The organism is Bacteroides sp. MSK.20.82, from assembly GCF_019052485.1.
Classification (GTDB): Bacteria; Bacteroidota; Bacteroidia; order Bacteroidales; family Bacteroidaceae; genus Bacteroides; species Bacteroides thetaiotaomicron.
In genome coordinates this window covers 1-57,671 of the sequence record NZ_JAHQUN010000018.1, presented here as the reverse complement: position 1 = coordinate 57,671, position 57,671 = coordinate 1, and the positions used below count along the sequence as shown (strand labels likewise).

The following is a 57,671-nucleotide window of genomic DNA, read 5'->3' as shown; positions in this document are numbered from 1 at the left end:
AAATCCTTTTCTTTCTCGATCAGCACATACGAGAATATAATCATAGCGGTAATACCTATGCTATATTGCTGAGACAAAACAGCTGTAAAAACGTCATTTACAGAAACTAATATAACAACAGCAAATTGCCACTTTTTCAAATCTAACTTGCTGATAGCATAATAAAGGAAACCACAATTCACCAGACACCAAAAGACCATCCCCAAGGGTCTGGGAAGAACCGCAAAAGGAGAAATCAATGCAGTGAAAGAAATACCATACAGAAAAAAATCTTTCTGTTCCTGAAGATATTCTACATATAAAGGAGAAGAAGATATCGCATGCCAAAAAGACTGGCTAAATATAACATAATTGCTATATGTCCCCTTCATCATCAATGATAAACTGCAAGCTAATCCTACTCCCATCCACAAGATGAATAGAAAGACGGGATTCTGCACATATCCTTTCAACCTCTCCAACATATCATCAATAAGTTTTTTAGTTCATTTACAAATACCCCCTTTTTCATATCAGGCAACATCACTTCGCCTCTTAAGTCTACAGGAACCTCTTTGATGAAGGTGGTATCATCAAGAGAAGCCTTATATATAAACTCCGTATCAAATAAGAACTGTTTAATACGAGTGGACGCAAGAAAAGCTTTTCCCTTACAGTTAAACCCCTTTAATCCCCCCTGCGTATCTGTGTGGGTCAGCCCTAACAGCATAAAGTTCAAGAAACGTGAAGCATGACTCGCCAACTTTCTACGGGTAGAAAGTTGTGAATAATACGTATGATTACGATTTGCTACAACTACATCATACCCTTCCTCAAGATATTTAATCACCTGACAAACAGACTCAATCTTATATGGAAAATCATAATCTGTATAAAGAGCCAGCTCTGAATCAGAATGTGCTATACCATCACGAACAGCAGCTCCTTTCCCTTGATTTATCTTATTGTCTACAATGATAGTGTTGGGTAAGTTATTTGTCAAACGAAGTACAGCTTCTTCCGTAAATCCGCGTTTGGAACCATCATTTACTACGATAAAGCGAATATTGTACCCGTTCAGCATCCCTTCCAACTCTTTATGTTTCTCAATCAGTTGCTGCTCCCATCCTTCATGAGGATTATAACAGGGCAATATGACGTCAATCCGTTCATCATCTTTTTTATGTAGAAAAGGAGTTGGGGTTCTTGATGTATAGTCCTGAGTTAATTGTTCCCAGATGATTTTAAACCAGATAATAGCACATGGGAGAGCTTTAAGTGCAAATGAAGTTATGTATTCAGTCCTGAAATGTTTTGAAAAAAGAATACTGCTTGAAGACGCTGCCGTCAACACAAAACAGAATAGCAATAAGCATGTATTCAGCACAAATGATTTTTTATACGTTGGCGTACTTACATACCATATACCCACACCAATTAGAGCACCCACATATCCACATTCTTCCGTCCCCGTACTAAACAAGACCATAAATAACAGAACTGATGCCAAAAACGAAAGCCGAAAATTTCTATTCTCATATTGTCCAATACGCAAATAAGGCAATAAGAATAAAACAATTCCAGGAATTATCAGCCACATATCGCTATATTCAACAGCATGAGTAATCTTTCGAACCATTCCTAATAAAGAGATATTCTGATAAAAGCTCAACTCATTAACATCATTCTTAACTACAAGAATACTAACCCATTCTTTATAAGAATCAAATACATATTGTGGAGAAGTATAAAACATTGGAACTACAAATAGAACGAATGCCCAAAATAGAATTCCCCACAGAAAATATAATTTTCTTTTAGAGAAAAGGAAAAAAGCTAACCCCACAATCCCATAAATTTTGGTTAATGTGCCTAACACAATCATCAATGCAGCCCAAAAATCTTTTTTTCTCTCGACAAGAATAAAAGTAAAAAGAATGAAAGCGGCTACTGCTGCATTATACTGCTGAGTCACAACAGATAAATATAAGCCATTATATGACAACCAAATAATAATGGCTGTTTTCCATTTTTCAAACTCTAACTTTTTTATAGCAAAGTACAATAAAAGAGCATTACACAAACTCCACAAAGCAGAACCCACCATTGTTGGCATGATTGAAAAGGGAGCAATCAATAAAGTGAAAGGAATGCCATATAGAAATAAATCAAAATATTCTTTAGGATATTCTACATATAAAGGCGTTTGCTCCAAAGCATGAAAAAATGAACGGGAAAATATCAAGTAGTTATTTGCAAGTCCTTCTGTCCAGCTTACCCAAAATCCCCTGATAGCCACCCCAAACCACAAAATTGCTAATACAATAGGATTTTGCACTAACTTTAGTATAAATCTTATTATATCTTTCATTTCATTATATCCTTGTTTAGTTTTATATAATCTATAAAACGACCAAAACTAACATTCTTTTTCCTAAAATATAGGATGAAGGCATCCAGCCTTTTTTCCATTCCTTCTCCTGCATGATTCCTTATAATAAATGGCAGTTTCCATTCCGGGTGTTCATTTAACGGATAAAATTCCCACGGATGAAAGTATGTCACAAAATATCCATCATGCCGATGAGTGTATTTACACAGCCAACGATAAAGTGAAGCAGGCAAATTATGACATGAAAGCCAAAATAAAGGAAAGCGTAACAACGGAGTTACTGATGCCGGCATTTGCATCACACGGTCTTTTATAAAAGGAGTACGAGGAGTAGAGAGCCGCATATATCTTCCCGGGATAAATGTCGGATTCAAGGAAGAATTATATATATACCCCGCCTCATATACAGCTTTTTCCGACACAGGCATCATGCGTGCCTGCCGATAGCCATAAACTTTGGTTCCGGTGATTTCCTCCAACTGATCTTTCGACCTTTTCAGATCTTCCACTTTAAAGGTCCAATGATAGAAGCCATGAGAAGCAATCTCGTGACCTCCCTCCTGAATGCGCTTTATTATATCAGGAGCATGAAGAGCAAAATTTGCCGTACAGAAAAAGGTCGCTTTTACCTGATTCCGTTCCAAGCAATCCAAAATTCGGGTAGTCCCCTCTACAGAAACTTTAATTTGCTCTTCCATTGATATGTCCACCTGATGTTCTTTGGGCACATCAAATTCCTCAATGTCAAAACTTAATAAAATCATTCCAATATTAGTCTAGTTTACGTTTGTTGCTGTGAGTTGCTGCAAATATGCAGCCACAGCCTATAATGCTTGCATATCGTTTAGTCTTTTATAATAACCGTCTAATTCCAATAATTCTTCGTGGCGCCCACGCTCTACAATTTCCCCTTCATAGAGCACACAAATCTCATCTGCATTTTTGATAGTAGAAAGACGGTGAGCAATTGCAATCGTGGTACGCGTCTTCATCAATCTCTCCAATGCTTCCTGTACCAAACGTTCCGATTCAGTATCCAGTGCTGAAGTAGCCTCATCCAGAATCAGGATGGGAGGATTCTTCAGAATAGCACGGGCGATGCTGACACGCTGTCTCTGTCCACCGGAAAGTTTGCCGCCACGGTCACCGATATTTGTATTATATCCTTCCGGCTTTTCCATAATAAAATCATGGGCATTGGCAATCTTAGCAGCCTCTATGACTTGTTCCATAGTTGCATTTTCTACGCCAAAAGCAATATTATTGAAAAATGTATCATTAAAAAGAATGGCTTCTTGATTTACATTGCCAATCAAACTGCGCAAATCGGCAATACGTACATCTTTAATACTTGTACCATCGATGGTGATATCTCCTTCTTGCACATCATGATAACGTGGCAATAAATCTACAAGCGTTGATTTTCCTGAGCCTGACTGTCCTACCAAAGCAACTGTCTTTCCCTTTGGCACTGTTAAGTTCACATGTTTCAACACTTCTCTTTTACCATCATAGCTAAAGCTTATATCTTTAAACTCAATCCGATCATTCATTCCAGTCAATGGTTTCGGATTAGGAATTTCTTTAATATTATTCTCAGCCTTCAATATTTTGTCCACGCGTTCCATAGAAGCAAGCCCCTTGGGGATATTGTAACCAGCCTTGGCAAAGTCTTTCAACGGATTTATCACGCTATACAAAATAACCATATAAAATATAAACGTCGGTGCAGTCAATGACGAATTATGCCCTAAAATCAAAGCACCACCAAACCATAATACAGATACAATCAGAATTGTTCCCAAGAACTCACTCATCGGATGAGCCAAAGCTTGCCGCATAGCAACTTTGTTGACTGCATCACGAAGCTCATTACTGCACCTCGTAAAACGATTTATCATTCTGTCCTCTGCAATAAACGCTTTGATAATACGCAAACCACCCAATGTTTCTTCCAACTGAGACATTGTATCACTCCACTTACCTTGTGCCTCCAGTGATTGACGCTTTAGTTTTCTTCCGACCTTACCCATCAGCCAGCCCATAGCCGGTAATACCAAAACGGTGAAAAGAGTTAACTTCCAGCTGGTAGCAATCAATGTTATAAAATACAATATAATCATGATAGGGCTCTTTATCAGCATGTCCAATGAGCTGGTAATAGAGTTTTCCACCTCTCCCACATCACCACTCATACGAGCTATAATATCTCCTTTTCTCTCCTCTGAGAAAAAGCCCATCGGCAAACGCATTACCTTCGCATATACCATGATACGGATATCCCTGACAACTCCTGTACGTAATGGAATCATCACAGCTGAAGATGCAAAATAACAGGAAGTTTTAAATAAAGTCATCAAAGCCAGAAACAGTCCCAGAAAAATCAAAGCAGTAGTAGGACCATTATCCTGAATCATTTGGGAAACATAATAATAGAAATTATTTATCGCAACATCTTTAAAACCGGCAGTTCCCCATTCCATATACTCATATACCTTATTATTCTCTCCTGTTTTAAACAAAATGTCCAGAATCGGAATTAACAAAGTAAATGAAAACACATTGAATACAGCTGACAAGATATTCAGCAAAATAGCCCATCCGATATACTTCTTATATGGCGACACAAAACGTCGCATCAGTTGCAAAAATTCCTTCATTATTTGAAATAAAATAAGTTAAGGCTGCAAAGATACAATAAAACTGTCTAACAGTTGAAGGTTTCTTTCAATAATTAATACGAATTATATAATAGCCACCTTCTTGACCATTTATTCGTCTATTTCACTCCAACACTACTCATTATCAAAAGATATGGGCACCACATGATAATAAACCCCATGAGATCTCCGGTACGATTTCACTCCCAGCTTTTGCAGAATACGCCCCAAATAAGATACTTGCCGAGGTGAAAACTTCATCTTACTAGCCTTCTGTATTCGTTGTAGCAAATCCGCAGCAAGCAACCATTCTCCTGCCTCATCGTCGGTCGCCGCCCGATAATATACCTGAAACAATTGCTCGATCGCGGGAGATTGCTCAAACTCCTGATTAGACTCCGTCATAATAGCTTCCTCTTCTTCATCAAACCAATACCGTTCATTTTTATAAAGCGCCGTCATTGCTTGTGCATAAAGCTGCTCATAATCAATGGGACGCACCACATCAATCACTCCCGTCACTTCGACGCCGATAAAACGGCGACTACCGGAAGTGTCTGTCAGTAAGTCTTTATGATTACTCGTCCCGATAAAAGAAGCATACCGCCGAAGTGATTCTACAGCTGACGCATTCGGGCGACGGGTATTAACAACCGGTTTTTGCAAAATATGTTTAAGGAATGACTGCTGATTGACACCTATCTGATCAAACTCATCCATATTGATGAGAAGAAAACGATTCAGATACAACTCGGCGTCCCTTTTACGGCTAAAGTCAATGCTGTCCGTATAATACGCCTGCAAACAAGGAGGCAGAATCAGACGGCAAAAGGTGGACTTACGATAAGCCTGCGGACCGATTAAAATAGGTGAAGTACTGTTCGCATGATTTTTGTCAACTCCACGCCAGTGCGCCACTGTACTGAGAAACCAACGACGAAAAAGTTGTCCCCAATGAGGATTATCACAAGGAACTCTTTCAGCCAGGTCACGGATGTGGTCTTTACCGTCCCAATGGGGAAGATCATAAAGAAATTCCTCGACAGGGTGATAAACGGGAACATGATCGGAATTCAGATATCGGACCACATCCTTATCCCAAAGTTTGATGCCCTCATACATCGCATTCATCGTAATACTTGCCATCACCCGTTTGTCTATGGGGCGAAAATAAAAGTTGAAACTGTTCCGCTCACGGTATTCCACGCTCGAAGTCAGCATATTGAAACGAAACTCATAGCGGCGTTTCATAAACTCATCTGTCTGCATGACAAACAATTGCTCCGGCAGCAAACTACTTTTATCGGCAAAACCCTCGCACGTACCATACACGTTCTTCACCGTCTCGCGAATCAGGAATTCATCTTTCGGTAAACGATAATGAGCACGTGCCCATCGCACGGTGTCTTCCTGTGGAATACCGGCACGAAAACACTGCTCAGCCAGACAAACAAGCAATGAGTGTATATCATCGCCTGGGCGGTATCCTTTTTGCTCGGCAAATGCTCGGGCAAATGCTGCTTCAAAAAGAACAGAAAGTGCTTCGTAACTATCATATCCGGGAACAAGCCGCTGTAAAGGAGAAGCCTGCGCCTGTACCTGCTCTCGATAGGTGGTTTCCCCCGGCAAAGATGCTGGCTGTTTCAGATAAACAGGCATGGCTTCGGGATTAAAATACAGCTCCGGGTCGAAAGTCAGCCGGCAATACTGTTCCAGCGAAGGCTCTCTTAATTCGATATCAAACGGAAGTTGGGGCTGGTAATATTTCACAGCCAGACGATAAGCATGCGCATGAAAGACTTCCGCCTGTTCGCGATTATCAGGCAGACGGTTGTCGGGATACGTAAAACGAACCCATATCTTTACAGACTTTCCTGAAGAACCGATAAAAGCAAGATACGTCTGAGGCAGTTCCTTCACACACTCCTTCACCTCATCAGCTTCCATACGTCCGGACAACCCGTTGACCTGAAGCATAACGATTCCATTATATTCGGCCATCGCCATCACCCCGTTTTTTCTGACAAAAGCTGCCGCCGGAAGTATCTTCGGGACCCTCTCTATATAATCATTTTTATCACCGGGAAGTATATAAGGCAGGACTTCTCTCATATTAGAGACCAGTTGTGCTTTAGTTTCCTTTTTCATCTGCTCTACGAGCTGTTCAATCTTCAACGTACGCATCGTATTTACTTTGCCATCGTCTCTCACTTGTGTTATTCTCATTTTTTCTTTCGCTGTTTGTCCTGCTTGCGTGTGTAGGGCAATATATATTTTGCACAAAAGTACTGTAAACATTCTATGTAAACAAGTTTCTGATCATAAGTTTCATTCCCATCTCCTCTCCCTCTACTAGAAAAGAAAAAATATATTTTAGTCTCACGGTCTCACTACTTTTACATAATCACCAAATAATTAATATATTATAGGATGAGAGATACCTCTGTAAAAAGTATCTCTCATCATTTCCTCACTGAAATTACTCTATTCTAACCTGTCTCTCACCTTCTTTTGATTATCTCTCATTCTGCTTTCCAACTTCCATTATTTAATTTCAGACCTATACATTTCTCCTTTTAGAAGTACTTTAAGGCGCATATATTTTACCATTCATTATCATGCAAACAATCCTATAATTGCTTGTTTTACAACTATTATTGTCGTATCTTTGAAGGACGTTATTCATCATACTACCCGGGTGAACCGACCTGTTCACTCAGGTACACAGATATGTTCTCGAAGGTGCAATGATCGGTTCACCCGGGTAGAACGATGAAGATGTCAGTAAGATGACACACAGATAAAGGCTTTAAATGCCGAAGAGATAAGTAACACCATATATAAACAACAATTAAGATGGCAGTACAATTCGAATTTTATAAGAATCCCGTTCAGGGAGAAGAAGAGGGGGAAACAAGTTATCATCCCAGAGTCGTGAATTTTCAACACGTGACTACCCGAAGACTGGCAGCCGAAATTCACTCGGCAACTACCTTTGGCAAGGCCGAAGTGGAAGCAATGTTAATGGAACTCAGTCGGTGCATGGGAAATCACTTACGCGAAGGGCAAAGAGTACATCTTGACGGGGTCGGCTATTTTCAGATCACATTACAAGCAACAGAGCCGATACATTCCATGGCCGCACACGCTGACAAAGTGAAGTTTAAATCGGTCAGTTTCCTGGCGGACAGAGATTTAAAAGGTGAGCTTATAGGTATGCATGCACAACGCTCAAAGTATAAACCCCACTCGGCTACCCTCTCCCAAGAAGAAATAGACAAAAAATTAACCGGGTACTTCTCTACGCATACGGTTTTGACCCGCTCTGATATGCAGTCACTTTGCCAATTCACACACAGTATGGCGGCACGCCATATTCGCAGGTTGAAAGAAGAAGGCTCTTTGCAGAATATCGGAATTCGTACGCAACCAATTTATGTGCCGTGTCCAGGACATTACGGGAAATAGTTGTAAAATAGAATGAGAGATAGGGTAAAATAGAGTAATTCCAGTGAGAAAAGAATGAGAGATACCTTTGTAAAAAGTATCTCTCATTCTATAATATCTTAATTATTTGGCGATTATGCAAAAGTAGTGAGACCGTGAGACTAAAAAAATTCTTTTATAGCGGACTTAGATATAATCACAACACCCAAAGAGGAAGCCCAAATGAGTTTCCTCTTTTACCTAATATCGCTTATGGAATATCTTGAATAATTCCTTCCCAACTATCAATCCCTATTCGAGATAAATACTGTTCAAAATAATCATCTTCTTCATCTGTATCCGCTTTTTGATAGGTTGTCCATACAGGCTTGGCTTCACCATTATGAGGCGCTTCGGTATACTTACGCAAACCCAAACAGGCACCATCTCCCAAATGATCAAACCAGCTATGCCATTGTATTCCATCAATGCCGTCCAGATTATTAATCTTCTTCCAGCCATAAGCAAAGCCGGCAGCCTGATCCTGCAAATCATTATCACTATAACTTGGAGAACATGTTCCTGCCTCAGAAAGCCAGACAGAACGTTTCACTGTTCCTTTATATTTATTGGAGGAGAGACTTACCCACTTATCCAAAACCTCCAAATTTTTCAAGGTCACATATTCCGTGTCCATAGAATAAGTTGCCTGTTCATCATCCCAAGTGCACGGGTTACCTAACTGAGCCGGGTAACTATGACACGCCAATGACCAGAAGAAATCACCTTCGCTTTCACTGAACTGATTCATAAAGTCGAGCATATCTCTTACTTTATACCAACCGCCACCGGCAGCGATATTCCATCCATGCGAGAAAGAGATAAAGACTTCCGAGTGCTGGTCATATTGATGCGCAATATTATAGCACATACGCATCGAACGGAGATAAGTGTCCATAAACGTGGCAATCGGTTTGTCACCCATATTGGTCCAATGACTTCCTCCATCCACTTCGTTATGTATAATCCAGTGCGCTATGCGCATATTAGGGTCACTATATCTTTCTGCCAGGAAGTCAAGTGCGGCAGCATAACAATTTGTAGACTCTATTGTAGTCATATTAGGCATTGTATAAGGAGCTATACCATTAAAATCCGGATGTTTCAAAAGAGTACCGGCATCTCCGGTAGGAGGAACCAGCAAAATACCTGCTACAGAGATTCCACGTTTACTCGTTTGCTCCAACACAGCATCAAATGAACTCTTCATATATCCCTCATTAAAATAATATGTCCTTCCACCGTAAGTATGCGGAATATCTCCTTCCTGCTGAGAAAGATGCATGAAATGAGAAATAGGAATGTTGATGGTGGCACTGGCAATACCCAAATCATCCAAATCAGATGCAAGGAATCCATGATTTATCAATCCTCCCAACCCCTTCTTAGATTTTAAAGGAATAGCCTCAACACTTTGTTTCACGTGTATTTTATCCACGTTCGCATAGCGGGCATGAGAAACAATCTCATCCTTGGAAGCTCCTTCTTTGTATATAGCCCACTTAGACAATAAACGATCATACTCATAGTCACCTATAGTAACATATCTATCCAACTGAACGTTAAAAGAGCCGTTTGATAAAGGTGTTTTATTTTCCACCTTTTCTACTTTGAACATATCTACAAATGGAGGAATCTCTCCCAAGAAGAAAGTACCTTCTCCCGTATAGTTACCTTGAATACTGATCGTACTCTCTCCTACCACCACATCAGTTACATGGCAATCATATTCTTTATTCAGATAATCTTTAATTCCTTGTTCGTACTTCTCTTTATTAAGTGCTTCATTATTCTCGTCCTCTTCCGCCTGTTTTTCCTCATCATTCATCATACGTAGGCGTATATTACGCATTTGTATGATATTATTAGGCTGGTCTCCAAAATCCAGACGCAGAAAATCTTTCACTTTTCCCCAATCAAACTCCTGTCTATATTTCTTTAGACGAACGCTGAATGAAGCCCATTCCGTAGAAGCAGGAACGGTTCCCGCACTCATGCTATGAGTAGCATCAATCCCATTTTTTGCATCAGCAAAAAAGAGTTCAAGGTTACTCATCCCCATTTCCGTCTGATATTCAAATTCAAGAACATTACATTCTTCGGGAACATCTTCTTTAAACAAACCGGCAGTCGCCCAAGGATCACCATTAGTAGTTTCTATCGTATAACTACTGTCTTCATTTTGAGTTAACGTTACTCCCGACTTATAGGGCCCATCCAATAACATATAAACAGGCGGGATAACAATTTCCTCAGGAGGAATAACTTCTCCTCCATCGTCTTCAATAAAATCATCATTACAGGAAGACAAGTTCATCACAAAAAATGCCATTAAAAACAACATGCCACATCGCCCTAGCAGGCGTTCAGGCCTTCTCGTAAAGAAAGCTTTCAAATTTTCCATAATTTCAGTTTTAGTTAATAATGTCGTTGATTAAAAATTCTCAATAATATTCCAATCAGGAATTCCAATTAAAGGTAAGAATTGTTCGAAATATTCATCTTCTTCATTTGTGCCTGCTTTCCGATAAACTTCCCACACAGGTTTGGCTTCCCCTCTGTAAGATTCATCCAAGTATTTACGCAATCCGAAGCAAGCTCCGTCTCCCGGATGATCAAACCAATTATGCCATTGTAGCCCATCAATCCCTTCCAATGCATTGATTTTCTTCCAGGCGAAAGCCAAACTAGCCGCTTGCTTCTGAAAATCTTCATCCGAATAAGTAGGAGAATTTACTCCAGCCTCAGAAAGCCAGACAGAGCGCTTAATAGTCCCTTTATATTTATTTTCTTTGGTAAGCGCCCACTTACTCAGAACTTCTAGATTCTTAAACGTAATAAATTGGGTATCCATGGAAAACGTTGCGTTCGGATCAATCCAAACACATGGATTCGTCAAATCCTGAGAATAGCTATGATAAGCTAATCCCCACTGAAAGTCTCCTTCTACCCGACTATAAACATTCAACAAATCAATGATTTCCTTGCTTGTATAGAGCCACCATCCCACATTCGCTATCTGTGTCCAGGAATGTGTAAAGGAGCCCAAAACCTCTGCCTGTTTATCATATTGGCGTACTATATTATAACATATACGCATTGATTTTATATAGGTATCCGTAAATACAGTAAGAGGTTTTACTCCCATATTTGTCCAGTCTATACAGCCGTCTACCTCATTATGCATAATCCAATGAGCTATACGCCCGTAGCGATTGTCCGCCGTACAATATCTTTTCGCCAGAAAATCAAATGCTGCCGCATAACAATTTACCGATTCCAGAGTAGTCATATTAGGCATTGTATAAACCCCTCTTTCATAATCCGGATGTTGCAGCAATACCCCCAGGTCAGGGTCTACGCATTTAGCTGCCGGTTCGACAAGAATGATGGCAGCAACAGCAATATTCCGTTTGGCTGCTTCTAAAAGAGGAACGTCAAGCACAGTCTTGAGGTAACCTTCATCCATATAATAGGTTCTTCCCCCATAAGTATGCGCAATATCTCCCGCTCTTGGCGTCAGATGCATAAACTGAGTGATACAAACATTAATCGTAGCACTGCTTATCCCCAACGAAGTAAAATCCGATATATATTGGTTAGGAATAATTCCACCCAACCCTTTCTTTGAAGTCAGTTTGATAGCCGGAAGATTCTGAAACGCATGAATTTCATCCGCTTGATGCGCATGAGAAACCAGTTGGTCTCTTTCTACTCCCTCTTTATAAATAGCCCACTTTGACAAAAGACGATCATACAACGCTCCATCCCTTTCTACATAACGCTCTAACTTAATTTCAAAAGATGAATCTTCTAACTTCAACTTATAAGGAGCCTTCTTCACATCTATGATATCCAAATAAGGAGGAATCTCACCTAAAAAGAAGTTGCCTTCACCGGTATATTCACCAGTAACGCGAACGGAAGATTCCATTACTGAGACCTGAGAAATTTTACACGAATAGCTTTTTCCCAAATAAGCATTCAGATCTTGTTCGTGTTGAATATCTTCTTCGTCAAAAGGAGATTCAGGTATCTCCTCTTTCTCTTCCTCGTGACAGGAAGAAACAATGAAAGGACAGCAGGACAGAAACAAAAGAATAATAAACGACTCAATATAAGCCTTTCTCATTTAAAAAAAATGACTTTTCAATAGCTCCATAAGTAAACTGTAAAAGGGTTTAGGTTTAATTGTACAAATATAGAGCTATTAATATGAACACATGCAAAATCCTACTTCTTTTTACAATTTTTATACACAGCAAAAAATATTACTACCGAAAAACATCTTAACTGACAATCATCTATTATCACAAATGAATACTAATCAACCAGCAAAGCTTTCATCGGCTTTTTGTCTCCCATATAATAGACGGAAATACAAAAAGCTTCCCAGCCCGCATATCCTCCGAATCGCCAGACATAAGAATCAACCCAACAGGGAAACTCCTCATATCTGAAAGAAACAACACCGTCTTCTGAGTGGAGATAAGTGGTCACTATATCCTGAAATTGCGCATGAGAACGTTTTGCGCATGGAATGACAAATGCCATATGCAAAACGATCGCACTTGCTGCCACAATTGATACACTTCTACACCAAACCGCATTAAATGAAGTCTGTTCACTGATCAGCTTGATTAAAATCACAACAGAAAACAACTCTATTCCAAACAATTGCCGGACATTTCGAAATCCTATAACCAAGCTAAAAACAAGTTCAATTAAGATTACATAAAAATAAAGTTGATTATCATAGAAAAACTTTCTCAGAGTATGATTATTGTTGTTTCTCTTTTCACGAAAAAAAGTATATACCAGCAAAAACAGAAGAACATAAAATGCCCGAAGCTCACCGATTATCAATAAGAAGGTTTCCCAGATGGAAGGATGATCAAACGACGCGCGCCCGCGGGCAGCAGGCGATAAACACAACAACAAGGTCCCAAGCCAAAAGCCGGCAACCAAAGCTATTTCAGGTGATTTAGGCTTCCTCTTATTATATTGTACACAATAAATAATAAACAAAGCCCCAGAAATGCCAATAACCAAAGATTCATGTGTCCAACCAGAAATGACGCCCAGCAAAAAAAGAAGAAAAGCAACTCCCCAATTCACCCTTTCCATTTGCCGCACTTTAGTATAAACAAGCAGAAAAGCCAAGCAAAGAACGGCGCTCCAAGTATAATTGAGAGCACCACTCATCAGCAAAAAGAGATCAACCGGGCAAGGCAGTAAGAACCATATAAAGAAAACTGCAGCAACCCAGTAACCGAATTTTGTCAGATTTCTTTTTCCGGAAATCCATATAACCAACATATTAAGTAACAGAAAAGCGAATACATTGATTAAATTAAAACAATTCTCCCCCCAAAGTCCGGCAAACGACTGCTCCAGAATATGAGGAATGGTACGGCCATTCACATAAAAATAATGATTATATTGCGAAAAAATAACATCGGTAAATGATGATATCTTCTGCTCAAATCCTATCGATGCGCCTTCAAAGAAAGACTTAGCTGCCACAGGAGTCAAATAGAATGAATAAAGATAATCATCTCCACATATCGGAGTGTACATATTCATCAGGTAAAATAAACTTCCTATTATCAACAGAAATGCGCCAATACCAATCCGAACCGTTTTTTTACTCATAATCTTAGTTATTGTTTCACACCATTATATTCTCTTGCAATGTAGGTAGGACGATTCTTTGTTTCATTGAAAATACGTCCTATATACTCCCCTATGACTCCCAAGGACAGCAACTGTATCCCACCTAGAAAAAGAATCACGACCATCAGAGTAGGGAAACCCTGTACTACTTCGCCCCATATCAATGTTTTAAACATGATGAAGCACATGTATATGAAAGCAACCAGGGAAACTATAATTCCAGCAAAAGTAGAAATGCGTAAAGGAGCTACAGTAAAGGAGGTCACCCCTTCCACAGCCAAGCTCAGAAGGCTGAAAAAGTTAAACGAAGATGTACCGGCAACACGATCTTCCTGCTCGAATTTGATCTCTTTCTTACGAAATCCAATCCAGCAATACATACCTTTAGTATATCTTTGGCTCTCACGTAGCTGTTTTAAAGCGTTTATACAACAACGATCTAACAGTCTGAAATCACCGACATTCGGGAGAATCTCCACACGGGTCGTTTTCTGCAATAACTTATAGAATAACAAGGACAGATATTTACGCATCAAACTCTCCTTGCCTCTGGTTATTCGCTTTGCGTATACATCATCATACCCTTCTTCCCAATATTTCAACATTTCAGGGATTAAGTGAGGAGGATGTTGCAAGTCAGCATCCATAATCACCAGACAATCGCCTGTAGCATAATCGAAACCAGCTAACATTGCTACTTCTTTTCCAAAATTGCGCGACAGGTCGACAAAATTAATTCTCTCGTCTTGTGATCTCAAAAATTTAATAACTTCCAATGTTTTATCATGGCTGCCATCATTAACAAACAAAATCTCCCACTCATATTCTGCATAAGAATCCATCATTTCTTTTAGCTTCGAATAGAGCTCCGGAAGAGAGAGTTCCTCGTTGTATGCAGGTATTAAAACACTAACTTTACTCATATTTTTTTAGATTTTAGAACAAAACGAACAAGAAGGAAATTAACCGGTACTACTAATGTAAACACAGGAAGGGGTGCCCATCTCTCGGGAACTCCGATCCATATAAATAGCGACAACAGCCCGATATGCAACAAATAATTGATAAAATGACTGATGCCAAATCCTATTCCTTTCCTAACAGTAGGCTTAGTATTAAAGGTGAATATATTAGACAAGTAAAAATTCAGAATAAAGCTAATAGCATAACCAATAGTATATGCAATAGCTGGTAACATCAATACACATAAAAAGAAATAAATACCATAATGAGTAGCAGTTGCCAGAACACCAACCAATATGAAACGAACAAACTCTCTACGCTTATTAAAAACAGACATCATCCAATACTCTTTTATTGATTTTGATCCAACTACCTACAGGAGACTTATAAAACGGTACAATATTATAAATAATATATAAGACCAGCAAAAAAGTATAACTAAATATACAAAAATAAATAATATCACTTCTCCATTAGATTAAATCATAGAATGATATCTAAGGTGCAATTTCTCTACTCATCTTCATGAGTTACCACCACACATCACTTTATACATTCAAGAAAAAAGCTCCCTTATTTTGATCACAACATCCATATTCTGCGAATCAAATTTTCGAGCAAACAAATGCTCTGTTTCTAATAAATATTGCAAATCCTCCATTTTCCAAACATAAGGATTCCCCCGTTCCCAATCAATTGCACGAAGTCCGGCATTCAACTGCTCACTACCTGGATAAATATGACTCCGCCTTTCTGAGTTCCACAATATAGATTGAAGAAATATTTCGTCACCACAGCAAACATTTTTAAAACGCCTTAAAATAAAAGACTTTTGGGCTAATATAATTGTTAGCAACTCATGCGTAATACTAACCCAATTGGAACCCTTTTTAAATTCAATTTCTTTAGGTCGGTTATAATGGAAGAAATCCTGCAACTTTAAAAAGCTTATTCGAAGAGATTGTACTTGCTTTTTAAAAATACGAGGTGGAATTTTATAATAACGACAGAACAAATGATATTTAAAAACCTTTCTTTCGAGATCTTTTAAATTAGCCTCACCACAAGAGTAAGGCACAAACTCATACCCCTTATTTTTCTCGAAGAAATGATGGATATAGTCTTGTGACTTTATCGGCAAATCGACTCCTGACAACAAATGATAATAATCATAAGGACCTTTCATACTGGCTGTCTCAAGTAACAACAGTTCAGCCTTTACCACACTAATATCACCCCATCTTACGTCAAGACGTTGCTCAAGTACAAAAAGACGAGCTTTTGCAAGCCGAAATAAATCTTGCTCTAAAGGTCCGAGCACGACTTTCTTATCAATATGCAGATATATATCATTCCTCCCATCATCAAGCATAGAAAGTAGTATCTTCAATATTTGAAATTCATTATGGGCCAGAATTAAAAAAGCATGTCTCATTACCTTTGCATCATTAAATAAGTTCATTATCATGCAAAGATACAACAGATAGAATTCCAATACAACAATAGTTAGATAAATTCCAAACATATATTTTGATAAGTATTGGAATCTATCTATCTTTGTGAAATTTAAGTCTTAAATCATTAAATTGGAGCTGACACCCGATTCTTAATGGAGACAAAGACAATAACGTCATTAACCTAAACAACTATTATATAGACCAATAATATCCATAATTACAATGATAGATAAACCTATATATGTGACTTCCCCCCTACTGCCTTCTTTGGAAGATTTTACTTTCTTATTAAAAGAAATATGGGAAAGCAAAATGCTGACAAATAATGGCAACTTCCACCAAAAGCTAGAAGAGGAATTAGCTAAGTATCTTAAAGTTCCCTATCTCAGTTTGTTTACGAACGGAACTCTACCTTTAATAACCGCTTTACAAGCAATGAGAATTACCGGTGAAGTGATAACTACTCCCTTTAGCTTTGTAGCAACAACACATTCTCTTTGGTGGAATGGAATCAAACCTGTTTTTGTAGACATTGAGCCAGAAACCTGTAATCTGGATCCTAGTAAAATAGAAGCGGCCATTACCCCCAGAACTACAGCTATCATGCCTGTACACGTTTACGGGAAGCCTTGTAAAACGAAAGAGATTCAAGAAATTGCCAATAAATATGGATTAAAAGTTATATATGATGCCGCTCATGCTTTTGGAGTAGAAATAAACGGGGAAAGCATTTTAAACTTTGGAGATATGGCTACTCTGAGTTTTCATGCAACGAAAGTTTACAATACTTTGGAAGGTGGAGCATTAGTCGTTCATGACGAGCAGACTAAAAAGCGCATCGACTATCTAAAAAACTTTGGTTTTGCCAGTGAAACTGAAGTTGTAGCCCCCGGTATTAATAGTAAAGTAGATGAGGTACGCGCTGCATACGGATTACTTAACCTTAAGCAAGTAGATCATGCAATCAATTCCCGTCGCAAAGTAGCCATAAGATATAGAGATGAACTTCAAGGTGTTAAAGGGATAACCTTTTTCAATGATATACCAGGAGTACGCCACAATTATTCTTATTTCCCAATTTTCATAAATGCTGAAGAATATGGAATGACGCGTGATGAACTTTATTTTAAGATGAAGGAACATAATGTATTCGGACGCCGTTATTTCTATCCGCTAATCAGTACATTCTCAACATATCGCGGATTAGATTCTGCTAACCCTGACAATCTGCCAATAGCAACCCAAATGTCCAATAACGTCATCTGCTTGCCAATGCACCATGCTTTAAGTGAAAATGAAGTTGAGTATATCCTCCAAATTATAAAGAAATAGTATGATACAATTATCAGAAATAACAAACTCTATATCCCCTTCCTTAACAAGGCGTCTATTTAACTTGGCCCAAAAATATGACAATGTTATAGACTTCACATTGGGAGACCCGGATATACATCCACACGATAAAATAAAAGAAGCTGGCTGTAAAGCGATACTGGAAGGTCGTACAAGATACTCCCCTAATGCCGGATTATTAGAATTAAGAGAAATAATATCTTCCAGATACAAGTTACAATATAATATAGAATACAACCCGACAAATGAGATTATGGTTACAGTTGGGGGAATGGAAGGATTATATTTAACCCTGCTAGCCATTCTAAACAGAGGGGATGAAGTCATTATACCAGCTCCATATTGGATAAACTATGTACAGATGGTATGTATGTGTAGTGGAGAGCCCATTATCACAGCTCCTGTCAGCACCAATGACTTATCGATATCTATAGAAAATATAAGGAAGGCAATCACTCCTAAAACAAAAGCTATTATTTTAAATACGCCCAGCAACCCTTCCGGGCGGATAATTTCTGATGACTCCATCCAACAAATAGCACAGATAGCTATTGAGAATGATTTGATAGTAATAACAGATGAGGTATACAAAACACTACTTTATGATAATGCTCATTTCAAAAGTATTGTTACATGCGACAAGATGAAGGAACGCACTGTTGTTATCAATAGTTTATCAAAAGAATTCTGTATGACCGGATGGCGTTTGGGTTATATAGCTGCACCTTCAGAGTTAATATCAGTGATGACAATGTTTCAAGAGAACATAGCTGCTTGTGCTCCATTGCCGTCTCAGTATGCAGCTATAGAAGCACTAAGAAATTCGGAGAAATATTCGGCTGGTATGATTGAGGAATTCACTCTCCGCCGAAATGTTTTATTGGAAGAAGTTGCCAAAATCAAAACAATAATAGTCGATGCGCCACAAGGAACCTTTTATGCAATGTTAAATATAAAATCTACCGGATTAAAATCTGAGGAGTTCGCATATGCCCTTTTAGAAAAAGAACAAGTGGCAGTGGTTCCTGGAATAACTTACGGTGATTGTTGCGAGGATTTTATCCGGATTGCTTTTACATTAGATATATATAAAATTAAAGAAGGAATTCAAAGACTTAAGCGATTTGTCGAAAGTTTATAATATGAAAAAAGTTTTAATGCTAGGAGGCTCTTTATATCAGGTCTATGCGATTAAAGAAGCTGTAAAAATGGGATATTATGTAATCACCTGCGATTACTTGCCGAATAACCCAGGACATCAGTATGCCCACGAATATTATAATGTCAGCACAACAGATAAGGAAGCTGTTTACGAGTTAGCCAAAAGACTTCAAGTAGATGGCGTCGTTGCATATGCTTCAGATCCTGCAGCTCCTACAGCTGCTTATGTTTGTGAGAAACTAGGATTGCCCACCAGCCCCTATACTTCTGTAGAAATTCTTTCTCAGAAAGACTTATTCAGACGATATCTGGCTGAACATAATTTCAATGTTCCCAAATACGTCGGATGTTCTTCATACACGGAGGCTTTGGAACAAATCAAGAATTTAACCCTTCCTGTTATGATAAAGCCTGTCGATTCATCAGGAAGTAAAGGCATCAATAAACTGACTAACGTAGATCAACTAAAAGACTTTATAGAAGATGCCCTCTCATATTCCCGTGAAAAACGCATTATTATTGAGGAATTCATAGAGAAGGACGGATATCAGATATCAGGAGATGCCTTTTCCGTAGACGGAATTTTAAAATTCCACTGTTTTGGAAACGAATACTACAGTTCTTCAGTTGTCAAAGATTTCGCCCCACTTGGTGAATGCTGGCCTTTCCAAATGAAACCTGAAATTATAACAGAACTGGAAAAGGACATACAGCGTCTGATTTCTGAACTAAAAATGGGGACAACCGCATATAATGTCGAGGCTATTCTTGGCAAAAACGGGAAATTGTATATACTGGAGTTAGGTGCCAGAAGCGGTGGCAGTTTAATACCTCAGATTACAGAACTGGCAACAGGAGTCAACATGGTTAAATATGTAATAAAAGCAGCTTTGGGAGAAGATTGCTCCGAAATAGAGATGTCACCTGCAAGGGGATATTGGTCTAATTATATGTTACATAGCAAACAGACCGGACGGTTTAAAGAAATATCATTTGATGAAAACTTTGCAAAAAACAATCTGGTAGATTGTGTAACAGAACTGAAAAATGGAGATAATGTTCATGCATTCCGCGATGCTGGTGATGCATTGGGAACACTTATTCTCAAATATTCTTCGAAAGAAGAGATGTTTAATGTTATCGAAAACATGGACCAGTTTGTACATATTATTATTGATTAAAGTATGAGCATAACAATCCATACAGAACCTCTAGCATATACCGAATTTAGAGATTTTATCATATCCTCTGCAAACTGGTTTGTTCCTTCTCTGTTACAGATGCCCAACCTGGATGAATGGATATTGAAAATGTACCATAACGGCTCTATGTACTATACTATTTCCGGATCTAACATTATATCTTTAATTGTTGGCTATTACAATAGAGAAGAGAGATTTTTATATATACCCTATGTCTGTGTAAACCCTGACCATCAAGGTCATGGGATCTCTAAAAAAACAATTAATTATATCATAGAACATCTTTCTACGGACATTCAGGAGATATTGCTTGAAGTTAGAAAAGACAATAACAATGCACTTCATGCATATCATAAAATGGGATTTTATGAGGCTGAGGATAGGGATGAGAAGTATTTAATGAAGAAAGAGGTACACAAAAGTTAATATTGAATGAAAGATATAGCAAATACTCCATTAGTAAGTATAATTTGTAGCACATATAATCATGGATTATATATATCCCAGTGTCTAGATGGTTTTCTAATGCAAAAGACCAATTTTCCATTTGAAATTCTAATCCATGATGATGCATCCACTGATAATACTCCTGATATCATTCGCGAGTACGAGCATAATCACCCTCAAGTCATAAGACCCATATATCAGAAAGAAAACAAATACTCAAAGAAAGAAGATATCTTTGCCAAATACCAATGCTCACGAGTCAGAGGAAAGTATATTGCAATATGCGAAGGAGACGATTATTGGATTGACCCATTAAAACTTCAGAAACAAATCGATTTTCTAGAGAACAATCCTGATTACGGCATGATATATACTACCAGCAAGGTATATAACCAAAAGGAAGGCAAAATAGAAAAAGATATTATTGGACGGGAATTTAATGGTTATATAGAGTTATTATCCGGAAATTGTATTCCAACCCTTACATCTTGCATACGCAGTGCCTTAGTAATGGAGTACTTGAAAGAAGTGGAACCCAAGAGCAAAAACTGGCTAATGGGAGACTATCCTATGTGGCTATGGATATCATATTATCACAAAATAAAATTTATTCCGGAAAGCACTACAGTATACCGTGTCTTAGAAGAGTCAGCAAGTCATTCTAATGATATACAGAAATATGAAAGATTCATATTATCGACCATTGATATAACTGCATTTTATATCCACAAATTTAATACTCCATTAACAGAGCCATACTTACGATCCTTAAGTTGCTTTTACTATGATCTATACGATAAGTATATGTGTCTGGGCATGTATAAAAAGGCCAGACACTATTCAAAACTCATTAATCCTAGTTATGTATCCGCACGTATGCGGAGAAGAGTCCGCCGATTCCATCTCAGATTCATTCAGATAAGATTAGCAAAATGGTTCGATATAAAAGGAAAAGAAAGGAAGTAAAAAGGGAAAAAAACTATCTAGTGAGATATTAAGTAAATATCCCTTTTTCTATTCACGAATCTCCACCTTTTTTAAACAGGAAATGAGTCAAGTAGTACAAATGCCAATGATAAGCTATTTTTCTTACCCTCCTGCGATATTTCAATTCATATGTATCTTCAGGCAATGCAGCTATCTCTTTCATTTTCTGCCTCATATCCTTAACAGGTTCTTTGAATTCTCTCAAATTCACCTTCAAAAGTATCTCCTTAAATATTGTAAGACAAGTCCCAATCAACCTAGTCCTAATTTTAAAAAGATCTTCTTCTTCAAATAGAGAATATTTCTCCATGAACCTCATGCGGGCATATTCTGCCAAAAAATAATGATAAAGATTCATAGGAGACATCGTGTGACATATACTCGTTTGTCGTTCTACATAATGATAAAAAGGGCTATCTACCCATACAACTTTCTTACATAGAGCAACCCATTCATACATTACAAGTCTGTCTTCATAATTTTTCCCCTCTGGGAATTGTAATGATGTCAGAAAGCCACTCTTATAAAGCTTTGTACAAGCAGAACAACTAACTTTTTCCATCATCATATCTTGTAATACATTCTTTGGATCTCGAATAACAATATCTCCAGAATTCCGGTAAGGAGACTCGTTTGGTTTAAATTCATATTCAAGAAGAAAATTACAATATGCAATTTCCGCATCACTTTGTACCATTGCATCTAACATTTTCTCAAACATTGCAGGTTCAACATAGTCGTCACTGTCAACAAAACCAATGTAAGGAGCAGAAGCTATACGCATGCCAGCATTACGAGCAATAGAGAGTCCAGCTATAGAAAGATGTAGCACTTTAATACGTTTGTCAATTTTCGCATATTCATCACATATCTCAGAAGAACCATCAACAGATAAATTATCAACCAAGATTATTTCAATCTGCTGTAATGTCTGACTACGTAATGATTCAATACATTTATGCAAATAATCAGCGGTATTATGAACAGGCACTATTATACTAACCAAATACTTATTCTCCACTATTTATCTTTTTAAGTTTAAAATGTACCCAATAATAAATAGGCCAAAAATAAACAATCTTTCTCAGCCGTTTATAACATTTAATATCAAGTTCCTTTTTAGACAGAGGAATTAATTTCTTCAAATTATTCTTCATATCAACAACATAGGCACGACTTTCGCTAAAAGGAAAAGAACGCATCTCTTTAAAAGTCCTTAAGCAGCTCTTAACAAGGGATGTTTTCATATTATATTGTTCTTTCGTATCGAACAATAGATTATTATTAATAAACTCCAAGCGGCAAAATTGTGCTAAAAAGAAATGATAACGTTGTAATGGTGAAATAACATGGCAAATACTAGAGCTTCTTTTTACATAATGATAAAATGCCTTATCAATCCACACTACTTTTTCAGACTCTAATATCCACTGATGCAAGATAAGACGATCCTCATACATATTATGTATAGGAAATTTTAATGAAGAAAAAAGTGTCTTCTTAAAGAGTTTCGTACAACAAGAGCTATTCAATCGATCACACATCATATCATACACCACCTCCTTCGAAGATCTTTCACAGACCATACCACTATTAGGTTCAAAAGAGTCTATATGCCCGTCGTCATGTTCAATCTGAAAATTGGAATATACCAAATCAACACCATATGAACTAATTGCAGCAAGCAATTCCTCATACATATTGACGTCAATATAATCATCACTGTCTATAAACCCTATATATGGAGCAGAAGCCATATCAATGCCAGCATTACGAGCTACAGATGCATTAGCTACCGAAAGATGAATTACTTTTACCCGAGTATCCATACTTGCATATTCATCACATACCTCAGAAGATCCATCAGTTGATAAATTATCTACCAGAATTATCTCTATATTTTCTAAAGATTGATTTCGTATAGATTCAATACATTTTCGCAAATAATTAACTGTATTATGTACAGGTACAATCACACTTATCAAATAATTATTCTCCATGCATGCTCTCCATTAATAAACTTACGCACAAAGATAGAGAATATAGTATTATCAGTAAAATAAAAACCAGATTTTAAGTTCCCAGGTTATCATTAATAATCGTATCTTTGCCGGAAAGCTTATTATATTAATATGAGTAAGGAAAATATAGCATTTGTTGTTGTACGTTACGGATTAAATATCAATGGAGGAGCAGAGTATCATTGTAGAATGCTAGCCGAAAGACTCACCAATGATTATAACGTTGAAGTTCTAACTACTTGTGTAGATAATTATAGAACTGGAGAAAATCTTGAGTTTAAGGAAAAAGAGATTATCAATAAAGTCATTGTTCGCCGTTTTAAAACTAATCCCACTCATCCTGAACTTGAAAACTTTTATAAAAAGAAAGCTAAACCGGCTTATAAATTAAGACGTTTTTTATACAAATGTCACTTTCTAGCTATTGCTTCTTACTTTTTCCCTATTTGGCATTTCAAAGAAAAAGAAGAACTAGAAGCACTCGGTAGCCAAGTTTTCCATTCTCCGGCTCTCTTCAATTTCATAAAAGAAAATAAAGATAATTACAAAGCAATCATCCCTATTACAATAGATTATTCTCATGTATATTACACAACTTTATATGCACCAGAAAAGACTATTGTAATCCCTACAATGCATTATCACAAAACTGCATTTCGCTCAACCTTGACACAAGTCTTTACAAAGGCAGCCTACATCGCTTTCAACACAACAGCAGAACAAAAACTAGCAAGAAAAATATTTGGTATGCACATGGCACCCCACAGTATTGTAAGCGTAGGGATAGAGCTAAGTGCTCCATCAGACTGGGCAGTGACCCAAGAAAAGTATAATCTTCCTGATGAATATATGCTCTATGTAGGGAGAGTAGACCAAGGCAAGCTTAACAATGTGTATACTTATTTCCTCAACTATAAAAAGGTATATCCTAATTCTGATTTAAAGTTTGTTCTTGTAGGCAAACAATATAGTGATCCTTTTAATCATCCGGATATTATATATACTAATTTTGTTGAAGAACAAGAAAAGATATCAATCATTCAACATGCAAAGATTGTAATCAACCCATCACTGTATGAAAGCCTATCACTTATATTACTGGAAGCAATGGCTTTAAAAAAAGCGATGCTGGTCAATGGCAATTGTAATGTATTGAAAGAACATTGCCATAAAAGTAATAATGCTGCTTTATACTACACTAATGAAAAAAGTTTCATTGATAAGCTTCATATGCTAGACTCTTCTACCAATCTTAGATTAGAGATGGGAGAAAAAGGATATTCTTACGTTAACAGTAATTACGACTGGAACATAATAATGAATAAACTAAAGCATGTTATCGAAAATATATAAAGATTTAGATACTCTTGATAGCTTGCTTTAAGCGCCCCATAATCAAAGTCCAATTATAGTTCGATTTCACATAAAATACACCTTTCTCTCCCATCTCCTCTCTCAAATCTTCCGATTGTTCAATCCGTCGAAGTGCCTGATTAAACCCGCGATTATTCATGTAATAAAAAGAAGCAAAATCACTTTTTAAACAATGTTCTTTCAAGACCTTACAATGTCCGTTTACAAGCATTGGCCTCTTTTGACTCATAGCCTCTAAAAGTATTAAAGAAAGGCTTTCATAACGAGAAGGATTCACTACAATATCGGCATGCTGTAGAATTGACATTTTCTCCTCATCACTGACAAAGCCTGTGTATATAACATCAGGATGCTCAAATCGCTCCATAGCCAGCCCACCTACTAATACTAATCTTAATGTTGAATCTGAATATTTCTTCTTATAGTTCACAAAATATGTAAGTAAACGATGAATCTTTTTAGGAGTAATACGACCAATATATAACAAATATTTCTCTGGTAATTGAAACTTTTCTTTTGTCATCGCCCAATCTGCGGATAAAGACTCCTCTATTCCTACACTCAATATCCCATGAGCCCCCAAAGCCTTACCCAGAATATTTTCAGCAAGCCTCTGTTCCTCTCCGGTATTAAAACCAACATAAGCTATCTTTGAAAAAGCAGATGTTAATACAGAACGGAAAGAAATACCCATATTATGCATTGTAGGAATAGCTATTGTTTTTCTACCTGCATACAATGCAGTGTAATAAAAGGTGACATAATCAGAAGACATTGCTATAAATGCTTTATATTCATCTATATGATCACGAATATAATCATTCAATGCGGACGAATAGAATTTATCACTCTTCATCGCTTGTACCTCATCATCATGTTTGTAAGACCATACAGGAATCAAATAAGACAAGTATTTCAAGATTCCTAATTTAAAAAGGAACTGGCGTAGTTTTCTTGCTGGTTTAGCCTTCTTTGCGAAATAGCGTTCCTTTTCACGCTGAACAGGATTAGTCCTAAAACGACGAATCACCACTCCATTCCATTCTTCCTCACCTTCCGGATATATATTTTCGCCTGTCGCAACATCTCTGACACAGGTAGTAAGTACTTCCACATCATAATCAGATACTAACCGTTCTGCTAACATCTGACAATGATATTCAGCCCCGCCATTTATATTTTTGCCATATCTGACAACAACAAAAGCAACTTTCTCTTTCTTCATAGCTTCCCTTAATACAACATTCTACTTATGAGAGCATCTGAATCACATTTTTCATCCGTCCTATAATCATCTCCCAATTATAATTCTCCTGAACATAGTGACGCCCTTTCTCTCCCATCTGTTGACGTAATGTTTCTGAGTTCTCAAGGTTATGCAATTTTCGCATAAAATCTCTGCGATTCATATAATACAAAGCTGCATAATTACTCTTTTCACAATGTTCTCTCAACACATTACACCTGCCATTGACCAACATCGCCTTACCTTCGCTCATCGTTTCAAGTAAAATAAGTGATAAACTTTCATATCTGGAAGGATTCACTATTACTTTAGCATTCAACTGAATCGCTACTTTCTCCGCATCATCAACAAAACCTGTGTAAATTATATCCGGATGTTCGACTGTCTTTCCAAAAATGCCTCCGACTAAAACTAGCTTTAATCGAGAACCTACATATTTCTTTTTATAGCTTAAAAAGTAATCAACTATATTATTCAACTTTATAGCATCAATTCTCCCTACATACAATAGATAATCTTCCGGCAAATTATATTTTACCTTTGTTTGCTCCCAATCAGCAGCTTTCGTCTTCTCTATACCTACACTTATAATGCCGTGAGCAGCCAAAGGCTTTCCAACTATATTCTCTACCAATTTCTGTTCTGCTTCTATATTAAATCCAATATAGGCAACCTCAGAGAAAACAGAAGTAATAATAGAACGAAAGGATGAACCGTTATTATGCATAGTAGGAATCAGAATCGTCTTCTCCGGTGCATATAGTGCAGTATAATAAGTATGAGGGAAAAAGGAAAGCGGAATGAATGCTCTATAAGAAGCTTTATTCTCTCTTATAAAAGCATACATTGAAGATGAATAAAAAACCTGACTATTCAAGGCCTTTATTTCTTCTTGTTCTTTATAATGCCAAATCGGTTTCACATAAGACAAAGGCTTCAAAAGACGACATCTGTACAAGAAGTGCCTCCACTTCTTTGCCGGAGCCGCCTGCCTGACATAGCTTTTATGTAAGTCCGGTTCAACAGGATCTGAATAGAATCGACGTACCAAAACTCCATTCAGGATTTCTTCTCCTTCAGGATATTCATTATCACCGGTAACATAATTCTTGACACACGTAGTCAATACTTCAACATCATAATCGTTAACCAGCCTTTCGGCCAGCATACGACAATGATATTCAGCACCTCCGTTTATATCTTTTCCATAACGAACTACTATAAAAGCTATCTTTTCCTTAGTCATTCTAGTCAATCAACAATTTGTGCTTTCTCTTAAATATAGCACGATAACCACGATATAGCATCCTATAGAAGCCGAAGTGTTTACACATAAAATATCGTTTGATTGACATACTCGGGCCTAGTTGCCAAGGAGTAATATGACGATATTCACGCATTTTCAACATCGTTTCATCTATTATATCCTCAAAAGCCGGTGACGGAGGGCACAACAAAGTATGGTTAATCAAATGAATCCCCCTCTTAAGTACGCCAACGGAAGATTCACCTCCAAGTTCCGCATTCTGAATAAACTTATCCTGTTCATAAAGACTCAGGAAATAATGATATTCCTTTACCGGATCATAACCACCACGAGTAATGCTTTCATTCTTATGAATCATATAATGGTATTTAGAGACACAACTCAATACCACTTTCTGAGAGCTATAAAATACTTTATATAATACAGCTACGTCCTCATAAACCCGTCCGACAGGGAATGAAAGGCGGTCAAACAATTTACGTTTAAAGAGCTTCGCCCATAAATAGTTCTTTACCAAGTCATTCTTTACCAAAGCGCGTATGATTTCCTTTCTGGAAAAAACATACAGCTTACCCGTGTTGTTGATCATTTTAGAAGGTCTTCCCTCCTGCTCAAGAAGATAAGTACAAGCAGAAACATCTGCATCATGCTCTTGCATCAAGGTGTAAAGATACTGATACATATCATGATCAATCCAGTCATCACTGTCAACAAAGCCCAAGAGCTCTCCCGTAGCTGCAGCCAAACCGGCATTACGGGCAGCACTCACCCCACTATGAGGCAAATGAATAGTCTTAATGCGCTGATCCATACGCGCATACTCATCGCAGATACCAGAAGAGCCGTCGTCAGAACCATCATCAACTAAGATAATCTCAAGGTTCTTATAGGTCTGCTCCAGTATAGATTGCAGACAAGTCTTCAAATAGTCCTTTACATTATAAACAGGCACTATAAGACTAATCAATGGTCCAGAGATATTAGTATTCATATTATTCTACTTGTCAACTTTTTATTTTTACTGCAGCCCCTTCTATATAGAATGCTATATAACAAGGAATACTGCAAAACTACCCTCGATTTTAAATAAATTTCACACTTGTCTGTGATTCGATAATACAATCTAAACACTCTCAAATCAAACAATTACCTCTTATTTGCCATTTATACAGTATAATTCGTCTAGTTTCCAAAGTTCATTCAAAGATTTCCACTGTTTATCATTCAGGTTAGTTTTCCCATTATTTTTCTTTTGTAAGCTATTATTCTGTGTTTGAGGCAGCTCTATCGGCCGGGGATAGAATTCACCCCCTCCTGTCACCTTGACCCGCCTCTTTAATTCATTCGCTTTCAGCCATAAATCATCCGCAGACGGACAATGTTCACTGATTATTTTCCAGTCAAACAGCTCCTCTCCATACCAATGGGGAGGATAATAAATCCCGCCACATCCGATTGCCACATTCTGCAAAGAGCTATTCACCGGCATCGTAAACACTTTCGCCCACTTTCTATATACCGAAAAAGAATTTCCATCCATATGAATCTTCCGGATAACGTTTCCGCAAACTGTATCCGGATACTGATACGATAAGGAAAGCAAACGCTCAACCGTATTCCGGGGATAAATCAGATCATCATCCACTGTTATCACTTTACTATCCGGGTATTCACGGAAAACATAATGATACTTCTTATGTGAACGGAAATTCTCAGACACAAATCTGAATTCTATTCCTTTAGCCATCAACCTTTTAAGTTCTTCCGGCAGATCATTCAACCGCCCGGGGAACTCCTGTTCCGACAACCATACAATTATCTTTTCGGGCGGACAAGTCTGCCACAGAATCGATTTCAACATCAGATGAAGTTGAGAAATACGGGGAGGAAATGTCGTCAACGAGACAATGACTCCCGAATGGTTCGATAATGCCGGAGCATCAGTGTCCTGCTGATAAGCACGCACCACTTTATCATGATACTTTGCTCTTCTCCACCTGCAAGGCAAAGAATAGATATGTCGGTAGAATCCTCCTTTTTCCTTATAGGAAGTCAGCTTCTCTTCTTCCCGTGTATAGCGATCATAATAACTGTTCACCTTCACAAACTGACCTCTCAGTTCATCCTTTACAATGCCCAGAGAAGCCCATTGAACCTTTGCTCCACGAGTATGCTTTCGTATGTTCCGGTTCTTCTGGATAGATTCTTTCGTCTTATACCCTCTTGCATGATCCAAATGGAGGCATACGGTAGAGTAACGTATCTGCATACCATGAATTCCATAGTTCTCCAGACGTTCTCCAAATTCACGGTCTTGTCCACCGTACTGCATACGCTCATCAAAACCATTCACAGCCAGAATATCGCTTAGCCAACCGGAAGCGTTATGCCCGTTCCAGCTAGCTTTGGTAGGAGTAAAAGTATTTAATGCCCACCTTTTAAATCCTGTAGCAGTCAGTTTGTTATTTTTAAAAGAGGCAGGCATCCCTTTTCCTCTCATCCATTGCAGATCAAAACATCTGCCGGATAATATATCGTCCTTTGTAATATCTTTCGACAAATCCATACTCAACTTATGATATCCGCCGGACAGGAAACGTCCTTTACGGCGAAGACACAGGTGAGTTGAGACGAAGTCTTTACGTGGAATACAATCGCCATCACTGAAAAGCAGGTAATCTGCTTGCGCAGCCAGTATGCCTTTATTCAGAATATCACATTTACGGAATCCTTTATCTTCGTGCCATACATGCTTCACCTGAAAGGACAATTGCGGAGTTATCCTCTGCAACATATCATAAGTTTCTTTCCGCGAACCATCATCGGCAACAATCAATTCAAAGCTCTTAGTATCCTGGGCTTCATATCCCCACAACACCTTCTCCAGCCATTCAAGCTGGTTGCAGGTTGACAGTACGACCGACATCTGCAAAGAAGTAGTCTTCCGGCTAAAACGGATAATAGAATAATTGCACTCCATCTGTTCCCCAGCCCAATAAAGTTCTCTCGAAAGCTCCCTCCATCCGGCTAAGTCCACACGATCAGTGCCATCAATGTCTTCCTCCTTATGCAAACGAACCAGACATAATGTGTCCTCATCCTGATCTTCTTTCAAGTCAGCATGATGAGCAAGCAAGTAGTCGCGCACTTTTTCATCCGAACAAACAACATTATTTTCAAAAGCTACTATCATTAATATCCTCCTTTAGCCATTAAATATCTAACTGAAACCAAACCTGATGTCTGCGACGGTATCTGTTCCAGAATTTCTTTCTGTAATGCAGAATCAAACGCACACATTCTTCTTCATCCATCCCTCTCGAACGGGCATACTCTTTTCCCAACAAGATGAAGAAGGGCGTCTGCCCCCATAAACGGGCAAAATTCGCACAACCTTTCTTAATATCCACTTCACCAAAATGCATTCTGTTAATATCCACCAGTGAGAAATGATATTCCTCTCCTATCTTGTCATACAGGATATTTCCCGGCGAATAGTCCAAATGCAAAATTCCGGCTTCATGCAGACGCGCTGTAAATTCCGCAAAAGCGATCACTACATCTTCGCAGCTTTTTATATCCGCATTGCCAAACTGGCAAAAATTATATCGATAGGGAGATTGTACGCTCATAAAATATGAATGACCAATCAAACCCATTTTTGTCTCTTCTATATAGGCAATAGGACAAGGGGTTTCAAACCCTTTCTCCAACAGTTTCTCCGGATAGACAAAAGCCCGTTTCCCTTTCGAAGGGCGAAAGAAAGCATAAGCGATCCGGTTTATCAGCGGAGGTATCGTATACCGTTTCACATTAATATCCAATCCATCCACCGTGATCATCTTTATCAAATTTCGCCCGGAATGAATTACCGTTCCTATTGTCTCAAAATCTTTCGGAATACGTTCTACATATTCTCTCAGATATTCGTATTTGGGGTTAATCATTATTTTCATCTTACGAAAAAACAAGAATGGTCATACTTCTCTTCATCTCTCAACTCTTTTGCCCGGTCATCTTAAAATATTTATCCAACACAAGCAGTGATATCAAATTTTCTCTTCTCTTATCTTTAAATTGGGACACATATTCATGGGCATGATTGATGATCTCCAATGATTCATCTATATGCTCTATATAGTAATGCAACCGTTCCTCCAGATCAGAGAAATCCGGTTTTATTTCAATATAATGATAATTGGGAATAAGCGTGCCTTCCATAAACCATGTCTCACAGGTAGGCCGGGGCATCACTGCTATTGAATTTGATGACATCACCCATTTCAGGTTGCTGGCCACATCGATTCCTTCAAGAGCCATTATGAATTTATAATCCAAATGCTCATTAATCGTTTTCTTCTCCGTACGCCACTCTGCCGGATCAGTCGTATTTTTGCTGACATCTCCCAGATCGCACATCGGATGATGAAAATACATTTCCATAAAAAGCTTTCTGGAAGGTTTTCCTTTTACCTTTCCACGAAAGATTACCATATTTTTCTTCTCTGTAAAAGCCTTCTTGTCGTCCACAAATATAAAATGACGAACCTTATCCAGTTTCATCACAATCGAATTCACGTTATCATCTGTCAGCGGACGACTTTTCACAATAGAGGGATAGTCGGGAACAAATGTCACATCACCGGGACAAAAGCCCCACTGAAACTGATCGGAGAACCACCGGGTATACTGATAAGTATCAAAAAAATAAACTTTCTGTCTTCCTATTTTATGTTCTGAAAGGCGGGCAGCTGCTGTTGGCAGTTTCACTTCATCGGACAGTTTATTATAATAATCGACACGTTGCCTGATATATTCGTAGTCTTTACGCCGGGAGACAGAGACTAGTTTTGACCGCAATCTCATTTGAAAAAAGAACTTAGGTACCAACATCCTGAGCATATTTACCGAATAGTAAATGAACTTAGGATTCTTCCCGCTACGCAACTTATATAAAAGTTTATTCTTCATTCTTGTTCCATATCTCAGGAGTACCTGGCTCCTAATTGATTATTCCTTCAATCTTCGCTATCACCTGTTCGGGTTTTATTTCTCTCAGGCAGGCATAATCGCCCCGCCAGCATGGTTTCTGTCCGTATACGGAGCAGGGACGGCATGACAGGTCAAGCTGTACCGTATTGACCGGCAACTGTTTCCATCCCATAAACCCGGCATATGGATGAGTAGCTCCCCAGACAGAGATCACCGGAATGTTGACCAGCGAAGCCAGATGCATATTCGCCGAATCCATCGAGAGCATCACATCCAGATGACTCATTAGATTCAGTTCGGTACGCATATTCAACTTACCAATCATAGAAACGACGGTAGGATATTTCGCCACCCAACCATCGAATACTTCCTGTTCACTCTTGCCACCACCAAAAAGGAAAACCTTCACCTTCGGATCGGCAGCAAAATGGGCTACTACCTGCTCCTGCAATTCAATAGGGTATATCTTACCCATGTGTTTGGCAAATGGAGCTATACCAATCCATTTCAAATTATCTTTTGCGCCTGTGACAGGTTCTATCTCTGCAAAGTTCCCTTTTTCATCTCCATAAATCGAAGAAAAGTTCAACAATACAGGGAAACCCAGTTTCTCCAGCACATCGGCATAACGACGGAAAGAACTTTTCTGGTTCTCCAATACTTTATGCCGGCGGCGAACTAATTTTTCTTTTCCCACTCTACCTTTATAGATAGATGCCACAGGTATATTAGCCAGCCGGAACCTCAAACACAGGTATTTCGTACGAAGCACATGATGAAAATCTGCCACATAGTCGAAACTCTTTGCTTTCAGTTCCGAATAAAGGGTGTTCAACCCCCATAATCCTTTATGTTTACCCGTCAAGTCAGCACCGATAAAACTCACATTTGCAGGAAGTCCCTGAAAAAGCGGTTGCCACACAGCACGACTCAACACAGTAATTTCAAGTTGAGGATATTGTACTGCCAGCGAATGTACTACCGGTATCGTCATGGCTACATCGCCAAGAGCTGAGAAACGGATAATGAGAATACGCGCCATTCGTTATTTTTTCGCATAAAGTACCGGATTCAGCGCCGGGTCATTATACATCTTCATCTGTTTATATACTTTCATATACTTCTTCCCTGCCTCAATATCAGCCAACAGCTGATCGATAGCCGAAGAAAGGTCTTTCCGTTGTTCCAGCAGAATATCCAGTTTCACCTGGCATTGTGCACGATGTTCTTCCGTCGTATCCGTACGCTCCACTTCCTGCTGCATGTGGTAAATTTTCAATGCAAGAATAGAGAGACGGTCTACTGCCCAGGCAGGACTTTCCGTATTGATGGTAGCATCTGCCAGCGGCTTTACATCCTTATATCGATCAAGAAAATAGCTGTCGATCAGCTCCACCAGATCCGTACGGTCCTGATTGGATTTATCGATTCTTCTCTTTAAAGCTACGGCTGCCACCGGATCAATATGCGGGTCACGGATAATATCTTCGAAATGCCATTGTACGGCATCAATCCAGTTTTTCAGATACAAATAATACTCTATCGACTTCAACTCGTAAGGATTGTTCATCGGCGCATCTACACTGTCCGTCACATGGTAATCTGTCGTCGATTTCCAAAAAATATCATTGCAAAGGTTACTAAATGTCATAATCTTAACTAGCTAATAGATGTATAATAGGACAAAGCTATGTAATATTTTTCAGACAAGCAACCGTTTCTTACTTTTTTATTTCTTACCTTTGTCTGAGTAAAAAAGGAATTGTATATGAAAATTATTATAGATGATAAGATACCTTATATAAAAGAGGCAGCAGAGAAAATTGCCGAAGAGGTAATCTACGCACCGGGAAAGGATTTTACACGGGAACTGGTACAGGATGCGGACGCACTCATCATCCGAACCCGCACTCACTGCAACCGCGAATTGCTGGAAGGCAGCAAAGTAAAATTTATCGCCACAGCAACCATCGGATTTGACCATATCGACACTGAATACTGCAAACAGGCAGGTATCGAGTGGGCGAATGCCCCGGGATGCAATTCCGCCTCGGTGGCTCAGTATATACAATCCTCTCTTCTGATCTGGAAATCTCTTCGGAATAAAAAGCCGGGCGAACTGACGATCGGCATTATCGGTGTAGGTAATGTAGGAAGCAAGGTGGCCAAAGTCGCACAGGATTTCGGTATGCGTGTACTACTGAACGACTTGCCAAGAGAAGAGAAAGAAGGAAACATCGCCTTCACCTCACTAGAGAAAATAGCCGAAGAATGTGATATCATCACCTTTCACGTACCTTTATATAAGGAAGGGAAATATAAAACATACCATCTGGCAGACGGAAATTTCTTCCGGTCTCTCCAACGGAGGCCTGTTGTCATCAACACTTCAAGAGGAGAAGTGATCGAAACAAACGCCCTGCTGGAAGCCATCAACAACGGTACAATCTCGGACGCAGTAATCGACGTATGGGAACATGAACCGGAAATTAACCGTGAATTATTAGAAAAGGTACTGATAGGCACCCCGCATATCGCCGGATACTCCGCCGACGGAAAAGCAAATGCCACCCGAATGTCGCTGGACTCCATCTGCCGTTTCTTCCACCTAGGCGCAACTTATGAAATCACCCCGCCCGCCCCATCTTCGTCTCTTATCGAAGCAAAAGACCATGAAGAAGCTCTGCTGAAAATGTACAATCCCATCGAAGACAGCAACCGATTAAAATCCCATCCGGAACTATTCGAAACCTTACGGGGAGATTACCCGTTGAGGAGAGAAGCAAAGGCGTATATGCAGGTAATAAGTAATAGGTAATAGGTAATAACCATGCGGATATCTACCGAACGGGTACGGCACCAAAGTAACTACGATTATTACTTATTACCTATTACTTATTACTTATTACCTATTACTTCTTCTACAATATGTGGAAAATGCTCATACTCCAGAGCGTGTACTTTTTTAGCCACCTCTTCGGGTGAGTCATCGGGAAGTACGGGGCAGGTGGCTTGGAAGATGATGTTTCCTTCGTCGTAGTGCTCATTAATATAATGTATAGTAATGCCAGTTTCTTTTTCGCCCGCAGCTACTACGGCTTGGTGAACTTTGTCGCCGTACATACCTTTTCCGCCGAACTTGGGCAGGAGAGCAGGATGTATATTTATGATTTTATCGGGATAAGCATGCAAAAGCAAATCCGGCACGCGGACAAGGAAACCTGCCAGCACGATAAAGTCAATACGATATTCCTGCAAAATAGCCAGAATTTCATCTCCGGCTATCCAGTCCTCCTTTGGAAACACGTTACAGGGCACTTTCAAACGATGCGCACGTTCCAAAACGTAGGCATCACTTTTATTAGAAAGTACTAACGACACCTCAACGGAGTCACTCTTTTGGAAATACCGGATTATATTCTCGGCATTTGAGCCGGAACCGGAAGCGAAAATGGCGATGTTTTTCTTCATTATACTCGAATTCAATGCACAAAACAGTGAAAAATGTGCAAAAGACTGCATTTATTTAGTCAAATATTTGCGCAAAACGATAAATATTCATTCCTTTGCACCGCAAATTTAAAGAAATAAAACTAATTATTAATTAAAAACTTAAAGTTATGTCTGAAATTGCATCAAGAGTAAAAGCGATTATCGTTGATAAATTAGGCGTAGAAGAATCAGAAGTTACTAACGAAGCAAGCTTCACTAACGACCTGGGAGCAGATTCTCTTGACACTGTAGAACTTATCATGGAATTCGAAAAAGAATTCGGTATCTCTATTCCTGATGACCAAGCAGAAAAGATTGGTACTGTAGGTGATGCTGTATCTTATATCGAAGAACACGCTAAGTAATTATCCGATTTCATCAATATGGAATTAAAAAGAGTGGTAGTAACAGGCCTTGGCGCCATTACTCCTGTTGGCAATGATGTACCCGAATTCTGGGAAAATCTAGTGAACGGGGTTAGTGGAGCAGGGCCTATTACTCATTTTGATGCGTCGCAATTCAAGACCCAGTTTGCATGCGAAGTGAAAAACTTCGATGTAACTAAATATATCGACCGTAAAGAGGCAAGAAAGATGGACTTATACACTCAGTATGCTGTCGCTGTTGCCAAAGAAGCGGTATCGGACTCCGGTCTTGACGTCGAAAAAGAAGATTTGAACAGAATCGGTGTTATTTTTGGCGCCGGTATCGGTGGTATACATACATTCGAGGAAGAAGTAGGCAACTACTACACTCATCAGGAAATAGGTCCCAAGTTCAATCCGTTCTTCATCCCGAAGATGATCTCGGATATTGCTGCCGGACAAATTTCTATCATGTATGGCTTCCATGGTCCTAACTACGCGACTTGTTCAGCATGTGCTACTTCTACCAATGCCATTGCGGATGCCTTCAACCTGATTCGTCTGGGTAAAGCAAACGTAATCGTATCCGGTGGTTCGGAAGCAGCCATCTTCCCTGCAGGCGTAGGCGGTTTCAACGCTATGCATGCTCTGTCAACACGCAACGATGAGCCGAGTAAGGCTTCACGTCCATTCAGCGCAAGCCGTGACGGCTTCATCATGGGCGAAGGTGGCGGTTGCCTGATCCTGGAAGAACTGGAACACGCTAAGGCCCGTGGTGCGAAAATCTATGCAGAAGTTGCCGGTGTAGGTATGTCTGCAGATGCTCATCACCTGACAGCTTCCCATCCGGAAGGTCTTGGTGCCAAACTGGTAATGCTGAACGCTCTGGAAGATGCAGAAATGGATCCGAAAGAAGTAGATTACATCAACGTTCACGGAACATCTACTCCGGTAGGTGATATTTCTGAAGCGAAAGCAATTAAGGAAGTATTCGGTGATCACGCATACGAACTGAACATCAGTTCTACAAAATCAATGACTGGTCACTTGCTGGGAGCTGCCGGTGCGGTAGAATCTATCGCAAGCATCCTTGCCATCAAGAACGGCATTGTTCCTCCGACTATCAACCACGAAGAAGGTGACAACGACGAGAACATTGACTACGACCTTAATTTCACGTTCAACAAAGCTCAGAAACGTGAGGTTAATGTTGCCCTGTCCAATACATTTGGATTCGGTGGTCACAATGCGTGCGTTATCTTCAAGAAATACGCTGAGTAAAATCGTGTTACGTAACCAAATAGATAAGATAAGACTCCTGTTCCGCAAAGACAGAGAGTCTTATCTTTGTTTTTACCGGATACTCGGATTTTATCCGCACAATATCCAGATCTACGAACAAGCGCTCCTGCATAAGTCATCTGCCGTCCGCTCCGAGAAGGGACGTCCGCTGAACAACGAGCGACTGGAGTTTTTGGGTGACGCCATACTCGACGCCATCGTAGGAGATATTGTCTATAAACGTTTCGAAGGAAAACGGGAAGGTTTCCTGACAAACACACGTTCCAAGATCGTACAACGAGAGACTTTGAACAAGTTAGCCGTGGAGATCGGCCTGGACAAACTTATCAAATATTCTACCCGCTCCTCTTCTCACAACAGTTATATGTACGGGAATGCTTTCGAAGCATTTATCGGAGCCATTTATCTGGATCAGGGGTATGAACGTTGCAAGCAGTTTATGGAGCAGCGAATCATCAACCGTTATATTGATCTGGACAAAATCTCCCGCAAAGAGGTCAACTTCAAGTCCAAGCTTATCGAATGGAGCCAGAAGAACAAGATGGAGGTTTCCTTTGAGTTGATTGAGCAGTTCCTCGACCATGACAGTAATCCCGTTTTCCAGACAGAGGTTCGCATCGAAGGGCTTCCTGCCGGAACTGGTACGGGCTATTCCAAAAAAGAATCTCAGCAGAATGCCGCGCAAATGGCTATCAAGAAGGTAAAAGACCAGACATTCATGGATACAGTCAATGAAGCGAAGTCGCAGCATTCGAAGCCGTCAGAAGTGGAAACAGAGTCGGTCGAACCTGAATTGACTGAGTCGGAAACCATGGAACCGGATACTTTGGAGACCGAAGCACCGGAAGCGGAAACGACTGCAGACAAAGTCGAAACGACTGTTAATGAGGTCGAAGCAACAGAAACTGAGAAGGAATGACGACTCCAACTACCATCCTAACGACAAAAGAGTAAATTATAAGTTAACCGAAACAAATCCCCATGCGGCGGCCCTGAATCACTAAATCGTGATCTTCAGTTACCAACTTCAATTTACCGGCAACTTCTTCAAGAGGGATAGACGAAATGTCATCTCCTTTTAAAGCAATCATACGCCCGAATTGCCCATTGGCAATCAATTCTGTCGCGTGTCCTCCCATGCGGGTAGACAGATTACGGTCGAAAGGAGTAGGCGAACCACCACGCTGAATATATCCCAATACGGTTTCACGTGTTTCGATACCCGTTTCATATTCTATTTCCTGTGCGATGTATTCCGCGGCACGTTTCCGGCCATCCGTCAGGATGCCTTCTGCCACCACTACGATGGAATAGGGTTTGCCTTTTTTCAGCCTTTCGAGGATTGTATTTCCTATATTCTTGATGTTGTAAGGGATTTCGGGGACAAGAATGACGTCGCCGCCACCCGCCATGCCCGAATACAGGGCAATCCAGCCGGCTTTATGCCCCATCACTTCAATAACCATCACCCTTTTGTGCGAGCTGGCGGTAGAATGCAAGCGGTCGATGGCATCCGTAGCGATGCTCACGGCGGAGTCAAATCCAAAGGAAATATCCGTTCCCCAAATATCATTATCAATGGTTTTGGGGACCGATACGATGTTGACGCCCATTGCGGCAAATTTAGCGGCAGTTTTCTGCGTTCCGTTTCCTCCGATGCAGACGACACAATCCAGTCCCATTTCCTGAATATTCTGAAGAATCAGTGCCGGCTTGTCGACATCCGAGACGACGCCTCCTTTTTTAAAAGGTTTCTCGCGCGAAGTACCCAGCATTGTACCCCCTTGGTTCAACAATCCGGATAAGGATTTATCAGTAAAGGATTCTATGTCTTTTGTCAGCAAACCTTGAAAACCACTATGAATTCCTATTACTTCCATCCCATAGTGATTGATGGCAGTTTTGCACACGCCACGAATAGTGGCATTTATACCGGGGCAGTCTCCTCCGGAAGTCAGGATTCCAATTCTCATTGTCGTTTTTTTTAGTCAGAAACTCGGGATTCAAGAAAAGTCGCCAAATTTTAACGATTATTTCCGTCGTAAAGATAGAAAAAAAAGATAAATAAGGTTACTTTTGCACGACTAAACATTATTATGTTAAAGCAGAAATGAATATTACAAAGATTATTAGTAAGACTTTCGATTCCCGTTTAAAACAAATAGACCTTTATGCTAGTCAGGCTAGTGAGATACAGCACCGTGTGCTGAGTCGCTTAGTGAACCAAGCTGCACAGACAGAGTGGGGAAAAAAGTACGACTACGCCTCCATCCGTAGCTATGAGGATTTCAGAAACCGCCTTCCAATACAGACTTATGAGGAAATAAAGCCTTATGTAGAACGCTTGCGGGCGGGGGAACAGAATCTGCTTTGGCCATCGGAAATACGCTGGTTTGCCAAATCATCCGGAACGACCAATGATAAAAGCAAATTCCTGCCTGTCAGCAAAGAAGCTCTGGAAGACATTCACTATAGAGGCGGTAAAGATGCTGCGGCACTCTATTTCCGCATCAATCCGGACAGTCACTTTTTCTCGGGAAAAGGGTTGATTCTGGGAGGCAGCCATAGTCCGAACCTCAACTCCAACCATAGTTTGGTGGGAGACTTGTCGGCGATTCTGATTCAGAACGTCAATCCGTTAATCAATTTCATTCGTGTGCCGAGCAAGAAAATCGCTTTGATGAGCGAATGGGAAACCAAGATAGAAGCGATAGCCAACAGTACTATTCCGGTCAATGTGACCAGTTTGTCCGGTGTGCCCTCGTGGATGCTGGTACTTATCAAGCGTATTCTCGAAAAGACCGGCAAACAAACACTGGAGGAAGTGTGGCCGAATCTGGAAGTATTCTTCCACGGCGGAGTGGCTTTCACCCCTTATCGTGAGCAGTACAAACAGGTGATTCACTCAAAGATGATGCATTATGTAGAGACCTACAACGCTTCCGAAGGATACTTTGGTACGCAGAACGATCTTTCGGACCCTGCCATGTTGCTGATGATCGACTACGGTATTTTCTACGAGTTCGTTCCGCTGGAAGAAGTTGATAAGGAAAATCCACGTGCTTACTGCCTCGAAGAGGTGGAACTTAACAAGAATTACGCAATGGTGATTTCTACGTCCTGCGGATTGTGGCGATACATGATCGGTGATACGGTGAAGTTTACCAGCAAGAACCCATATAAGTTCGTCATCACAGGACGTACGAAGCATTTCATCAATGCTTTTGGAGAAGAACTGATTGTAGATAATGCCGAAAAAGGCCTGGCTAAAGCTTGTGCCGAGACGGGAGCGCAGGTTTGCGAATACTCTGCAGCACCGGTATTTATGGACGAACACGCCAAATGCCGTCATCAATGGCTGATAGAATTTGCCAAGATGCCGGATTCCGTAGAGAAATTTGCCGCAATACTTGATGCTACATTGAAAGAAGTAAATTCAGACTATGAGGCGAAGCGTTGGAAAGATATTGCTCTGCAACCACTGGAAGTCATCGTTGCGCGTCCGGGATTGTTCCATGACTGGCTGGCAAGGAAGGGAAAATTAGGTGGACAGCACAAAGTGCCCAGATTAAGCAATACACGCGAATATATAGAGTCAATGCTGGTGCTGAACAACGAATAAAGTTATCCGAACAAATTAAATCATTATATGACAGAAAGTATCCTACAGTGTACATAATATGCACTGTGGGACTTTTTTGTATTACCAGCTTGCAACTGGTATCTACAACGCTATAAGCAAAAAATAAAGAATAAGATGAGTCGATTCTGTTGCAGATGGCAGATGATTTTTACTTTTTCAAACTTTATAGGAGACTGAAGCAATGATTATTCTACAATGATTCCACCGCCTAGCAACAAACCATCTTTATAGAAGGCAGCAGCCTGCCCGGATGCGATTGCCGTCAACGGTTCGTGAAGTTGTACATGCAGGAAATTATCTAGTGTAACTGTCACGGTACAATGATTTTCCTGTTTCCGATAGCGAATCTTCACAATGATATCCGCATGCCCTAACAAACGTTCCCGATTAACAATATTCCAATCTTTAAGTAACATCTCTGTTTTCTCCAAAGCCTGTAGGGAAGCGAGTACTACTTCATTCTTTTCCGGGCGAATTTCCTTCACAAAGACGGCACGATTCAAATGAATGCCCAAGCCACGCCGTTGTCCGACGGTATAAAAAGGATAGCCCTCGTGCCAGGCTATAAAATCTCCCTTTTCATCGACGAATCGTCCACGTCTGACCTCCGCTGACCAAGTCTGACCTGCACTGACCTGGGGCTGACCTACGCTGACCTGCGGCTGACAATTGCTGACCTGTGGCTGACAATTGCTGACCAACCACTTTTTCAGAAAGCTTCGATAATCCATCGGGCAAAAGCAAACGCCCAGACTGTCCCTTTTCACCGCCACTTTCTGAAATCCCCGTTCAGCAGCAAAGGCACGTGCTTCCACTTTGGTAATATCTCCCATCGGAAGCAACATTCTCCGAAGAATATCCTGTTTGAGTCCCCATAAGAAAAAGGTCTGATCCTTGTCCGAATCGGCAGCGTAAGTTATATAATAGGTATCATCCACCTTTACTTTCCGGACATAATGCCCTGTAGCAATATAAAAAATCCCCATTTCATCGGCAATTTTGGAAAGAAGGGGCCATTTCAGATAGTTATTGCACAATGTGCAAGGCACAGGAGTATGCCCCACCATATATTCACGCACAAAATATTCGATGATCTGTTCGCGGAATATCTCACGGGCATCATACGTGATATGACGGATTCCCAAACGCTCTGCCAGATGGCGGGCATCTTCCAGATATTCGGTCGAGTCGTTCAACTCATAGAAACGGAAAGTAACTCCGGTCACCTCATATCCGGCTTCCAGCAATCGCATGGCAGCTACGGAACTGTCCGTACCACCGCTCATTCCTAACAATACTCGTTTGTTTTCTTCCATCATGCTGCAAAATTAAGGATTTTCCCGTATCTTTGTTTGTTAAAGCCTAAAGAGAATGGAAGAGAAAGCAAATACCGGACAAGTTATCATCGTTTTAACCGAACATCTGACGTTCGGCACACTACTGATTCCTTATATGGCAGAGAAATCTGACGACGGTACATACCAACTCATTGAACAGGCTTTTCACGCTTCACCCGAAGCAATCAGCCGGATGAACGAGGCCGAACAACAAGCTATCGACATCGCCTCTCATTATACAGAGAAATATCTGATGGGGATCTATTCGCGTGAGAAAACAGTATCCCGTTTTCTGCGCAAATTATCCGAAGATCCGGAGCGGGTAAAGAATAATATCCGCCCATTCATCGAGAAAAAAATGCAGGAGATGCTGACATTGATACGCCATCATAATCTTCCTCTGTATCAGAAACAGGTCGGAAGCAAACTGCTATATGCGCATCATGCCTATCATGTGCATCCTCATGACGTGGAAATCCGTTTTACGTTTCTTGCCGATGAGACCAATTTCCGCTACCAACTGCAATGCTATTATGACGGGCAGCCGCTCTCATTAAGTGAGCAGAAGCCTGTTATCGTGCTGACCTCCTCACCGTCTGCCCTCTTACTGGGAATGGAGCTGTACTTCTTTCCGCATATTGAGAGCGTACGCATTCTGCCCTTTACCAAGAAAAAGAAAATCAGCGTCCCTGCCTCCCAAATCGAGAAATACATTGATAACATCGTCATTCCGATAGCACGCTATCATGAAATCACGACTCAGGGACTGAATATCATTGAAGAGACGTATGCCTGCGAAGCTGTCCTGTCTCTTGAAGATACCATTTACGACGAACAGATGTTGCGGCTTAGCTTCCGTTATGGAGACCAGTCATTTACTCCCGACACCGTGACCGAAATGAAGAAGATCATTTACCGAAACGATTTCGGCGAGATATTCTTCTTCCGTCGGGATAGCGATGCCGAAGAAGAGAAGCTCCGGATGTTAACGGATTCCGGCTTGCAACGAGTCAGCGACGTTCATTTCAAGCTGTCGCCCGATGCTTCCGAAAAGACAATTACCGAATGGATCAGTGCATATCGGGAGATGCTCCAACAGTCTTTTCTGCTGACAGGAAACATGGGGAATACCCCTTACTGTCTGGACGAAATCCACATCGAACAGAGTTGTGATGATGAGCCCGACTGGTTTGAGTTACATATCACAGTAGTCATCGGCAATCTGCGAATCCCTTTCTCACGCTTCCGCAAGCACATCCTTGAAGAGAAAAGAGAATTTCTGTTACCGGACGGACGCATGATTCTTTTACCGGAAGAATGGTTCAGCAAATATGGAAACCTGTTGGAACTGGGCACTCAAACGGAGACGGGGATTCGTCTGAAACCGACCTTTGTCGGTGCCGTACAATCAGCTTTAGAAGAAAACGGGCCTAAAAACCTGCTTTTCAAGAGAGAGATACGTAATATTCCTGTTCCCCAAGGACTGAATGCGAAACTACGACCCTATCAGCAGAAAGGATTCTCATGGATGGTACAGCTGAACAAGCAAGGATTCGGCGGCTGCCTGGCAGATGATATGGGACTTGGAAAGACACTTCAGACCCTGACGCTACTGCAATATATATACAAACCGCTTTCTCCCGATGCGGTCACTGCTCCTATAAAGCCCGTATTTACAGAAAGTACAGCTTCCGACAATCAGCCGGACAAGGAATGTACTGCCAGCAATCCTCCCGCCAGAGAGCAGATAGCAGATGCCGAAGGACAGTTCTCCTTATTTTCGTTCTCCTCCGAAGATGAACTGCTGCCGGACACACGGGAAATCAGAGAGAAAAATAAACCGAAAGGAAATGATCATAGACAGGAACACGGAAAGAACTCCCGTAAGCCTGCCACTTTGATCGTTGTCCCCACTTCCCTGCTCCACAACTGGCGAAGAGAGGCTAAACGCTTCACGACTCTTGCGATAGCGGAATATAACAGCAACACCGCGTTTCCCAAAGGACATCCGGAGAAGTTCTTCAATCATTTCCATCTGATATTCACGACTTATGGGATGATGAGGAATAACATTGATATTCTCCGCTCCTACACATTCGAATACATCGTACTTGATGAGAGTCAGAATATCAAGAACAATGATTCCCTTACTTTCCGTTCGGTCATCCAGTTGCAAGGCAAGCACCGGATTGCACTTACCGGCACGCCTATCGAGAACTCTCTCAAAGATTTGTGGGCACAGTTCCGTTTTCTGCAACCGGACCTGTTAGGAGAAGAAAGCACTTTTCATAAGCAGTTTATCATTCCGATCCGGCAAGGAAACGTCCGTATGGAGAAAAGGCTGCAACAGATCATCGCTCCGTTTATCCTTCGCAGAAGCAAAAGCGAGGTAGCGCCGGAACTTCCCCCGCTTACCGAAGAAACGATCTATTGCGCCATGTCCGAAAAGCAGGGTGAGAGCTACGAACAGGAGAAAAACAGCCTCCGCAACATATTACTCCAGCAACCCGAAAACAAAGACAGATACCATATGTTCAGCATCCTGAACGGTATCCTGCGTCTCCGTCAACTGGCTTGCCATCCGCAGCTTATCTTTCCCGACTTCGACGGGGTATCGGGAAAAACGGAACAAATCATCGATACCTTTGACACACTAAGAAGTGAAGGACATAAGGTACTTATCTTTTCTTCCTTTGTCCGGCATTTGGAGATACTTGCCGAAGTATTCCGCCAACGGGGCTGGAAGTATGCTCTGCTGACCGGTTCCACCAACAACCGACCTTCCGAAATCGCCCATTTCACCGAACAAAAGGATGTGCAGGCATTCCTTATTTCTTTGAAAGCAGGAGGAGTCGGCCTTAACCTTACACAAGCCGATTATGTATTTATCATCGATCCCTGGTGGAATCCTGCAGCCGAGTCACAAGCCATCGCCCGTGCACATCGTATCGGTCAGGATAAACAGGTTATCGCCTATCGTTTTATTACTCAGAACAGTATCGAGGAAAAGATTCTCCAATTACAGGAGGACAAGAGGAGACTGGCGGAAACGTTTATTATGGATAGTGAGGCACTGCCTGCACTGAGCAATGAGCAGTGGGCGGATCTGCTGAAATAAAGATCTGACAGGGTTTGCGGTTCGATAGGAAGGACAAAGAAAGATCGACTTTGAGTCTATCCTCTGCATCTTTTTCTGCGATCCATGTATTCTCGCAACAAAGTCGGGGTAAGACAATAGGCAAGTTGCGCCCGACTCCATTTATAGCACTGCTGAAACACCACCATAGCGATCATGATAAAAAGTGCGGCACCGACAGTCGCCTGCAAAGGCAACCAAGCCAGCCCTTCACGTGGCAACAGAAGCGGTATAAACGCCAATGCTCCCGCCGGAGCAAAGAACTTCCCCGTCCATTCGAAAATAAGGAACAGAGAAACAGCAATGCCCAAAGCAACCAGACTTTCCGGCAAATGAAGGTAGTGATAACCTATCAGTTGGAAAACAGTTCCCAAAGTCGCAGCGGTAGCCAAAAATAAGAATACCTGTGTAGGACGGCTTCTGAAACCAGCTTTTGAGTTGACCATTTCCGCAAAGGTGACCATCAGCGGAGGTAATATCAAGTACGGACAATCCAGACTAATAGCCAGTAAAGATATCAAAGCAACAAAAACAAGCAAAATCCCCCATCGGGCGACGTCTTTCCCTGTCGGCTTCCGCCCAGGCGTATGAATGATCTGACTTCGAAACCCGTATTTCTCCATCATCTTCTGGATAAACACAGCCAGTACGCACATGATCAAAACAGCTGACGGATAAACAATGCTTTCCGTATGCAGCAAGACCGGCAGCACACATGCCGAAATAAGAGGAATCAGCGTTGTCCGGCTCACCAGCAGGCAAATCCCTGCAAACGCAAATGCCAGACAAAGATTGATGAAATAAGGCAAGGGTGAATAGCGTACAATGCAGATGCCGGCAGCAGCACCGACAGACATCAAGAGTACAATCTGCCATGGTTTCACACACCACACCCATTTATCGATAATCAACAGACCGATTGTCAATGCCACCATTTCAGGAAATAAAATCTCTTTTTCGTCCGTCCATCCAGCAATACCGACCATCAGCACAATTACTGCCAACGAGACGAAGTATCTTACTAGTTTCTTATGTTTTATCATTGAGCGAATTCTTTATTTATGCCTTAAGAAGCCGCAAAATTAATAAAAAAAGGATGACCAGCCTAGTACCCCATGCCAAACTGCCACAAAGGAATCACATTCATAAATCCTCTCTCAATATCATCTTTGACAACAAAACCTTTATCTATTCCCTGAATTTGCTTCTGCCCTTTCTTTTTCCCTCCTACCTCAAAGGTCATATCATCAATTAAGAAATCGGAAACAGGAGAAACCACAACATCCGAAAAAACTCTGGTTTGATTTAAGAAGAAAGTTTCCCTGATATTACCAATATTAGAGTTATCCTGAGCCAGATTATAGATAAGATTTGTATTATCCAAATAGATCTTATCCACTTTCCCCAATCCTCGCACTCCGCCTGTGGCATCTCGCAATTGCGCTATCAGACCCGCTTCCTCAATATAAAGACAATAATCAGAAATATTATTACGACTCACTTCCAAAGCTTTAGCAATACTGCTAAAGTTCGGTTTAAACGGTACACTTTTAGCTATAATCGCAAGAAGTTGTTTTAGTTTCCTCCCTGTAGAAACATTCATATCTGCAAACTGAGGAATATCTGATTCTAAAGTCAAATTTATTATTTGCCGCAAACGTATATCATAATCATTTTCCAAAGCAAACGGATAATAACCTTTCTGCAGATATTCATGGAAAAGCGGAAGCGGATGTTCCAAATCAGGAATATCTACTTTATGCAGTACAATATCTTGTAAAGTATATATTTCGGAAGGTATATGGTGAAACAACTGCAAATATTCACGAAAAGAGAGACCCTGCATCTGATACATCACAGCACGACGACTCAGATCGGAGGCTCCTTTATTGATGTCCAGCACTGACGAACCGGTAAACACAACATTCAGCTCAGGATGATAATCATAAACAAGTTTCAGCTCTTTCGACCAGTCTTTATATTTATGGATTTCATCTATAAACAGATATTTGCCGCCCATCTTCACAAACGCGTCAGCCAGGTCAAGAAGGCGATGGCTGGCAAAATAAAAGTCTTCTGCCGTCACATACAATGACTCATTCAAGTTCAGATTCTCTTTGATATGCTGGAGTACCAGTGTCGTCTTTCCAACTCCTCTCGGTCCGGTAAGCCCTATCATGCGGTTATTCCAGTTGATTCGGGAATAAATATAACGATGAAACTCTATGCTAGTTTCCCGCACTAACTTCTGATAATACTCAAATAACTTCTCCATATACCTTACTTTTCAGACAAAGATACAAAAATTGCACTATAAGAGTGCATTATTTAAATATATTTGCACTCTCATAGTGCAAATATCTCCATATACGTTGCAGCAATCTATTTTTCTCCTATCTTTGCAACTCAAAACAATGCGACATGAAATACAAACTCATAGTGCTCGACCTCGACGGCACACTCACCAATTCTAAAAAGGAAATCTCTTCCCGCAACCGGGAAACGCTGATACGCATACAAGAACAAGGTATCCGTCTGGTCCTTGCATCAGGGCGACCGACTTACGGCATCGTACCGCTCGCCAACGAGTTACGCATGAATGAGTTCGGCGGATTTATCCTGTCCTATAACGGTGGAGAGATCATCAACTGGGAAAGCAAAGAAATGATGTACGAGAATGTACTGCCCAATGAAGTCGTTCCGGTACTCTACGAATGTGCCCGCACCAATCATTTAAGCATACTGACTTACGACGGAGCAGAAATAGTGACCGAAAACTCGCTGGATCCGTACGTACAAAAAGAAGCCTTCCTCAATAAAATGGCGGTACGGGAAACAAACGACTTCCTGACTGACATCACCCTCCCGGTAGCCAAGTGCCTCATCGTCGGGGATGCCGGCAAGCTGATTCCTGTAGAATCCGAGCTTTGTATCCGCCTGCAAGGAAAGATCAATGTCTTCCGTTCGGAACCTTATTTCCTGGAGTTGGTTCCGCAAGGTATCGACAAGGCTTTATCCCTCAGCGTCCTGTTGGAAAATATAGGAATGACACGCGAGGAAGTGATAGCTATAGGCGATGGCTACAATGACCTGTCGATGATCAAATTCGCTGGTATGGGCATAGCGATGGGCAACGCGCAGGAGCCTGTAAAGAAGGCTGCCGACTACATTACACTGACCAATGACGAAGATGGGGTTGCGGAAGCGATAGAGAGAATCTTCAACGTCCCATAAGGCATTCTTCCTTCAGCAGATCAGACAAAATCCTTTGCAAGTTAAGTTGAAATCAATTATTTATTCTAACTTTGCACTTCCAATAGAACAAATATAAAATGTTATGGAACATCAACTTACCATTTACAACACGTTAGATAGAAAGAAAGAACTGTTTGTACCGCTTCACGCACCGCACGTAGGTATGTATGTATGTGGACCGACAGTGTACGGTGATGCTCACTTGGGACATGCCCGTCCCGCCATCACATTTGACGTACTCTTCCGTTATCTGACTCATTTAGGATATAAAGTACGCTATGTACGCAATATTACCGATGTCGGTCATTTGGAGCATGATGCTGACGAAGGAGAAGACAAAATAGCCAAGAAAGCCCGTCTCGAAGAATTGGAGCCTATGGAAGTCGTTCAGTATTACCTGAACCGCTACCATAAGGCAATGGAAGCACTGAATGTACTTTCTCCCAGCATCGAACCGCACGCTTCAGGTCACATTATCGAGCAAATCCAGCTCGTACAGAAGATTCTGGACGCCGGATACGCTTACGAAAGCGAAGGTTCCGTCTACTTTGACGTAGCCAAATATAATAAGGACTATCATTACGGCAAACTCTCCGGCCGCAACCTCGACGACGTACTGAATACCACCCGCGACCTCGACGGACAAAGCGAAAAACGTAATCCCGCCGACTTCGCCCTCTGGAAAAAAGCGCAGCCGGAACACATCATGCGCTGGCCTTCGCCATGGAGCGACGGTTTCCCCGGATGGCATGCCGAATGCACCGCCATGGGACGCAAGTATCTGGGCGAGCACTTCGATATTCACGGAGGCGGAATGGACCTGATCTTCCCGCATCATGAATGTGAGATCGCACAGTCGGTAGCTTCGCAAGGCGATGACATGGTTCACTACTGGATGCACAACAACATGATTACCATCAACGGTACGAAGATGGGTAAATCACTCGGCAACTTCATTACGCTGGATGAATTCTTCAACGGTACTCACAAGTTGCTGGCACAAGCCTACACTCCGATGACCATCCGTTTCTTCATCCTGCAAGCTCACTATCGCAGCACTGTAGACTTCAGTAACGAAGCGTTGCAAGCTTCGGAAAAAGGGTTACAACGTTTGATAGAAGCAATTGAAGGACTCGACAAGATCACTCCGACCGCAACAACTTCGGAAGGTATCAACGTGAAAGAGCTGCGTGCTAAATGCTACGAAGCTATGAATGACGACTTGAATACTCCTATTGTCATCGCACAGCTTTTCGAAGGTGCCCGCATCATCAATAATATCAACGCAGGAAATGCAACGATCTCCGCAGAAGATCTGAAAGATCTGAAAGAAACTTTCCACCTGTTCTGTTTCGACATCATGGGGCTGAAAGAAGAGAAAGGTTCTTCCGACGGTCGCGAAGCCGCTTATGGCAAAGTCGTTGATATGCTTCTTGAACAACGCATGAAAGCAAAAGCCAACAAAGACTGGGCTACTTCCGACGAAATCCGTAATACATTGACTGCACTCGGATTTGAAGTGAAAGATACGAAGGATGGTTTCGAATGGAGATTAAACAAGTAATTCAAGCTCTCCATAACAAACTGTCTCATTAACCGCATATAAAACTGAGGGTCGATTCTTCGCTGAACCGACCCTCTTTCAAGGTATGAAACACAAACATCAATACCTATTTAAATTCTCTCTTCATTTATTTTCAAGAATCATTTCCACCGGTTGGCCATGCTGACAAGTTACATCCAGTATCGTATGGTCACCTTTATATTCAAGCATTACATTCGCCGGTGTCTCCGACAAACTCCAGCGGCCTTTCAGCTCTATTATTTTACGAATAGGGCGGCTCGGTTCTTTTGTCGTATACGTCTTTTCCGCAATATTCAAGTTCGGGTCACAGACGCTGAGACGAATCGCTTTTTCTCCCTCTGCCGCATACATGACCATCGTTTCAGCAGGAATGGAAGCAATCACCAGCTTATCGTCAGCAGACCGGAAATCTTCAAAAACAGCATATCCGGTTATACCCGTTTTCTTGTCATAGACAATATGCGCAGTCTGATCACGTTGCCATACTTCGTATGCAGGCGTTTTCTTCTGTTCATCCAATTCCGAAACTGAAGGCTGAATCAGTACCATATATTCATAAGTAGCATTCTTCGGGGCGTTGCCATGTTCAATCCAGGCAGAAGAGAATGTTCCTTTAGTCTTTTCGCGGGTTTTCTCATGACGCGACTCCTGTTCGGCTATCTGTGAACGAAGGGTTCCGTCAGCTACATGATAATAGTTATCATAGCCGTCGTGCAGCCAATAGTTATCCTTACCTGTCTTCTGCTCTTTGCCGTTAAATTTCGTTTGGAAGAGAGTGGTCTCCGTAGAATAGTCAGCATTGCTGTTCGTGATGCCTGTTCCGAGGCAGATCATCCGGTTATCAAAACAGAAGACGGATTTACGGGCTACAAAGTCGGGAGTAAAGTTCTCATAATCACGTTCCGTCAGTTTCATTGCAAACATTCCGTTCATGCCGCCCAAAGAGCTGCTTCCGGAAAAGTTTTCCGTAGATCGTGCCATCGTCGTACCTTTCAGGGGACTGTCCAAGAGTTCAAAAGGAAGATGAATGGTGGTCGTACCGGGCAGACGGTTCCAGTCCCATCCTTCCTGTACAAAACCACTTCCGGCACGGGAGACGGGATTTCCTTTTCCCATAATCTGTACCGAGCCGTAGCTTTGATAACGTCCGTAACGATTATCTTTCGCATAGATTTCAGCACCCCATACATCTGTAGTATATCCTTTCAGTGTCACCATCCAGTCTGCACGGCGGAAAATTCCTGCCGATCCATAGTTATAAACAAAAAAACCGTGGGGAGCCTGTGCAGGCTGAATACCTTCTTTCCTGAAGAAATGTGCATTCCTTGTATTCCGATCACGTATCAGACGCAAATAATCGGCGGCCAGTCCATGATCGAATGTATTTCCCTGACCGGACAAATCTCCTGACAATGCAATATTGGCAAATGCTTCTATATCATCGCTTCCCATCTTTCCGCCAAAAGGATGGCGACCGCTAATGCCTGTCCCCCATTCGTAAAGGTTACAATAATTGCGCATGGCGAGGAAGGCGGACTTGATATGTTGCCGTGCCTCTTCCGTCAGTTCAAATCCGGTCCCGTTGGTGAGAGCGATAAATTGGCCGATGGTAGCCAGTACTCCGGTTGTATAGCCGGGATAGAAACCTCCGTGATGAAAGGTCGTTCCATCTACTTTGATACCGCCGAGAGTGCCCGGAGTATAATTCAGCGATGAAGACAACCAGCGCGACAAACCATTCAAAGCCTGTTCCTGTTCTCTTGCATCGGGGAACATCATGGCGGAGATAAACTTTGCCATCAAGAGCGTATGCCATGAATCCAGTAATTCATCCCGTTCCGGCGGACACGGTTGACGGGTCTCCTGCAAAGCAGCCCAGAAACGTAAAGTGGACAGATAGGCATCCCGGTGAGGATGTTTATAAATCGCGTCCCGCATGAGCCAGGCGGTAGTATATATTTTACGTACCTGATAGCCGTAATGATGGTTCGTCCCCATGCCGCTACCAAAAGCAAATCCCTGATCCATTGCATAGTCGAATACGGTAAAATAGTTCTTCTTCGATGTCTCATTCTGATTGTAGAAGGCATCGTATGCAAAACCGGCAAGCATCGTTTCGATATCATTCCATGACATCTCCCCTTTCTTCTTGTCTTGCTCGTCCGGTGCTACAACAGGAGTTCCGGTAAAGCCGGCCCCGGCTGCGGAGGGAGTGATGGCAGCTCTTTCAAAAGTCTTCTTTGCAGCGTTGATCTGTCCTTGCGGAGCTTTCTTCACATCGAGAAATTCAGTCAGGCGTTGTTCGATTGTTTTCAAGTCTTTCTTTTGTCGGGCTGTCAGTTTAGAAAGCAAGGGGACATCATAAGACTGCTGTTCCCATTTCCATACAAGACACCAATGCCAGAGGTCACGATTGGAAAGACCGTTGTTAGCTGGTAGTTGTTGATCCGGTGTCGTGCGCAGGTTCATCTTCTTTTCCGGAAAGGTCAGGCGATCCAGAAAGATGCGCCCTTTACGGTCGGGAGCAACCAGACGATAAGAAACTATATTTTTATCTTTCTTATCACCGTTCATGTAAGCGAAAGATATCCAGCAAGCCCGCCAGCCTGCCGCTTGCAGATGATACGTGAACCAATAAGAGACTTCACCCGCCTTATTTAGAAACTCAAAACGGATAGAGTCCTGCTGGGGTTTCTCGTTATATATCCACAGGGTAATACCAAATTGCTGTTCCTTTTTGGCATTCAGCGATAAGGGTTCTATCTGAACGTCCAGTGTCGAGGCAGGTTGGAAATCCCATTCCAGACTGCTTTCTCCCTCTTTATAGAAAAGAGAAGAAAGTTTCACTTCACCTTTCCCCGAAACTTTGAACGTCTCGGGAACCTTTTCTTCAAACCCTATGACCTGCGCATAAGAGGACAAAGAACAAAACAAGAACAGAAATATAAAACAAACAGCTTTCATGATCATTAATTGTTTAAAGGCAGTTCTTACCACACCCGGGTCTCAGTATGCACGACACCCGGGTGTCAGCACGTATGAGATCCGGGTGTCGGTATGTATGAGACCCGGGTGTCATACAAACCGTATTAGTATACGGTATCAGTAAGGTATACGGTCCGAAAGAATCTTTTCCGTATACCACGGATCGTCGATTTCTTTCAGCATTGCTCCCATTTCACGATAAAGTTGCTCCACAACTTCCTTATTTTCATCCAAAGGCAGATTATTCAGCTGATAAGGGTCGTTTACGTCATCAAACAGCAGACTTTTCTTTAGCTGTTTCGTCTCCCGGTCGATATACAGAGCCAATGTATAGCGAGCCGTCTTAATGCCGCGCGAAGAGGGGAAATAAGATTGCACCAATCCATCCTTATCTTTCTCTCCATCCAGATTCTGAATATACAACGCACCTGCCGGACGAACAATTTCCGCCTTTTCATCGAAGAAAAGAGGTGCGAAGTTGCGTCCCTGCACCTCGGAAGGAATCGAATCCCCCAGACCGCACAAGCCGAGTACGGTAGGCATAATGTCGGGAGCAGAAAGCAACAAATCATCTACCCGGGGCTGAATCTTACCGGGGAAACGAACCAGGAACGGAATATTCATAGATTCGGAATAGGGAGAGTTCTTAGGGTCGTCCGTTCGCTGGCTGCACATTGTTTCGCCATGGTCGGAAGCAAAGATGACTACTGTATTTTTATCCAATCCCAATTGTTTCAGTGCTTCCAGAATCTGTCCGAAAGCACGGTCTACTCCGGTCACAGAAGCAAAGTAGTAACGGACGGATTCCGCTTTTTTCATATTCAGATCTACGTTCGGGCGAATCAGCAGACTGTCCAGCGGTTGATCTTTGTAAAGATTGAAGTCCTGTTCTTCACAATCGTTCAGCGAACGGTATGGGCTATGCGGCGGGTTCATTCCCACCATGATGAAGAATGGCTTCTTCGTATCACGCACGTTTCCTTCATTCTTGAGATAAGAAACAACTTTGCCCGACTCATGGAGCGGTGACCATTCTTTCGGATCATGCCTCTTGCCGTCCGTATCCCAATAATGCGGGTTCTTATGTTCGTCAAACGTGCCGTACGAATACCAATAGTTGAAACCGTGGCGCTGCTCTTTCGGCGTATAAGCGTCCCACACCGGACGCTGTGTTTCTACATATTGTCCCGGATTCTCCGGATCATTCGGGGTCGGGAAGTCAGCGTGAAGTTTACCGAAATAAGCACAATCATAACCGGCCTTGCTGAATACGTCGCCTATGCACTCCGCATCGTCACGCAAAGAGCTGATAGGACGTGTAGAATTACAGTTCAAAGGTACACCACTACGATTCGGATACATACCGGTCAGCAACATTCCACGATGGGGGCTACTCAACGGACAGTTGCTCTGAGCAGAAGTCAGCACCATAGATTCACGTGCGAAGGTATCTATGTTAGGAGTATGCACGGGGTCTCCCCGAAAGTTTACCTTATCTCTGAAACCTTCCTGATTCCAGAAGCCCATTGCCTGATTGCGATACTGATCAGGAAATACATAGATGATGTTTGGATGTTCCGCTTGCTCTGCCACCTGTTTGGGAGCTTTACAGCCTTGCGCTGCAAAGAGGGTCAAGCCACCCATCAATAAGTTTACTGATTTGTTTATCATGATATAAAGAATAACAGTTAATGCACCAACCGGTTTCGGTACAGCAAATAATGTTTTCCGGTTCACCATTTAATTCGTCCGCCTATAGCCGGACGAAAGATTGCCTATAGCCAAACGAAACGTTACCTATAGGCGGACGCAAGTTTGCCTGTAGCCGGACGAATTAATTTATGCACCGGAAGAGACTAATATATGCATATATCCGGCTAAAGTACAGGCAAGGCAGTTCTTACTTCTTTTCCAAGTCTCTTTTGCGCATCAATCCTTCCAGGAAGTAATAGTCAGCGTAGTTTAAAGGCACATCTATTTCCTGGCCGTGAGGGATACTGCCTACAGAGTGCATCAGTATAAAGTTTCCATTCGTACCCACTTTCGCACGATAAGCCGGTGAGCCGAGGCTTTCCATAATCTTATCAGCAGTTTCCTTATAGTGATTGCCCGGCAGATAACCGTCGAGTTCGTACAGAGCAGAGGCCGTACAGGCGGCTGCCGAAGCGTCACGAGGTTCGTTCGGAATGTTCGGAGCATCGTAATCCCAGTAAGGAACGAGGTCTTCCGGCAGGTTCTTATTGGTAAAGATGAAGTTATACACCTTCTGTGCCTGATCGAGATACTTCTTGTCTTTTGTATAGCGATAGCAAGTGGTATAACCGTATAATGCCCAAGCCTGTCCGCGAGCCCATGATGATTCGTCCGCATATCCTTGTGCTGTTTGTCTCTTACGCACTTCTCCTGTTTCGGGATCGTAGTCTACCACATGATAGCAACTGTTGTCCGGACGGAAGTGGTGAGCCATCGTTGTATCCGCATGTTTCACTGCTATATTGTAAAAGGTAGAGTCACCGGAAAAAGCCGTAGCTTCAAACAGCAATTCCAGATTCATCATATTATCGATAATCACCGGACATTTCCATCCGCGTGTTCCCTGCCAGCCTTTATCGGCATCCCATGACTGGATAACGCCTGCTCCCGGACGGAAACGGGTAGACAATGATTTTGCGGCTTCTACAATCACGTCTTTATATTCTTTCTTATCTGCAAAACGGTAACCGTTAAGATAACTGCACCCGATCATAAAGCCGACATCGTGATGCCACTTCAGATATTTCACAGAATCGAGGGCTTCTGTGTATTTTTCTGCCAAAGGCAACCACTTTTTATCCCCTGTCAGATTGTAAGTCAGCCACATGCTGCCCGGAAAGAAACCGGAGCACCAGTCATCAATAGGTATATAGGAGATACTACCATCTGCATTGATGGTTCTTGGATTCAGAATTTTACCGGATTTCTCGATAATGTCTGTCTGAATTGTGTTTTGTGCTACTGCGTTGTCGATGTTGTCCTGAATAAAATCGACTTCAACCTTTTTTTGTCCACCGCAACTCGTAAAGATCAGAAGCGAAAGTCCCAATGCGCTAAGAATTGTTTTCATAATACATGGATTATTTGTTAAGTTAATAATTATCTGGTGGCAAAAGTAGTACTTTCAAATAGAATAGACCGTCCCAAATAATCCAATTCAGGGACAAATTTGGTACATTTCTCCCTTGAAGGGCATATTTGCACAGATATTCCCCAAAAGCCTGCTTAATTATTTAATGAAATTGAAAATGTAATTATAATAATCTGACTAATATATAATATATTCTGGTCATTTTAAAGAAAAAGGCATTCTAACTCTTCTACATTTTTATTATATTTATTTGTAATTAATCAATTGATTGTTAATTATAATTATCATCATCACGTTTACATAAAGTTATGCAAATTAAATAAGAAATTACTTATTTAGTTAGCTTTGCCATGTCCATTTTCAATCAAATTCTTCGTTAATGAGAATCAGACATATATAGATATTTGTACTTAAATCAGCAACATCTTATGAACACACCAGCTTCTGTAAACACAAGAATAAAAGTTCGTCTCATCGGCTTTAGCCGAATGGGATTATTTTATTTGAATAAAGTGCTAAAAGCGAGAAACATAATTATCGAGACGGATGGAAATTGCCTGATATGCCCAGATAAAAGTAAATTAAGAATTAAAGATTAAAAAGTTATTATTATGAAGAAAGTATTTTATCCATTAGCTTGTTTTCTCGCAGCGGGAGTTTTAGTTTCCTGCAGCAGTCAAAGGAAAGCCGAAACAGCTCCGAAGGAGCAATCGGCAAACGAAGTAGCAGTATCATATTCAAAATCATTAAAAGCAGCAGAGATGGATAGCTTGCAATTACCGGT

44 protein-coding genes and 1 pseudogene (1 of these 45 running past the window's edge) are annotated in these 57,671 nt (G+C 41.0%); 16 read left to right on the top strand and 29 right to left on the bottom strand.

Annotation, left to right across the window (positions count from 1 at the left end):
- The 5 genes from KTR07_RS15580 to KTR07_RS15560 form a co-directional block, all read right to left on the bottom strand.
- On the bottom strand, nt 1–464 hold the start of the coding sequence (locus KTR07_RS15580) for a glycosyltransferase family 87 protein (RefSeq protein WP_117981584.1). It extends 697 nt beyond the left edge of the window; 464 of the gene's 1,161 nt are visible here — the first part of the coding sequence; the start codon lies at nt 462–464; its stop codon lies off the left edge, out of view.
- Complete coding sequence (locus KTR07_RS15575) at nt 449–2,350, bottom strand: glycosyltransferase 87 family protein (protein ID WP_081030485.1); 1,902 nt, start codon at nt 2,348–2,350, stop codon at nt 449–451. The genes KTR07_RS15580 and KTR07_RS15575 overlap by 16 nt, the downstream gene beginning before the upstream one ends.
- Nucleotides 2,347–3,135 (bottom strand): polysaccharide deacetylase family protein, encoded by a 789-nt coding sequence (locus KTR07_RS15570; protein ID WP_117981583.1) that lies wholly within the window; start codon nt 3,133–3,135, stop codon nt 2,347–2,349. The genes KTR07_RS15575 and KTR07_RS15570 overlap by 4 nt, the downstream gene beginning before the upstream one ends.
- Nucleotides 3,136–3,195: 60 nt before the next feature.
- Nucleotides 3,196–5,031, bottom strand: a complete 1,836-nt coding sequence (locus KTR07_RS15565; RefSeq protein ID WP_117981582.1) for an ABC transporter ATP-binding protein — start codon at nt 5,029–5,031, stop codon at nt 3,196–3,198.
- Nucleotides 5,032–5,166: 135 nt separating this feature from the next.
- Nucleotides 5,167–7,257: a BT4734/BF3469 family protein gene (locus KTR07_RS15560; RefSeq protein ID WP_118214540.1), complete on the bottom strand. Its 2,091-nt coding sequence runs from the start codon at nt 7,255–7,257 to the stop codon at nt 5,167–5,169.
- Nucleotides 7,258–7,887: 630 nt separating this feature from the next.
- Here KTR07_RS15560 and KTR07_RS15555 point away from each other — a divergent pair.
- Entirely contained in the window at nt 7,888–8,499 is a 612-nt protein-coding gene (locus tag KTR07_RS15555; protein ID WP_008767588.1) for a DsbA family protein, read from the top strand.
- A 229-nt stretch (nt 8,500–8,728) separates the two neighbouring features.
- Here KTR07_RS15555 and KTR07_RS15550 read toward each other — a convergent pair whose 3' ends face one another.
- The 6 genes from KTR07_RS15550 to KTR07_RS15525 all read right to left on the bottom strand — a co-directional run bounded on the left by KTR07_RS15550 (nt 8,729) and on the right by KTR07_RS15525 (nt 16,618).
- On the bottom strand, nt 8,729–10,921 hold the full coding sequence (locus KTR07_RS15550; protein WP_117981580.1) for a DUF5722 domain-containing protein: 2,193 nt from the start codon (nt 10,919–10,921) through the stop codon (nt 8,729–8,731).
- Between the two features lie 30 nt (nt 10,922–10,951).
- Nucleotides 10,952–12,649 (bottom strand): DUF5722 domain-containing protein, encoded by a 1,698-nt coding sequence (locus KTR07_RS15545; RefSeq protein WP_165938014.1) that lies wholly within the window; start codon nt 12,647–12,649, stop codon nt 10,952–10,954.
- Nucleotides 12,650–12,840: 191 nt separating this feature from the next.
- A complete protein-coding gene (locus KTR07_RS15540) occupies nt 12,841–14,172 on the bottom strand; it encodes a DUF6056 family protein (RefSeq protein ID WP_113747967.1) in 1,332 nt (443 codons plus the stop codon).
- Nucleotides 14,173–14,180: 8 nt separating this feature from the next.
- On the bottom strand, nt 14,181–15,116 hold the full coding sequence (locus tag KTR07_RS15535) for a glycosyltransferase family 2 protein (RefSeq protein ID WP_008762983.1): 936 nt from the start codon (nt 15,114–15,116) through the stop codon (nt 14,181–14,183).
- Entirely contained in the window at nt 15,113–15,493 is a 381-nt protein-coding gene (locus KTR07_RS15530) for a GtrA family protein (protein WP_113748852.1), read from the bottom strand. Before KTR07_RS15530 ends, KTR07_RS15535 begins: the two co-directional genes overlap by 4 nt.
- 219 nt (nt 15,494–15,712) lie before the next feature.
- The gene (locus KTR07_RS15525; protein WP_170848638.1) at nt 15,713–16,618 is read right to left on the bottom strand and encodes a beta-1,6-N-acetylglucosaminyltransferase; all 906 of its coding nucleotides are present in this window, start codon (nt 16,616–16,618) and stop codon (nt 15,713–15,715) included.
- 217 nt (nt 16,619–16,835) lie between these two features.
- On the opposite strand from KTR07_RS15525, the gene KTR07_RS15520 reads away from it, so the two are divergent.
- The 5 genes from KTR07_RS15520 to KTR07_RS15500 are packed head-to-tail and all read left to right on the top strand — an operon-like array spanning nt 16,836 to nt 21,742.
- Nucleotides 16,836–17,945, top strand: a complete 1,110-nt coding sequence (locus KTR07_RS15520) for a DegT/DnrJ/EryC1/StrS aminotransferase family protein (RefSeq protein WP_008762980.1) — start codon at nt 16,836–16,838, stop codon at nt 17,943–17,945.
- Between the two features lies 1 nt (nt 17,946).
- The gene (locus KTR07_RS15515) at nt 17,947–19,107 is read left to right on the top strand and encodes a pyridoxal phosphate-dependent aminotransferase (protein WP_113747968.1); all 1,161 of its coding nucleotides are present in this window, start codon (nt 17,947–17,949) and stop codon (nt 19,105–19,107) included.
- A gap of 1 nt (nt 19,108) precedes the next feature.
- Nucleotides 19,109–20,308 carry an acetyl-CoA carboxylase biotin carboxylase subunit family protein gene (locus tag KTR07_RS15510; protein ID WP_229072642.1) on the top strand — a complete coding sequence of 400 codons (1,200 nt, stop codon included), beginning with the start codon at nt 19,109–19,111 and terminating at the stop codon, nt 20,306–20,308.
- Nucleotides 20,309–20,311: 3 nt separating this feature from the next.
- A complete protein-coding gene (locus KTR07_RS15505) occupies nt 20,312–20,755 on the top strand; it encodes an N-acetyltransferase (RefSeq protein ID WP_008767578.1) in 444 nt (147 codons plus the stop codon).
- Between the two features lie 6 nt (nt 20,756–20,761).
- On the top strand, nt 20,762–21,742 hold the full coding sequence (locus KTR07_RS15500; RefSeq protein WP_062695836.1) for a glycosyltransferase: 981 nt from the start codon (nt 20,762–20,764) through the stop codon (nt 21,740–21,742).
- Nucleotides 21,743–21,794: 52 nt separating this feature from the next.
- Here the strand turns inward: KTR07_RS15500 and KTR07_RS15495 are convergent, their stop codons facing one another.
- Both KTR07_RS15495 and KTR07_RS15490 read right to left on the bottom strand, forming a co-directional pair.
- Nucleotides 21,795–22,784, bottom strand: coding sequence for a glycosyltransferase family 2 protein (locus tag KTR07_RS15495; RefSeq protein WP_011108798.1), 990 nt, complete (start codon nt 22,782–22,784; stop codon nt 21,795–21,797).
- On the bottom strand, nt 22,774–23,763 hold the full coding sequence (locus tag KTR07_RS15490) for a glycosyltransferase family 2 protein (protein ID WP_011108797.1): 990 nt from the start codon (nt 23,761–23,763) through the stop codon (nt 22,774–22,776). The genes KTR07_RS15495 and KTR07_RS15490 overlap by 11 nt, the downstream gene beginning before the upstream one ends.
- 132 nt (nt 23,764–23,895) lie before the next feature.
- Here KTR07_RS15490 and KTR07_RS15485 point away from each other — a divergent pair, with 132 nt between their 5' ends.
- A complete protein-coding gene (locus KTR07_RS15485) occupies nt 23,896–25,137 on the top strand; it encodes a glycosyltransferase (protein WP_011108796.1) in 1,242 nt (413 codons plus the stop codon).
- 4 nt (nt 25,138–25,141) lie between these two features.
- Here KTR07_RS15485 and KTR07_RS15480 read toward each other — a convergent pair whose 3' ends face one another.
- The 8 genes from KTR07_RS15480 to KTR07_RS15445 form a co-directional block, all read right to left on the bottom strand.
- A complete protein-coding gene (locus KTR07_RS15480; protein WP_062695837.1) occupies nt 25,142–26,383 on the bottom strand; it encodes a glycosyltransferase family 4 protein in 1,242 nt (413 codons plus the stop codon).
- 25 nt (nt 26,384–26,408) lie between these two features.
- Nucleotides 26,409–27,650 carry a glycosyltransferase family 4 protein gene (locus KTR07_RS15475; RefSeq protein ID WP_062695838.1) on the bottom strand — a complete coding sequence of 414 codons (1,242 nt, stop codon included), beginning with the start codon at nt 27,648–27,650 and terminating at the stop codon, nt 26,409–26,411.
- A 1-nt stretch (nt 27,651) separates the two neighbouring features.
- Nucleotides 27,652–28,662 (bottom strand): glycosyltransferase, encoded by a 1,011-nt coding sequence (locus KTR07_RS15470; protein ID WP_217315456.1) that lies wholly within the window; start codon nt 28,660–28,662, stop codon nt 27,652–27,654.
- A 162-nt stretch (nt 28,663–28,824) separates the two neighbouring features.
- Nucleotides 28,825–30,864, bottom strand: a complete 2,040-nt coding sequence (locus tag KTR07_RS15465; RefSeq protein ID WP_117981579.1) for a glycosyltransferase family 2 protein — start codon at nt 30,862–30,864, stop codon at nt 28,825–28,827.
- Nucleotides 30,865–30,883: 19 nt separating this feature from the next.
- Nucleotides 30,884–31,627: a tyrosine protein kinase gene (locus KTR07_RS15460; RefSeq protein WP_117981590.1), complete on the bottom strand. Its 744-nt coding sequence runs from the start codon at nt 31,625–31,627 to the stop codon at nt 30,884–30,886.
- A 40-nt stretch (nt 31,628–31,667) separates the two neighbouring features.
- Nucleotides 31,668–32,642 (bottom strand): glycosyl transferase family 90, encoded by a 975-nt coding sequence (locus KTR07_RS15455; RefSeq protein WP_117981578.1) that lies wholly within the window; start codon nt 32,640–32,642, stop codon nt 31,668–31,670.
- A gap of 31 nt (nt 32,643–32,673) precedes the next feature.
- A complete protein-coding gene (locus KTR07_RS15450; protein WP_048695952.1) occupies nt 32,674–33,705 on the bottom strand; it encodes a glycosyltransferase family 9 protein in 1,032 nt (343 codons plus the stop codon).
- 3 nt (nt 33,706–33,708) lie between these two features.
- Nucleotides 33,709–34,314 (bottom strand): DUF4254 domain-containing protein, encoded by a 606-nt coding sequence (locus tag KTR07_RS15445; RefSeq protein ID WP_008767565.1) that lies wholly within the window; start codon nt 34,312–34,314, stop codon nt 33,709–33,711.
- 117 nt (nt 34,315–34,431) lie between these two features.
- Between KTR07_RS15445 and pdxB the strand changes: the two genes are divergently transcribed.
- Nucleotides 34,432–35,481 carry a 4-phosphoerythronate dehydrogenase PdxB gene (gene pdxB / locus KTR07_RS15440; protein WP_117981577.1) on the top strand — a complete coding sequence of 350 codons (1,050 nt, stop codon included), beginning with the start codon at nt 34,432–34,434 and terminating at the stop codon, nt 35,479–35,481.
- A gap of 80 nt (nt 35,482–35,561) precedes the next feature.
- Here the strand turns inward: pdxB and purN are convergent, their stop codons facing one another.
- On the bottom strand, nt 35,562–36,185 hold the full coding sequence (gene purN / locus KTR07_RS15435) for a phosphoribosylglycinamide formyltransferase (protein WP_117981576.1): 624 nt from the start codon (nt 36,183–36,185) through the stop codon (nt 35,562–35,564).
- Nucleotides 36,186–36,283: 98 nt separating this feature from the next.
- Here purN and KTR07_RS15430 point away from each other — a divergent pair, with 98 nt between their 5' ends.
- The 3 genes from KTR07_RS15430 to rnc are packed head-to-tail and all read left to right on the top strand — an operon-like array spanning nt 36,284 to nt 38,741.
- The gene (locus tag KTR07_RS15430) at nt 36,284–36,520 is read left to right on the top strand and encodes an acyl carrier protein (protein WP_004291965.1); all 237 of its coding nucleotides are present in this window, start codon (nt 36,284–36,286) and stop codon (nt 36,518–36,520) included.
- A gap of 18 nt (nt 36,521–36,538) precedes the next feature.
- On the top strand, nt 36,539–37,801 hold the full coding sequence (fabF, locus tag KTR07_RS15425) for a beta-ketoacyl-ACP synthase II (protein WP_008762962.1): 1,263 nt from the start codon (nt 36,539–36,541) through the stop codon (nt 37,799–37,801).
- Entirely contained in the window at nt 37,767–38,741 is a 975-nt protein-coding gene (gene rnc / locus KTR07_RS15420) for a ribonuclease III (protein WP_011108787.1), read from the top strand. Before fabF ends, rnc begins: the two co-directional genes overlap by 35 nt.
- Before the next feature lie 43 nt (nt 38,742–38,784).
- Here the strand turns inward: rnc and KTR07_RS15415 are convergent, their stop codons facing one another.
- The gene (locus KTR07_RS15415; protein ID WP_008767561.1) at nt 38,785–39,795 is read right to left on the bottom strand and encodes an ATP-dependent 6-phosphofructokinase; all 1,011 of its coding nucleotides are present in this window, start codon (nt 39,793–39,795) and stop codon (nt 38,785–38,787) included.
- A gap of 137 nt (nt 39,796–39,932) precedes the next feature.
- Here KTR07_RS15415 and KTR07_RS15410 point away from each other — a divergent pair, with 137 nt between their 5' ends.
- On the top strand, nt 39,933–41,444 hold the full coding sequence (locus KTR07_RS15410) for a GH3 auxin-responsive promoter family protein (RefSeq protein WP_117981575.1): 1,512 nt from the start codon (nt 39,933–39,935) through the stop codon (nt 41,442–41,444).
- A 206-nt stretch (nt 41,445–41,650) separates the two neighbouring features.
- On the opposite strand, the gene mnmA is transcribed toward KTR07_RS15410, so the two are convergent.
- Nucleotides 41,651–42,784: a tRNA 2-thiouridine(34) synthase MnmA gene (mnmA, locus tag KTR07_RS15405; RefSeq protein ID WP_117981574.1), complete on the bottom strand. Its 1,134-nt coding sequence runs from the start codon at nt 42,782–42,784 to the stop codon at nt 41,651–41,653.
- A gap of 52 nt (nt 42,785–42,836) precedes the next feature.
- Here mnmA and KTR07_RS15400 point away from each other — a divergent pair, with 52 nt between their 5' ends.
- Nucleotides 42,837–45,920 (top strand): DEAD/DEAH box helicase, encoded by a 3,084-nt coding sequence (locus tag KTR07_RS15400; RefSeq protein WP_117981573.1) that lies wholly within the window; start codon nt 42,837–42,839, stop codon nt 45,918–45,920.
- A 56-nt stretch (nt 45,921–45,976) separates the two neighbouring features.
- On the opposite strand, the gene KTR07_RS15395 is transcribed toward KTR07_RS15400, so the two are convergent.
- Nucleotides 45,977–46,981, bottom strand: coding sequence for an HPP family protein (locus KTR07_RS15395; RefSeq protein ID WP_217315455.1), 1,005 nt, complete (start codon nt 46,979–46,981; stop codon nt 45,977–45,979).
- A 62-nt stretch (nt 46,982–47,043) separates the two neighbouring features.
- Nucleotides 47,044–48,213: an ATP-binding protein gene (locus tag KTR07_RS15390; RefSeq protein WP_117981571.1), complete on the bottom strand. Its 1,170-nt coding sequence runs from the start codon at nt 48,211–48,213 to the stop codon at nt 47,044–47,046.
- A gap of 146 nt (nt 48,214–48,359) precedes the next feature.
- On the opposite strand from KTR07_RS15390, the gene KTR07_RS15385 reads away from it, so the two are divergent.
- Entirely contained in the window at nt 48,360–49,172 is an 813-nt protein-coding gene (locus KTR07_RS15385) for a Cof-type HAD-IIB family hydrolase (RefSeq protein ID WP_117981570.1), read from the top strand.
- Between the two features lie 103 nt (nt 49,173–49,275).
- Nucleotides 49,276–50,757 carry a cysteine--tRNA ligase gene (gene cysS, locus KTR07_RS15380; protein WP_090615619.1) on the top strand — a complete coding sequence of 494 codons (1,482 nt, stop codon included), beginning with the start codon at nt 49,276–49,278 and terminating at the stop codon, nt 50,755–50,757.
- A gap of 123 nt (nt 50,758–50,880) precedes the next feature.
- Here the strand turns inward: cysS and KTR07_RS15375 are convergent, their stop codons facing one another.
- The 3 genes from KTR07_RS15375 to KTR07_RS15365 all read right to left on the bottom strand — a co-directional run bounded on the left by KTR07_RS15375 (nt 50,881) and on the right by KTR07_RS15365 (nt 56,866).
- Nucleotides 50,881–53,742 (bottom strand): chondroitinase family polysaccharide lyase, encoded by a 2,862-nt coding sequence (locus tag KTR07_RS15375; protein WP_117981589.1) that lies wholly within the window; start codon nt 53,740–53,742, stop codon nt 50,881–50,883.
- Between the two features lie 138 nt (nt 53,743–53,880).
- Entirely contained in the window at nt 53,881–55,431 is a 1,551-nt protein-coding gene (locus tag KTR07_RS15370; protein ID WP_054959847.1) for a sulfatase, read from the bottom strand.
- Nucleotides 55,432–55,663: 232 nt separating this feature from the next.
- Complete coding sequence (locus KTR07_RS15365) at nt 55,664–56,866, bottom strand: glycoside hydrolase family 88 protein (protein WP_016269279.1); 1,203 nt, start codon at nt 56,864–56,866, stop codon at nt 55,664–55,666.
- Between the two features lie 632 nt (nt 56,867–57,498).
- On the opposite strand from KTR07_RS15365, the pseudogene KTR07_RS28765 reads away from it, so the two are divergent.
- Nucleotides 57,499–57,671 (top strand): annotated as a pseudogene (locus KTR07_RS28765) (DUF1080 domain-containing protein); the annotation flags it as partial.

Excerpts from the sequence above, each read along its gene's own strand:
- KTR07_RS15575 (WP_081030485.1), bottom strand. The coding sequence starts at position 2,350 with ATGAAAGATATAATAAGATTTATACTAAAGTTAGTGCAAAATCCTATT.
- KTR07_RS15570 (WP_117981583.1), bottom strand. The coding sequence starts at position 3,135 with ATGATTTTATTAAGTTTTGACATTGAGGAATTTGATGTGCCCAAAGAA.
- KTR07_RS15565 (WP_117981582.1), bottom strand. The coding sequence starts at position 5,031 with ATGAAGGAATTTTTGCAACTGATGCGACGTTTTGTGTCGCCATATAAG.
- KTR07_RS15560 (WP_118214540.1), bottom strand. The coding sequence starts at position 7,257 with ATGAGAATAACACAAGTGAGAGACGATGGCAAAGTAAATACGATGCGT.
- KTR07_RS15555 (WP_008767588.1), top strand. The coding sequence starts at position 7,888 with ATGGCAGTACAATTCGAATTTTATAAGAATCCCGTTCAGGGAGAAGAA.
- KTR07_RS15550 (WP_117981580.1), bottom strand. The coding sequence starts at position 10,921 with ATGGAAAATTTGAAAGCTTTCTTTACGAGAAGGCCTGAACGCCTGCTA.
- KTR07_RS15545 (WP_165938014.1), bottom strand. The coding sequence starts at position 12,649 with ATGAGAAAGGCTTATATTGAGTCGTTTATTATTCTTTTGTTTCTGTCC.
- KTR07_RS15540 (WP_113747967.1), bottom strand. The coding sequence starts at position 14,172 with ATGAGTAAAAAAACGGTTCGGATTGGTATTGGCGCATTTCTGTTGATA.
- KTR07_RS15535 (WP_008762983.1), bottom strand. The coding sequence starts at position 15,116 with ATGAGTAAAGTTAGTGTTTTAATACCTGCATACAACGAGGAACTCTCT.
- KTR07_RS15530 (WP_113748852.1), bottom strand. The coding sequence starts at position 15,493 with ATGTCTGTTTTTAATAAGCGTAGAGAGTTTGTTCGTTTCATATTGGTT.
- KTR07_RS15525 (WP_170848638.1), bottom strand. The coding sequence starts at position 16,618 with ATGAACTTATTTAATGATGCAAAGGTAATGAGACATGCTTTTTTAATT.
- KTR07_RS15520 (WP_008762980.1), top strand. The coding sequence starts at position 16,836 with ATGATAGATAAACCTATATATGTGACTTCCCCCCTACTGCCTTCTTTG.
- KTR07_RS15515 (WP_113747968.1), top strand. The coding sequence starts at position 17,947 with ATGATACAATTATCAGAAATAACAAACTCTATATCCCCTTCCTTAACA.
- KTR07_RS15510 (WP_229072642.1), top strand. The coding sequence starts at position 19,109 with ATGAAAAAAGTTTTAATGCTAGGAGGCTCTTTATATCAGGTCTATGCG.
- KTR07_RS15505 (WP_008767578.1), top strand. The coding sequence starts at position 20,312 with ATGAGCATAACAATCCATACAGAACCTCTAGCATATACCGAATTTAGA.
- KTR07_RS15500 (WP_062695836.1), top strand. The coding sequence starts at position 20,762 with ATGAAAGATATAGCAAATACTCCATTAGTAAGTATAATTTGTAGCACA.
- KTR07_RS15490 (WP_011108797.1), bottom strand. The coding sequence starts at position 23,763 with ATGGAGAATAATTATTTGATAAGTGTGATTGTACCTGTACATAATACA.
- KTR07_RS15485 (WP_011108796.1), top strand. The coding sequence starts at position 23,896 with ATGAGTAAGGAAAATATAGCATTTGTTGTTGTACGTTACGGATTAAAT.
- KTR07_RS15480 (WP_062695837.1), bottom strand. The coding sequence starts at position 26,383 with ATGAAGAAAGAGAAAGTTGCTTTTGTTGTTGTCAGATATGGCAAAAAT.
- KTR07_RS15475 (WP_062695838.1), bottom strand. The coding sequence starts at position 27,650 with ATGACTAAGGAAAAGATAGCTTTTATAGTAGTTCGTTATGGAAAAGAT.
- KTR07_RS15470 (WP_217315456.1), bottom strand. The coding sequence starts at position 28,662 with ATGAATACTAATATCTCTGGACCATTGATTAGTCTTATAGTGCCTGTT.
- KTR07_RS15465 (WP_117981579.1), bottom strand. The coding sequence starts at position 30,864 with ATGATAGTAGCTTTTGAAAATAATGTTGTTTGTTCGGATGAAAAAGTG.
- KTR07_RS15460 (WP_117981590.1), bottom strand. The coding sequence starts at position 31,627 with ATGAAAATAATGATTAACCCCAAATACGAATATCTGAGAGAATATGTA.
- KTR07_RS15455 (WP_117981578.1), bottom strand. The coding sequence starts at position 32,642 with ATGAAGAATAAACTTTTATATAAGTTGCGTAGCGGGAAGAATCCTAAG.
- KTR07_RS15450 (WP_048695952.1), bottom strand. The coding sequence starts at position 33,705 with ATGGCGCGTATTCTCATTATCCGTTTCTCAGCTCTTGGCGATGTAGCC.
- KTR07_RS15445 (WP_008767565.1), bottom strand. The coding sequence starts at position 34,314 with ATGACATTTAGTAACCTTTGCAATGATATTTTTTGGAAATCGACGACA.
- pdxB (WP_117981577.1), top strand. The coding sequence starts at position 34,432 with ATGAAAATTATTATAGATGATAAGATACCTTATATAAAAGAGGCAGCA.
- purN (WP_117981576.1), bottom strand. The coding sequence starts at position 36,185 with ATGCAGTCTTTTGCACATTTTTCACTGTTTTGTGCATTGAATTCGAGT.
- KTR07_RS15430 (WP_004291965.1), top strand. The coding sequence starts at position 36,284 with ATGTCTGAAATTGCATCAAGAGTAAAAGCGATTATCGTTGATAAATTA.
- fabF (WP_008762962.1), top strand. The coding sequence starts at position 36,539 with ATGGAATTAAAAAGAGTGGTAGTAACAGGCCTTGGCGCCATTACTCCT.
- rnc (WP_011108787.1), top strand. The coding sequence starts at position 37,767 with ATGCGTGCGTTATCTTCAAGAAATACGCTGAGTAAAATCGTGTTACGT.
- KTR07_RS15415 (WP_008767561.1), bottom strand. The coding sequence starts at position 39,795 with ATGAGAATTGGAATCCTGACTTCCGGAGGAGACTGCCCCGGTATAAAT.
- KTR07_RS15410 (WP_117981575.1), top strand. The coding sequence starts at position 39,933 with ATGAATATTACAAAGATTATTAGTAAGACTTTCGATTCCCGTTTAAAA.
- mnmA (WP_117981574.1), bottom strand. The coding sequence starts at position 42,784 with ATGATGGAAGAAAACAAACGAGTATTGTTAGGAATGAGCGGTGGTACG.
- KTR07_RS15400 (WP_117981573.1), top strand. The coding sequence starts at position 42,837 with ATGGAAGAGAAAGCAAATACCGGACAAGTTATCATCGTTTTAACCGAA.
- KTR07_RS15395 (WP_217315455.1), bottom strand. The coding sequence starts at position 46,981 with ATGATAAAACATAAGAAACTAGTAAGATACTTCGTCTCGTTGGCAGTA.
- KTR07_RS15390 (WP_117981571.1), bottom strand. The coding sequence starts at position 48,213 with ATGGAGAAGTTATTTGAGTATTATCAGAAGTTAGTGCGGGAAACTAGC.
- KTR07_RS15385 (WP_117981570.1), top strand. The coding sequence starts at position 48,360 with ATGAAATACAAACTCATAGTGCTCGACCTCGACGGCACACTCACCAAT.
- cysS (WP_090615619.1), top strand. The coding sequence starts at position 49,276 with ATGGAACATCAACTTACCATTTACAACACGTTAGATAGAAAGAAAGAA.
- KTR07_RS15375 (WP_117981589.1), bottom strand. The coding sequence starts at position 53,742 with ATGAAAGCTGTTTGTTTTATATTTCTGTTCTTGTTTTGTTCTTTGTCC.
- KTR07_RS15365 (WP_016269279.1), bottom strand. The coding sequence starts at position 56,866 with ATGAAAACAATTCTTAGCGCATTGGGACTTTCGCTTCTGATCTTTACG.